General features: G+C 70.1%; 48 protein-coding genes, 1 tRNA gene and 1 pseudogene (1 of these 50 running past the window's edge). 14 read left to right on the top strand and 36 right to left on the bottom strand.

The features are described 5' to 3' along the window. A protein-coding gene (locus tag ABZ297_RS22370) for a pentapeptide repeat-containing protein (protein WP_355349231.1) crosses the window boundary here: on the top strand, window positions 1-4823 show its 3' portion. It extends 160 nt beyond the left edge of the window; only the last 4823 of its 4983 coding nucleotides appear in the window; its start codon lies off the left edge, out of view; it ends in the stop codon at window positions 4821-4823. A 73-nt stretch (window positions 4824-4896) separates the two neighbouring features. On the opposite strand, the gene coaE is transcribed toward ABZ297_RS22370, so the two are convergent. The 6 genes from coaE to polA form a co-directional block, all read right to left on the bottom strand. Then, the gene (gene coaE, locus ABZ297_RS22365) at window positions 4897-5499 is read right to left on the bottom strand and encodes a dephospho-CoA kinase (protein ID WP_355349228.1); all 603 of its coding nucleotides are present in this window, start codon (window positions 5497-5499) and stop codon (window positions 4897-4899) included. A gap of 86 nt (window positions 5500-5585) precedes the next feature. Further along, on the bottom strand, window positions 5586-6032 hold the full coding sequence (locus tag ABZ297_RS22360) for a GNAT family N-acetyltransferase (protein ID WP_355349225.1): 447 nt from the start codon (window positions 6030-6032) through the stop codon (window positions 5586-5588). Window positions 6033-6046: 14 nt separating this feature from the next. Then, window positions 6047-7198, bottom strand: coding sequence for an epoxide hydrolase family protein (locus ABZ297_RS22355; RefSeq protein WP_355349222.1), 1152 nt, complete (start codon window positions 7196-7198; stop codon window positions 6047-6049). A gap of 118 nt (window positions 7199-7316) precedes the next feature. Then, complete coding sequence (rpsA, locus tag ABZ297_RS22350; protein ID WP_355349219.1) at window positions 7317-8801, bottom strand: 30S ribosomal protein S1; 1485 nt, start codon at window positions 8799-8801, stop codon at window positions 7317-7319. A 202-nt stretch (window positions 8802-9003) separates the two neighbouring features. After that, window positions 9004-10104, bottom strand: a complete 1101-nt coding sequence (locus ABZ297_RS22345) for a polysaccharide deacetylase family protein (protein ID WP_355349216.1) — start codon at window positions 10102-10104, stop codon at window positions 9004-9006. 125 nt (window positions 10105-10229) lie between these two features. Further along, on the bottom strand, window positions 10230-12920 hold the full coding sequence (gene polA / locus ABZ297_RS22340; RefSeq protein WP_355349213.1) for a DNA polymerase I: 2691 nt from the start codon (window positions 12918-12920) through the stop codon (window positions 10230-10232). A 182-nt stretch (window positions 12921-13102) separates the two neighbouring features. On the opposite strand from polA, the gene ABZ297_RS22335 reads away from it, so the two are divergent. The 6 genes from ABZ297_RS22335 (at window position 13103) to ABZ297_RS22310 (ending at window position 18345) form a co-directional block, all read left to right on the top strand. Further along, a complete protein-coding gene (locus ABZ297_RS22335; protein ID WP_355349240.1) occupies window positions 13103-13447 on the top strand; it encodes a hotdog fold thioesterase in 345 nt (114 codons plus the stop codon). Between the two features lie 374 nt (window positions 13448-13821). Next, window positions 13822-15108 (top strand): branched-chain amino acid ABC transporter permease, encoded by a 1287-nt coding sequence (locus tag ABZ297_RS22330; protein WP_355349211.1) that lies wholly within the window; start codon window positions 13822-13824, stop codon window positions 15106-15108. Between the two features lie 14 nt (window positions 15109-15122). Then, on the top strand, window positions 15123-16109 hold the full coding sequence (locus ABZ297_RS22325) for a branched-chain amino acid ABC transporter permease (protein ID WP_355349208.1): 987 nt from the start codon (window positions 15123-15125) through the stop codon (window positions 16107-16109). Continuing rightward, complete coding sequence (locus tag ABZ297_RS22320; protein ID WP_355349205.1) at window positions 16099-17037, top strand: ABC transporter ATP-binding protein; 939 nt, start codon at window positions 16099-16101, stop codon at window positions 17035-17037. The genes ABZ297_RS22325 and ABZ297_RS22320 overlap by 11 nt, the downstream gene beginning before the upstream one ends. Further along, window positions 17034-17879, top strand: coding sequence for an ABC transporter ATP-binding protein (locus ABZ297_RS22315; protein ID WP_355349202.1), 846 nt, complete (start codon window positions 17034-17036; stop codon window positions 17877-17879). Before ABZ297_RS22320 ends, ABZ297_RS22315 begins: the two co-directional genes overlap by 4 nt. Before the next feature lie 67 nt (window positions 17880-17946). Then, entirely contained in the window at window positions 17947-18345 is a 399-nt protein-coding gene (locus ABZ297_RS22310; RefSeq protein ID WP_355349199.1) for a hypothetical protein, read from the top strand. A gap of 13 nt (window positions 18346-18358) precedes the next feature. Here ABZ297_RS22310 and ABZ297_RS22305 read toward each other — a convergent pair whose 3' ends face one another. The 4 genes from ABZ297_RS22305 to ABZ297_RS22290 form a co-directional block, all read right to left on the bottom strand. Further along, window positions 18359-19213 carry a geranyl diphosphate 2-C-methyltransferase gene (locus tag ABZ297_RS22305; protein ID WP_355349196.1) on the bottom strand — a complete coding sequence of 285 codons (855 nt, stop codon included), beginning with the start codon at window positions 19211-19213 and terminating at the stop codon, window positions 18359-18361. Window positions 19214-19263: 50 nt separating this feature from the next. Beyond that, window positions 19264-20505, bottom strand: coding sequence for a family 2 encapsulin nanocompartment cargo protein terpene cyclase (locus ABZ297_RS22300; protein WP_355349193.1), 1242 nt, complete (start codon window positions 20503-20505; stop codon window positions 19264-19266). A 26-nt stretch (window positions 20506-20531) separates the two neighbouring features. Further along, window positions 20532-21938 (bottom strand): family 2B encapsulin nanocompartment shell protein, encoded by a 1407-nt coding sequence (locus ABZ297_RS22295; RefSeq protein WP_355349190.1) that lies wholly within the window; start codon window positions 21936-21938, stop codon window positions 20532-20534. 664 nt (window positions 21939-22602) lie between these two features. Beyond that, window positions 22603-23898, bottom strand: coding sequence for an ABC transporter substrate-binding protein (locus ABZ297_RS22290; RefSeq protein ID WP_355349187.1), 1296 nt, complete (start codon window positions 23896-23898; stop codon window positions 22603-22605). 299 nt (window positions 23899-24197) lie between these two features. Between ABZ297_RS22290 and ABZ297_RS22285 the strand changes: the two genes are divergently transcribed. Then, complete coding sequence (locus ABZ297_RS22285) at window positions 24198-24947, top strand: hypothetical protein (protein ID WP_355349184.1); 750 nt, start codon at window positions 24198-24200, stop codon at window positions 24945-24947. Between the two features lie 23 nt (window positions 24948-24970). Here ABZ297_RS22285 and ABZ297_RS22280 read toward each other — a convergent pair whose 3' ends face one another. The 3 genes from ABZ297_RS22280 to ABZ297_RS22270 form a co-directional block, all read right to left on the bottom strand. Continuing rightward, window positions 24971-26278, bottom strand: coding sequence for an ABC transporter substrate-binding protein (locus ABZ297_RS22280; RefSeq protein WP_355349181.1), 1308 nt, complete (start codon window positions 26276-26278; stop codon window positions 24971-24973). Window positions 26279-26498: 220 nt separating this feature from the next. Beyond that, window positions 26499-27782, bottom strand: a complete 1284-nt coding sequence (locus ABZ297_RS22275) for an ABC transporter substrate-binding protein (protein WP_355349178.1) — start codon at window positions 27780-27782, stop codon at window positions 26499-26501. 155 nt (window positions 27783-27937) lie between these two features. Continuing rightward, entirely contained in the window at window positions 27938-28522 is a 585-nt protein-coding gene (locus ABZ297_RS22270; protein WP_355349175.1) for a response regulator, read from the bottom strand. Between the two features lie 108 nt (window positions 28523-28630). On the opposite strand from ABZ297_RS22270, the gene ABZ297_RS22265 reads away from it, so the two are divergent. Next, a tRNA-Leu gene (locus ABZ297_RS22265) sits at window positions 28631-28704 on the top strand. A gap of 291 nt (window positions 28705-28995) precedes the next feature. Here the strand turns inward: ABZ297_RS22265 and ABZ297_RS22260 are convergent. The 3 genes and pseudogenes from ABZ297_RS22260 to ABZ297_RS22250 form a co-directional block, all read right to left on the bottom strand. Continuing rightward, a complete protein-coding gene (locus ABZ297_RS22260; RefSeq protein WP_355349172.1) occupies window positions 28996-29598 on the bottom strand; it encodes a TIGR03086 family metal-binding protein in 603 nt (200 codons plus the stop codon). Next, a complete protein-coding gene (locus ABZ297_RS22255) occupies window positions 29592-30173 on the bottom strand; it encodes an SDR family NAD(P)-dependent oxidoreductase (RefSeq protein WP_355349169.1) in 582 nt (193 codons plus the stop codon). The genes ABZ297_RS22260 and ABZ297_RS22255 overlap by 7 nt, the downstream gene beginning before the upstream one ends. A gap of 73 nt (window positions 30174-30246) precedes the next feature. Next, window positions 30247-30333: pseudogene (locus tag ABZ297_RS22250) on the bottom strand (dehydrogenase); the annotation flags it as partial. A gap of 70 nt (window positions 30334-30403) precedes the next feature. Here ABZ297_RS22250 and ABZ297_RS22245 point away from each other — a divergent pair. From ABZ297_RS22245 to dapD, 3 genes are all read left to right on the top strand, one after another. After that, on the top strand, window positions 30404-31225 hold the full coding sequence (locus tag ABZ297_RS22245) for a LysR family transcriptional regulator (protein WP_355349166.1): 822 nt from the start codon (window positions 30404-30406) through the stop codon (window positions 31223-31225). Window positions 31226-31381: 156 nt separating this feature from the next. After that, window positions 31382-31801, top strand: a complete 420-nt coding sequence (locus tag ABZ297_RS22240) for a pyridoxamine 5'-phosphate oxidase family protein (protein WP_355349163.1) — start codon at window positions 31382-31384, stop codon at window positions 31799-31801. A 19-nt stretch (window positions 31802-31820) separates the two neighbouring features. After that, window positions 31821-32783 carry a 2,3,4,5-tetrahydropyridine-2,6-dicarboxylate N-succinyltransferase gene (dapD, locus tag ABZ297_RS22235; protein WP_355349160.1) on the top strand — a complete coding sequence of 321 codons (963 nt, stop codon included), beginning with the start codon at window positions 31821-31823 and terminating at the stop codon, window positions 32781-32783. A 41-nt stretch (window positions 32784-32824) separates the two neighbouring features. Here the strand turns inward: dapD and pyk are convergent, their stop codons facing one another. From pyk to gltB, 5 genes are all read right to left on the bottom strand, one after another. Then, on the bottom strand, window positions 32825-34255 hold the full coding sequence (gene pyk / locus ABZ297_RS22230) for a pyruvate kinase (RefSeq protein ID WP_355349157.1): 1431 nt from the start codon (window positions 34253-34255) through the stop codon (window positions 32825-32827). 35 nt (window positions 34256-34290) lie between these two features. Next, window positions 34291-34641, bottom strand: a complete 351-nt coding sequence (locus tag ABZ297_RS22225) for a DUF2784 domain-containing protein (RefSeq protein WP_355349154.1) — start codon at window positions 34639-34641, stop codon at window positions 34291-34293. Continuing rightward, window positions 34638-36257, bottom strand: a complete 1620-nt coding sequence (locus ABZ297_RS22220) for a S8 family serine peptidase (protein WP_355349151.1) — start codon at window positions 36255-36257, stop codon at window positions 34638-34640. Before ABZ297_RS22220 ends, ABZ297_RS22225 begins: the two co-directional genes overlap by 4 nt. A gap of 137 nt (window positions 36258-36394) precedes the next feature. After that, window positions 36395-37873, bottom strand: coding sequence for a glutamate synthase subunit beta (locus ABZ297_RS22215; protein ID WP_355349148.1), 1479 nt, complete (start codon window positions 37871-37873; stop codon window positions 36395-36397). A 13-nt stretch (window positions 37874-37886) separates the two neighbouring features. Then, the gene (gene gltB / locus ABZ297_RS22210) at window positions 37887-42395 is read right to left on the bottom strand and encodes a glutamate synthase large subunit (protein ID WP_355349145.1); all 4509 of its coding nucleotides are present in this window, start codon (window positions 42393-42395) and stop codon (window positions 37887-37889) included. A gap of 245 nt (window positions 42396-42640) precedes the next feature. Here gltB and ABZ297_RS22205 point away from each other — a divergent pair, with 245 nt between their 5' ends. Continuing rightward, a complete protein-coding gene (locus ABZ297_RS22205) occupies window positions 42641-44194 on the top strand; it encodes a bis-aminopropyl spermidine synthase family protein (protein WP_355349142.1) in 1554 nt (517 codons plus the stop codon). A 55-nt stretch (window positions 44195-44249) separates the two neighbouring features. Here the strand turns inward: ABZ297_RS22205 and ABZ297_RS22200 are convergent, their stop codons facing one another. From ABZ297_RS22200 to ABZ297_RS22170, 7 genes are all read right to left on the bottom strand, one after another. Beyond that, window positions 44250-44843, bottom strand: coding sequence for a hypothetical protein (locus ABZ297_RS22200; RefSeq protein ID WP_355349139.1), 594 nt, complete (start codon window positions 44841-44843; stop codon window positions 44250-44252). Next, window positions 44843-45655, bottom strand: a complete 813-nt coding sequence (locus ABZ297_RS22195) for a hypothetical protein (RefSeq protein WP_355349136.1) — start codon at window positions 45653-45655, stop codon at window positions 44843-44845. The genes ABZ297_RS22200 and ABZ297_RS22195 overlap by 1 nt, the downstream gene beginning before the upstream one ends. Then, window positions 45652-46356: a VIT1/CCC1 transporter family protein gene (locus tag ABZ297_RS22190; protein WP_355349133.1), complete on the bottom strand. Its 705-nt coding sequence runs from the start codon at window positions 46354-46356 to the stop codon at window positions 45652-45654. Before ABZ297_RS22190 ends, ABZ297_RS22195 begins: the two co-directional genes overlap by 4 nt. Further along, window positions 46353-47441 (bottom strand): prolipoprotein diacylglyceryl transferase, encoded by a 1089-nt coding sequence (lgt, locus tag ABZ297_RS22185; protein WP_355349130.1) that lies wholly within the window; start codon window positions 47439-47441, stop codon window positions 46353-46355. The genes ABZ297_RS22190 and lgt overlap by 4 nt, the downstream gene beginning before the upstream one ends. A 26-nt stretch (window positions 47442-47467) precedes the next feature. After that, window positions 47468-48220, bottom strand: coding sequence for a thioredoxin domain-containing protein (locus ABZ297_RS22180; RefSeq protein WP_355349127.1), 753 nt, complete (start codon window positions 48218-48220; stop codon window positions 47468-47470). Beyond that, window positions 48220-48699, bottom strand: coding sequence for a MauE/DoxX family redox-associated membrane protein (locus ABZ297_RS22175; RefSeq protein ID WP_355349124.1), 480 nt, complete (start codon window positions 48697-48699; stop codon window positions 48220-48222). Before ABZ297_RS22175 ends, ABZ297_RS22180 begins: the two co-directional genes overlap by 1 nt. 127 nt (window positions 48700-48826) lie before the next feature. Then, window positions 48827-49684, bottom strand: coding sequence for an AraC family transcriptional regulator (locus tag ABZ297_RS22170; protein ID WP_355349121.1), 858 nt, complete (start codon window positions 49682-49684; stop codon window positions 48827-48829). Between the two features lie 101 nt (window positions 49685-49785). Here ABZ297_RS22170 and ABZ297_RS22165 point away from each other — a divergent pair, with 101 nt between their 5' ends. Then, entirely contained in the window at window positions 49786-51513 is a 1728-nt protein-coding gene (locus ABZ297_RS22165; protein WP_355349118.1) for a beta-galactosidase family protein, read from the top strand. Between the two features lie 13 nt (window positions 51514-51526). Here the strand turns inward: ABZ297_RS22165 and ABZ297_RS22160 are convergent, their stop codons facing one another. The 8 genes from ABZ297_RS22160 to ABZ297_RS22125 all read right to left on the bottom strand — a co-directional run bounded on the left by ABZ297_RS22160 (window position 51527) and on the right by ABZ297_RS22125 (window position 57671). Further along, window positions 51527-52261 carry an NPCBM/NEW2 domain-containing protein gene (locus ABZ297_RS22160; RefSeq protein WP_355349115.1) on the bottom strand — a complete coding sequence of 245 codons (735 nt, stop codon included), beginning with the start codon at window positions 52259-52261 and terminating at the stop codon, window positions 51527-51529. 213 nt (window positions 52262-52474) lie between these two features. After that, entirely contained in the window at window positions 52475-53275 is an 801-nt protein-coding gene (gene trpA / locus ABZ297_RS22155) for a tryptophan synthase subunit alpha (protein ID WP_355349112.1), read from the bottom strand. 46 nt (window positions 53276-53321) lie between these two features. Then, the gene (trpB, locus tag ABZ297_RS22150) at window positions 53322-54527 is read right to left on the bottom strand and encodes a tryptophan synthase subunit beta (RefSeq protein WP_355349237.1); all 1206 of its coding nucleotides are present in this window, start codon (window positions 54525-54527) and stop codon (window positions 53322-53324) included. Window positions 54528-54566: 39 nt separating this feature from the next. Then, complete coding sequence (gene trpC / locus ABZ297_RS22145) at window positions 54567-55406, bottom strand: indole-3-glycerol phosphate synthase TrpC (protein WP_355349109.1); 840 nt, start codon at window positions 55404-55406, stop codon at window positions 54567-54569. Window positions 55407-55525: 119 nt separating this feature from the next. Then, window positions 55526-55957 carry a DUF2752 domain-containing protein gene (locus ABZ297_RS22140; RefSeq protein ID WP_355349106.1) on the bottom strand — a complete coding sequence of 144 codons (432 nt, stop codon included), beginning with the start codon at window positions 55955-55957 and terminating at the stop codon, window positions 55526-55528. Window position 55958: 1 nt separating this feature from the next. Next, entirely contained in the window at window positions 55959-56537 is a 579-nt protein-coding gene (locus ABZ297_RS22135; RefSeq protein ID WP_355349103.1) for a CD225/dispanin family protein, read from the bottom strand. 150 nt (window positions 56538-56687) lie between these two features. Next, window positions 56688-57365 (bottom strand): DUF4190 domain-containing protein, encoded by a 678-nt coding sequence (locus ABZ297_RS22130; protein ID WP_355349100.1) that lies wholly within the window; start codon window positions 57363-57365, stop codon window positions 56688-56690. Between the two features lie 174 nt (window positions 57366-57539). Then, window positions 57540-57671, bottom strand: a complete 132-nt coding sequence (locus tag ABZ297_RS22125) for a Trp biosynthesis-associated membrane protein (protein WP_355349234.1) — start codon at window positions 57669-57671, stop codon at window positions 57540-57542.

The raw sequence follows: 57671 nt of genomic DNA, 5'->3' as shown, positions 1-57671 counted from the left end.
CCGAGTCGGGCAGTCTCGGGCAGTTCGGGCAGGCGACGCGGTTCCTGACCGACCTGAGGCTGCTGATCGGCCTGGAGCCGCACCGGCTGGTGATCGTGCCCGGCCCCCGCGACGTGACCAAGGCGGCGGCCAGCGCGTACTTCCTCACCTGCGAGGCCGACGACGTGATCCCGCAACCGCCGTACTGGCCGAAGTGGCGGCACTTCGCGGGCCTGTTCGGCGAGGTGTACCAGGGGCTGGACGACCGGGTGTTCGACGGCGGCCAGCCGTGGAGCCTGTTCGAGGTGCCCGACCTGAAGGTGGTCGTGGCGGGGCTGAACTCGACGATGGCCATGAGCCACCTGGAGCGCGACGCGTACCCGCTGCTCGGCGAGGCGCAGGCGGCCTGGTTCGCCGAGCGGCTGCGCCCGTACGAGGAGCGCTCGTGGCTGCGGCTGGGCGCGATCGGCCACCCGCCCGCCGCGCTGCACGACGCCCCGGCGTTCCAGCGGCTCCTCGGCCACCGGCTCAACCTGCTCTTCCACGGCGCGGGCGAGGCGGGCGAGGGGGCGGTGGCCGCGCCGCGCTCCGGGCACCACCAGGTCGTCGAGATCACCCCTGCCGGGCTGCGCACCTGGCTGCCGCGGGGCGGCGAGCCCGAGCGTGTCTCGTCCGGCTGGCGGGCCGCGCAGGCCACCTTCGCCGGCGAGGCGCTGCCCGAGCCCGCCCCCGCGCCCCAACCGGCCGAGCGCGAGCCGAGCCCCGTCGAGCTGCTGCTCGACCGCATCACCGAGGTGTGCGAGGCCAGGCACGAGCGGGCCAGGATCCGCCGCTTCCCCACGCACCTGGTGGTCACCCACCCCGAGGACGGCTTCGTCCGGCTGACGATGATCGGCGCGCACGTCGGCGAGCTGACGGCCGCCGACACCGACGACTTCGTCCGCAAGGCGCACGCCGCCGACCTGACCGCCGAGCTCGTCTACCAGGGCGGCCCGCCGCCTGCCCGCGCGCTCCGCGACGACCTCATGCGCAGAGGCGTCAGGCTGCGCAGCTTCACCGAGTTCCAGGGCCTGCTGGACCTGTCGGGCTACGTGGCCGAGCAGTCGTCCAGGCTCGTCACCGACCGCCGCTACCCGCCGGAGCTGTACGTCCCGCAGCGTTACCGCGAGCTCGACCGGCCCGGCCACCTGGTCAGGCAGGGGCTGACCGACGAGCTGATGCGGCTGCTGGCGGCCGACCACGGCAGGTTCCTGTTACTGCTCGGCGACTTCGGCCACGGCAAGACGTTCGCCCTGCGCGAGCTGGCCAGGCGCATCCCGGCCGAGCTGCCGCACCTGACTCCGATCTTCATCGAGCTGCGGGCGCTGGACAAGGCGCACAGCGTCGACAGCCTGGTGGCCGCCCACCTGGCCGCGCACGGCGAGGAGTTCATCGACCTCAAGGCGTTCCGCTACCTGCTCAGGCAGGGCCGGATCGTGCTGCTGTTCGACGGTTTCGACGAGCTGGTCACCCGGCTCACCTACGACCGGGCGACCGACCACCTGGCGACACTGCTGGCCGCGGCCGAGGACAAGGCGAAGATCGTCGTGGCCAGCCGCACCCAGCACTTCAAGTCGCACAGCCAGGTGCTGACCTCGCTCGGCGAGATGGTGGGGGTGCTGCCCCAGCGGCGGGTGCTCAGCGTCGAGGACTTCACGCACGACCAGATCCGCTCGTACCTGGCCAACCGCTTCGACGACGGCCACGAGGCCACGGCCCGCATGTCGCTCATGGAAGGCATCTCCGACCTGCTCGCGCTGGCGCAGAACCCGCGCATGCTCAGCTTCATCGCCGACCTCGACGCCGACCGGCTGCGCACGGTGGCGGGAGCCCGGCACACGATCAGCCCTGCCCTGCTCTACGAGGAGATTCTCAGCTCGTGGCTGGCGTTCGAGGAGCGGCGGGCCAAGGTGCCCGGCTCGGCGACCGCGCTGACCACCGACGAGCTGTGGCGGGCGGTGACGGCGCTGGCGCTGCGGCTGTGGGACTCGGGCGAGTCCCTGCTGGGCGTGGACGAGCTGACCGAGATCGCCGAAACGCTCACCGACCTCGCCGCCGGCCAGTTGTCACCCGCGCACACGGCGTACGCGGTGGGCTCGGGCAGCCTGCTGGTGCGTACCGAGGAGGGCATGTTCGGGTTCATCCACGCCTCGGTGATGGAGTGGCTGATCGCCCGGCACGTCGCGGCGACGCTCGACGCGCCGGTGACGCTGTCGCGCAGGCCGCTGTCGGCGCTGACGGTGGAGTTCCTGTGCGACCTGGCCGACGTCCAGGCCCTGCGGGCGTGGGTGGACGACCCGCCCGCGGAGGACGTCGCCCGGGCGAACGCCGTCAAGATCGCGGCCCGGCTGCGCACGCCCGCCCGCGCCGACCTGAGGGGCGCCAACCTGAAGGGCGAGGACCTGTCGGCCAGGGACCTCCAGGAGGTCGACCTGACCGGCGCCGACCTGACCGGCGCGACGCTGGCGGGCACGAACCTGTCCCGCGCGGTCCTGCGCGAGGCCAAGCTCGTCGGCACGCGGCTCGACGGGGCCAGGCTGACCGGCGCCGACCTGTCCGGAGCCGACCTGTCGGGCGCGCGGCTGGCGCGCACCGACCTGAGCGACATCTCGGCCGAGGGCGCCGTGTGGCACCGGGCCGCGCTGATCAACGTGACGGGCACGCTGCCGCCCCTGCCGGGCGCGGCGGTGGTGCCGGGGCAGCAGGTCGAGGTGCAGCTGGCTCCCGCCGCGATCGGCGTACCGTACGGGTACCACTTCCAGACCAGCCGCCTGCCCGAGCCGATCGCGTACAGCCCCGACGGCTCCACGATCGCGATCGGCAGCGACGACGGCGGCGTGCTGCTGTGCGTCGGCGGCCAGCCGGTGCGGAACCTGCAGGGCCACCGCGGCCGCGTCTACGCCGTCTCCTTCGCCGGGAACGTGCTCGCCACCGGCGCGAGCGACGGCACGGTGATCCTCTGGGACGCGCTCACCGGCGAGCGGCTGCGCACCCTGCCCGGGCACGCCGAGGGCGTCTGGCCGGTGCGGCTCAGCCCCGGGGGCGAACTGGTCGCGGCGGGCGGCGGCGACGGCGTGGTCCGCGTCTGGGATGCGGCCACCGGGCAGCTCCTGCACCGGCTGTCCGGCCACGAGTCGCCCGTCTACACCGTCTCCTTCGGCCACGCGGCGCTCGTCACCGGCGACACGGCCGGCGTGGTGCGGGTCTGGCACCTCGCCTCCGGCCGGGTGGCGCACACCCTCGACGGGCACAGAGGGGCGGTCTACCGCGTCGTGCACAGCCCCGACGGCGGGCTGCTCGCCACGGGCGACGAGGCCGGAACCGTCCGCGTCTGGGACACCACGTCGTGGACGTTGCGCCACACCCTGACCGGACACGGGAGCAGCGTCTACTGCGTGGCCTTCTCTCCCGACGGCTCGCTGCTGGCGACCGGCGACACCTCCGGAGCGGTGCGCCTGTGGGAGCCGACCACGGGCACGCCCCGCGGCCTGCACACCACCCACGCGGCGGCCGTCTACCAGGTGACGTTCAGCCCCGACGGGCGCACGCTGGCGACCGGCGACTCCAACGGCGTCGTCCGCGTGCAGGAGGCCGGCGGCACCCGGCGCACCGAGCTGACGGGGCACCGCAGCTCGGTGTGGCCGTTCGCGTTCCATCCCGACGGGGAGCAGATCGCCACCAGCAGCAACGACGGCACGGTCCGGCTGTGGGACACCTCCTCCGGCAAATGCCAGCGGGTGCTGCGCGGGCACGGCAGGCGGATCTCCTCCGTCAGGTTCAGCGCCGACGGCTCGATGCTGGCGACCAGCGGCAACGACGGCGTGGTGCGGGTGTGGGAGCCGCGCACCGGCCGCCGCCTGCGCGAGTTCACCGGCACCGCCGACCGGCTCATCTCGGCGCTGTTCTCACCGGCGGGGCCGGTGCTGGCCACCTCCAGCAACGACGGCGGCGTGCACTTCTGGAACGCCTCGACGGGCGACTACGAGCGCGAACTCGACGCCGGCACCGACCACGTGTGGGCCGAGGCGTTCAGCCCCGACGGGGAGATGCTGGCCACGGCCAACGACGACGACAGCGTCCGCATCTGGTACCGGCCGACCAGCCGCCTGGTGAGCAACCTGGCCGACCACCGCGGCAGGGTCCGCTCGATCGCGTTCAGCCCCGACGGCCGGTACGTCGCGACGGGCTGCGACGACCGGCTCGTCCGCATCTGGCACGTCGAATCGGGCGGCCGGATCGCGACCCTGGAGGGGCACACCGACCGGGTCTACTCGGTCGTCTTCTCCCCGTCCGGCCGTTACCTGGCGAGCGCCGGCAACGACGGGCGGGCCCTGGTGTGGGAGCTGCGTCCCGGCCAGCCCTGGCAGCCACGCCTGATGCACACGCTCGACAAGCACGCCGGACGGCTGTGGAGCGTCGCCTTCGACCGCACCGGCGAGCGCCTGGCGACAGGAGGCGACGACCTGACCGTCCGGGTGTGGGGCACCGAGAGCGGCGAGCTGCTGCACACGCACACGGGCCACGCCCGCCGGGTCTGGTCGGTCGCCTACAGCCCCGTCTCCGACCTGCTGGCGAGCGCGGGCGACGACGGCACGGTGATCCTCTGGGACGGCGACACCCGCCTGGCAACGCTGCTGGGCCTGCCGGAGGGGTGGGCGGCGCTGGCGCCCGACGGCCGCTACAAGGTACAGGGCGAGGTGGGTGGCCAGTTCTGGCACGTCATCGGGATGTCGAGGTTCGAGCTCGGCGAGCTGGACCTGCACCTGCCGGGAGTGCGGCAGGTAGCCCTCGACGCCCCCTTCTGAGACAGGGCGCCCCTCAGCGGGCCTCGACGGCCCGCGGTCGTGCCCTTCGGCGGGCCTGTGCTCTGTGTGGCCGCTAGCCGAGCGAGGCTCGCCGGACGAGGTCCTGCCACACGGCGTCGACGCGGGCCTCCAGGTCCTCCAGGCTCCCCTCGTTGGGGATCACGACGTCGGCGACGCTGAGCCGCTCCTCGCGGCCGGCCTGGGCGGCGATGCGGGCCTTGGCGTCCTGCTCCGGCATGCCCCGGTGCTCGGCGAGGCGGGCGATGCGGACCTCGTCGGAGGCGTCGACGACGACCACCACGTCGTACATGGGAGCCAGGTTGTTCTCCGCGAGCAGCGGCACGTCGTACACCACGATCGCGTCGTCGGCCGCCTGCGCCTGAAGGGCGGCCACCCGCTCCCCCACGAGCGGGTGGACGATGGCGTTGAGCGCGGCGAGCCGGTCGGGGTCGGCGAACACGATGCCGCCCAGTTTCTCCCGGTTCAGGGAGCCGTCGGGGTGGAGGACGCCGTCGCCGAAGGTCGCGACCACCCGGGCCAGGCCGGGGGTGCCGGGCTCCACCACCTCGCGGGCGATCTTGTCGGCGTCGATCACGACGGCGCCTCGGGCCGCGAGCCGCCTGGACACCTCGCTCTTGCCCGACCCGATGCCGCCCGTGAGTCCGATCGTCAGCACATCGAAAGCCTATCGGCGGACAATCCCGGACGCACGCGCCCACTACCGCCCATCACGACGTTGGGAGGGACGCGCCCGTGTGCCGATCAGCGTCGCAGGTGGACCAGGGTGAGGTGGTCGTCCATGCGCGCCCTGTGCGTCTCGCGGTAGCCGAGGCGGCGATACAGGCGCAGGTTCCCATCGGACAGATGGCCGGTGAACAGGTCGAACGCGGCGGCCTCCGGCACCTGCTCGTGCAGGGCGGTCAGCAGCGCCGTGCCGACGCCTCTGCCCTGCCGGTCGGGGACGACCACCAGCCGCCCGACCAGGCAGGTGGCGCCGGACAGCTGGCCCCGGACGGCCCCCACCACCCGCCCCCCGTCGACCGCCTTGAGCACGGTCGCCGACACGATGGCCGCGCGGACCTGCTCCAGGGACTCGACGAGCGGCGGGATGAACGGGTCTCCATAGAGCTGCGCCTCGCTCACGTAGGCAGCTCTCTGCACGGTGAGGATCTCACCCGCGTCGGACGCCACCGCCCGCTCGATGTCCACCGCAGCACCCTACTTCACGCATTCACGGCGAGTCGCCCGAAGAACGACCTGATGCTGCCGACCAGCGACCCCGGCGCCGCCATCGCGACCATGTGGCTGGGCGAGTGCTCCCCCGCCCAGTGCGTGATCGCGTTCCCGCGCTCGGCGATCCGGCGCATCAGCGGGGGCCCGCCGTGTGAGACCCCGGTCGGCACGTCGGTCTGGTCGATCGGCATGCCGGCCGCGCCCTCGTAGTACGTCCAGGACGACGAGCCGCCCGTCCCGGTCAGCCAGTACAGGCTGGCATTGGTCAGCACCAGGTCGCGCTCGATCGGCTCCGCCACCTCTCCCTCGGGCCAGCCGTCGAACTCCTTGAACCGCTCGACGAGGTAGGCGAGCTGGGCCACGGGCGAGTCGGTGAAGCCGAAGGCGAGTGTCTGCGGCCGGTTGGCGAGGTACGTGCCGTAGCCGCTGCCTCCGGCGAACAGCTCGGCCAGCCTCTCCAGCCCGGCTTGTTCCTCCTGCGTGGCTCCGTCCAGCTCGGCGGGGTCGCCCGTGGGGATGCCCAGTCCGGCCGTGATGTGCGAGCCGACCACGTGCGCGCTGTCGAGGACGGCGAGCTGCGGGCTGACCAGCGCGCCCGCGTCGTTGCCGTGCGCGCCGTAGCACCGGTACCCCAGTCGGCTCATCAGCTCGGCCCAGGTGCGGGCGACGCGGGCGATGCTCCACGGACGCTCGTCGGCGGGTTCGGGGAACGGTGAGAAGCCGAAGCCGGGCAGCGAGGGCGCGACGACGTGGAAGGCGGTGGCGGGGTCGAGGCCGTGGGCACGCGGGTCGGTGAGCGGGCCGATCACTTCCAGGTACTCGGCGACGGAGCTGGGCCAGCTGTGCGTCATGATCAGCGGGAGGGCGCCGGGCTCGGGCGACCTGACGTGCAGGAAGTGCACGCACTGGCCGTCGATCTCGGTGGTGAACTGCGGAGACGCGTTGAGCCTCGCCTCCTGTGCCCGCCAGTCGAAGCCGTCGGCCCAGTACGCGGCCAGCTCGCGCAGGTAGCCGACGGGGACTCCCCGACGCCATCCGCCCCCGGGCAGTTGCCGAGGCCAGCGGGTGCGGCTCAGCCGCTCCCTCAGATCGTCGAGGTCGGCCTGCGGGACGTCGATACGGAAAGGCGTGATGTCGTTCATGCCGGGAACCCTAGACGTCATCGCGGAAAGGATCGTTCCGCAATACGCGCGCAGCCGCACAAGGAAAGGCCCCGCACGGGCGACCGTGCGGGGCCTTTCTCAGGTACTACTCAGAGCCTCAGCTCTGGCCGCCCGCGAGCTTCTCGCGGAGCGCCGCGAGCGCCTCGTCAGAGGCGAGCGCGCCGCTGGCCGGAGCCGACGACGAGGAGCTGGTCGAGGGAGCCTGCGACTCGCCGCTGTAGGACGAGGGAGCAGCCTCGCCCGCCTCGGCCTCGGCCTTGCGGGCCTCCTCGATCTGCTTCTTGTGCGCCTCGAAGCGCGTCTGGGCCTCGGCGTACTGCCGCTCCCACTCCTCGCGCTGCTTGTCGAAGCCCTCGAGCCACTCACCGGTCTCGGGGTCGAAGCCCTCGGGGTAGATGTAGTTGCCCTGGTCGTCATAGGTGGCGGCCATGCCGTACAGGGTCGGGTCGAACTCGACCTCGGTGCCGACACCCTCGTTCGCCTGCTTCAGCGAGAGGCTGATGCGGCGACGGTCGAGGTCGATGTCGATGATCTTCACGAAGATCTCGTCGCCGACCTGGACGACCTGCTCCGGGATCTCCACGTGACGCTCGGCCAGCTCGGAGATGTGGACCAGGCCCTCGATGCCCTCCTCGACCCGGACGAACGCGCCGAACGGCACCAGCTTGGTGACGCGGCCCGGCACGACCTGGCCGATCTGGTGGGTGCGGGCGAACTGCTGCCACGGGTCTTCCTGGGTCGCCTTGAGCGACAGGGAGACGCGCTCGCGCTCCATGTCGACGTCGAGGACCTCGACCGTGACCTCCTGGCCGACCTCGACCACCTCGGAGGGGTGGTCGATGTGCTTCCAGGACAGCTCGGACACGTGGACCAGACCGTCGACGCCGCCGAGGTCGACGAACGCACCGAAGTTGACGATCGACGAGACGACGCCCTTGCGGACCTGGCCCTTCTGAAGGGTGTTGAGGAACGTCTGGCGAACCTCGGACTGGGTCTGCTCGAGCCAGGCGCGGCGCGACAGGACCACGTTGTTGCGGTTCTTGTCGAGTTCGATGATCTTCGCCTCGAGCTCGCGGCCGACGTACGGCTGCAGGTCGCGAACGCGTCGCATCTCGACCAGGGACGCCGGAAGGAAGCCACGGAGGCCGATGTCGAGGATGAGACCACCCTTGACGACCTCGATGACGGTGCCGGTGACGATGCCGTCCTCGTCCTTGATCTTCTCGATCGTGCCCCAGGCGCGCTCGTACTGAGCACGCTTCTTGGACAGGATCAGGCGGCCCTCTTTGTCCTCCTTCTGGAGAACCAGGGCTTCGACGTGCTCGCCGACCTCCACGACGTCAGCAGGGTCGACATCGTGCTTGATCGAAAGCTCGCGCGAGGGGATGACACCCTCGGTCTTGTAGCCGATATCGAGAAGGACCTCGTCTCGATCGACCTTGACGACGGTGCCCTCGACGATGTCGCCGTCGTTGAAGTACTTGATGGTCTCATCGATCGCGGCGAGGAAGGCTTCCTCGGACCCGATGTCGTTGACCGCTACCTGCGGGGTGCTCGAGGTGGCCTCAGTGCTGGACGTCATGTGTGGAATTGCTCCGAACGCGGACAGGATGTCGATGTGGCGGACGCGCGGCAGGCCCTCTTCCGCATCAAGCCGAGGAAATACGACATCGACGTGACCGAGCGCGAGCCCGCTCCGTCTGAGGCGCGCGCGAGCCCACAGCGCAGCGATCAGCATATGAGAACTAGGCCACGGGGTCAATCCAGGCGACACGAAGCGCCGGTCAGTACGCGTTGACCTGCGGTCTCCGCTTGGAGGTGATTTTACCCTGAAGTTTCTTCGGGATGGAGATCCGGGCCGGGTCGCCGTCGGAGACATAGCGCTCCTCGGGGTGCTTGTTCAGCCATTCCAGCCAGTACTGGGAGCACCACTTGCGGCATTCGCCCTTTTTGCCATTGCTCTGGATCCGCTGGATGGCGAGCGGGTCGAAAGCTTTCGCATAGGGCGGAAGGGAGGGCTCCGCTCCCGCCAGGAAGACCCCGTCGAAGTCGTACGAGGTGCCGTCCCAGGTGCCGCTGCGGGCCAGCTTCCGCGGGTGCGGCTCCGCTCCGAACGGCAGCGCCATGGTCTTGGCGGGCCCCGCGCCGAGCTTGACCAGCAGCCGGTCGAGCCGGACGATCTGCTCACGGACCCGCTTCTTCGGCAGCACCGACAGGCTGGGGTGCGACCAGGTGTGGTTGGCCACCTCGAAGCCGTGGCCGACCAGCCACTGCACGGCGGCGACCTGCTGGTCGCGCTCGCGCAGCCCGAACGGGTCACGATTGACCCAGAAAGTGGCGACGGGCCGGAACGACGGGTACTTCTTGGCCACGTCGAGGATGATGCCGGCCGCCGTGTCGGGCTTGGGCTGCCCGTTCGCGTCGAGCGCGAAGTGGCTCGGGTGCCCGTCGTCGAACGTGAGCACGACGGGGAAGCGGCCCGCGGGCACCGGCATGGCGCCGGTGACGAACTCCTTGGCGGTGACGGGCACGTACCCCTGCCTGGCGAGCTTCTCCAGCTCCTGCCTGACCTGCGAGGGAGTCCGGTCGATGGAGGCCAGCCGCTTGTTGAGTATCCGGTGGTACATCAGCACCGGCACCACGCCGAGTTCGTTGGCCTTGACCTGCTTGGCGAACTCGGGGGTGGCCTCCACGCCCGGCGGCTCGCTCGCCACCGCGGTGGGCTCGCCCGGCGGGCTCTGCTCCGCCCTGCCCGCGGCCTGCCGTCCTGACGCGCCGTCGCCGTCGCCGTCGGACGGCAGCAGGTTCAAGCCGATGATCGCCACCACGACGACGCCCACGTTGGCGACGCCGATGATCCGCGTGAGAGACGCTGGTATCCGCACAGAACTCCCGTGCCCATCGGGGAAACCGACTTTCAGCGTAGTCCAAAATGATCGCATGGAACGATTCACGCCATGTCGGACTGCCCCGCCGCATGCGTGTGAACGGCCGGGGCGAAGCCGCCCGGTCAGTGCCCGGCGTCCTCCCAGGTGCGGCCGGTTCCCACGGAGACCTCCAGCGGCACCCGCAGCTGGTAGGCGGCGTTCATCTGGTCGCGCACGAGCTGCGTGAGCTGCTCCAGCTCGCCCGGCGCCACCTCGAACACCAGCTCGTCGTGGACCTGCAGGAGCATCCGGGACGCCAGCCCCTCCTCGCCCAGCGCCTGGCGGACGTTGAGCATGGCGACCTTGATGATGTCGGCCGCCGACCCCTGGATCGGCGCGTTGAGCGCCATCCGCTCGGCCATCTCGCGGCGCTGCCGGTTGTCGCTGGTCAGGTCGGGCAGGTAGCGGCGGCGGCCCATGATCGTCTCGGTGTAGCCGTCGTTGCGCGCCTGCCGGACGATGTCCTGCAGGAAGTCGCGGACACCGCCGAACTCCTGGAAGTACTCCTCCTTCAGCGCCCGCGCCTCGGCCACCGGGATGTTGAGCTGCCCGGACAGCCCGAAGTCGGACAGGCCGTAGGCCAGGCCGTAGTTCATCGCCTTGATGCGGGCCCGCAGCTCGCCGTCGATCTGCTCGGGCGGCAGGTCGAACACCCTGGCCGCGGTCGCCTGGTGGAAGTCGTGCCCCGATTCGAACGCCGCGATCAGCGACTCGTCGCCCGACAGGTGGGCCATGATGCGCAGCTCGATCTGGCTGTAGTCGGCGGTGAGCAGCGTCTCGTAGCCCTCGCCGACGACGAAGCCCTGCCGGATGCGGCGGCCCTCGGCGGTACGGATCGGGATGTTCTGCAGGTTGGGCTTCTCGGAGGACAGCCGGCCGGTGGCGGCGATGATCTGGTTGAAGGTGGTGTGGATGCGCTGGTCGTCGGCGATCTCCTTGATCAGCCCCTCGACGGTGGTGCGCAGTTTGGTCTGGTCGCGGTGCCGCAGCATGATCGTCGGCAGCTCGTGGTCGGTCTGGGTCGCGAGCCAGGCGAGCTGGTCGGCGTCGGTGCTGTAGCCGGTCTTGATCTTCTTGGTCTTCGGCAGGTTGAGCCGGACGAAGAGGATCTCCTGCAGCTGCTTGGGCGAGCCCAGGTTGAACTGCTCGCCGACGACCCGGTGCGCCTCTCCGACCGCGTGCTTGACCGCGGCGCCGAACTCGGCCTCCAGGCCGGTGAAGTACGCGCCGTCGACCGCGATGCCCGCCCGCTCCAGCTCGGCCAGGACGGTCAGCAGCGGCAGCTCCACGTCGGTCAGCAGCTGGGTGCCGCCCCGGCCCGACAGGAAGGCCTCGAGTGCCTCGGCCAGCTCGCGCACCACGTGCGCGCGCAGCGCGAGCTCCTTGGCAGGAGCGTCGTCGTCGTCGCCGAACAGCGCCGCCTGGCCGTTTGACTCCTCCTCCGCCCGCAGGTCGCGGTGGAGGTAACGCCTGGCCAGATCCTCCAGCGCGAACGTGCGCTGGCCCGGCATCGCCAGGTAGGCCGCCAGCGCCGTGTCGCACGCCAGGCCCCTGAGCGTCATGCCCTGAGCCCACAGGGCCAGGATGGGCCCCTTGGCGTCGTGGACGGCCTTGGGCTTGGTCTCGTCGGCCAGCCAGGCCCGCAGCGCCGCCTCGTCGGCCTCGGTGAGCTTGACCGGGTCGATGTGGGCGGCCGTGCCGTCGGGCGAGGCGATGGCGATGGCGTCGACGCGGCCGGTGCCGCTGCCGTACACGCCCTTGAAAGCGACGCCCGCGCGGCCCCCGGGCAGCGCCGACAGCCAGCCCGCGACCCGGTCGGGGCCGAGGATCACGGTCTCGACCTCGAAGCCCTGGTCGGGCTCCTGCTCGCCGGCGCCCAACGTCTTGAAGACGCGCTCGCGCAGCTCGCCGCGGATCTGCAGGGTGTCGAAGAGCTTGTTGACCTCCTCGCGATCCCAGGCGCCCTGCGTGAGCCCTGCGGGCTCGACGTCGAGCGGGACGTCGCGGAGCAGTTCGGTGAGCCTGCGGTTCATCAGCACCTGCGCCACGTGCTCGCGCAGCTTGTCGCCGACCTTGCCCTTGACCTCGTCGACCCGGTCGACCAGGGCGGTCAGCGAGCCGAACTCGCGCACCCACTTGGCGGCGGTCTTCTCGCCCACGCTGGGGATGCTGAGCAGGTTGTCGCTGGGGTCGCCGCGCAGCGCGGCGAAGTCGGGGTACTGCGCCGGGGACAGACCGTACTTCTCCTCGACGGCCTCGGGCGTGAACCGGGTCATGTCGCTGATGCCGCGGCGCGTCATCAGGACCGTGACGTGCTCGTTGACGAGCTGGAGCGCGTCGCGGTCGCCGGTGACGATCAGCACGCTCATCCCTTGGGCGGAGGCGCGGGTGGCCAGCGTGGCGATCAGGTCGTCGGCCTCGAAGCCGGCCTTGGACAGATGCGGGACGCGCAGCGTGTCGAGCAGCTCGAAGATGAGCTGCATCTGGCCGCGGAAATCTTCGGGCGTCTCGCTCCTGTTGGCCTTGTACTCGGCGTACTCCTCGTGCCTGAACGTCGGCTCCGACCGGTCGAAGGCGACCGCCACGTGGGTGGGCCGCTCGTCGCGAAGGACGTTGGTCAACATCGAGGTGAACCCGTAGACCGCCTCGGTGTGCTGCCCGTCGGTGGTCATCAGGTTGGCGTCCTTGAGCGCGTAGAACGCACGATAGGCAAGGGAATGCCCATCGAGCAGCAGCAGACATGGGCGCTCAGGGGTCACGTCACTCTTCGGCACACCCGCAGCCTAGTCTGCGACTGCGACAGAAAACCCGAGCTCGGAAGACTGGAGGCGTCCCCTTGACGCAGACCAACCCCGCGACCGGCCCCGCGACCGGCCCCGCGACCGGCCCCGTGACCGACCCGTCGGCCGAGTTCGCCGCCTACGGCGCGGTGCACGAGGGCACGCTCGCCCACCGGATGGGCATCGAGTTCGTCGAGGCGAGCGCGGAGCGCGTCGTGGGCCGCATGCCGGTGGCGGGCAACACCCAGCCGTACGGCCTGCTGCACGGCGGTGCCTCCGCGGTGCTCGCCGAGACGCTGGGCTCCGTCGGCGCGGCCATCCACGCCGGGCCGGACCGCATCGCCGTGGGCATCGAGATCAACGCGACCCACCACCGCTCGGCCACCTCCGGTCATGTGACGGGCGTCGCGACGCGGCTGCACGGCGGCCGATCGCTGGCCACGTACGACATCGAGATCAGCGATGAGCAGGGACGACGCGTGTGCACCTCGCGCCTCACCTGCATGTTGCGCGACCGTTGAGGGGAATTCACCCTTTGCACACCAGCCCCGCGGGTCGCTACGGTTGACCCAGCAGAGCCCGCGGGGGAGGCTGAGTAGAAAACGGTGAGGCCGGGGAAGCCTCGCATGGTCCCAAAGGTCTACCCCCGTCGGGCTCGTTCACATTTATGGGCGATCGTTACCCAACGTGCCCCACCATTGCCAGGCGTATACGTGGATTTAGCCCCTGACCTGGCTTCTTGTTGCTCACGCCCGTGACACACACGTGTCACTAATTGGTGACGAACGATACTGAACCGGGCGATCGCGGAATAAGCTCCCGCCCAAGCATCCCAGTCGTGCCTGCGATGCCCGCGTGTCGAGAACCCCGCCTTGACCTACCTGAGGGAGCACCATTGCGCAGAGCCGTGATCGCGTTCACGGCCTTTCTGGGTGGACTCATCTTCCTGCTCGCCGGCGCCGCCCACGCGGCGGCGCCCGACCAGGGCCTGAGAGGGACACTCAAACTCCAAGGCCAGCCAGTGAACGGCGTGAAAATCGTCGTGACCACCGAGGATGGAAACCCCGTCAAGGAGGTCACAAGTGACGCCCAGGGCGCATGGGAGGTCCCGGTCGACAAACCGGGAAAGTACAAGGTCACCCTTGATGTCAAGACGCTTCCGCAAAACGCCGACGTCCGCGGGGGCAGCAACGTCAGAACGCCGACGGTGTTCGCGGGCAACATGTCCACCGTGCTGTTCGCCCTGCAGCCCAAGGGGGCCGCGGGGCAGCCTCAGGATCAAGGCGCCGAAGAGAGTCCGTTCTGGGACCAGGCGGCCCAGCTCACCTTCGAGGGCCTGAATCTCGGCCTGATCATCGCACTCGCCGCGCTCGGCCTCTCCCTCATCTACGGCACCACCGGGCTCACCAACTTCGCCCATGGCGAGCTCGTCACGCTCGGCGCCATCCTCGCCTACGCCTTCAACGTCGGCATCGGGCTGCACCTCATCCCCGCCGCCGTGATCGCGGTCGTCCTGGCCGGCGGGCTCGGCTACGCGCAGGACCGCTTCTTCTGGGGGCAGCTCCGCAGGCGCGGCACGGGCACCATCGCCATGATGATCATCTCGATCGGCGTCGCGCTCTTCCTGAGGTACGTCTTCCTCATCCTGTTCGGCGGCCAGAACGAGGCCTACGCGCAGTACACCGCACAGCCGGGCATCCAGATCGGCCCCATCTCCGCCGCCCCCAAGAACTTCGTCGCGATGGGCATCGAGCTCGCCGTCCTGATCATCGTCGGTGTCGCGCTGCTGCGCACCCGCACCGGCAAGGCCGCCCGCGCCGTCGCCGACAACCCCGCGCTCGCGGCCTCGTCCGGCATCAACGTCGACCGGGTCATCAGGATCATCTGGACCACCGGGGGCGCCGTCGCCGCACTGGCCGGGATCATGCTGGGGCTGTCGCAGAACCTCAAGTACACGATGGGCCAGGACATCCTGCTGCTCATCTTCGCCGGAGTCACGCTCGGCGGCCTCGGCACCGCGTTCGGCGCGCTCGTCGGCTCGCTCGTCGTCGGCCTGTTCATCCAGGTCTCCACGCTCTGGGTGCCGCCGGAGCTCAAGAGCGTCGGCGCGCTCGCCGTACTCATCATCGTGCTCCTCATCCGGCCGCAGGGCATCCTCGGCCGCCGCGAGCGGATCGGCTGACCGGGGAGGCTCACATGGACTGGCTCACGATCTTCACCACCACCGTCAAGGCCGCGATCGGCGTCGAGACGGTGCTCTACGGACTCGCCGCCATCGGCATCAACATCCACTTCGGATACACCGGCCTGCTCAACTTCGGCCAGGCGGCCTTCATGGGCGTCGCGGGATACGGCCTCGCCGTCACGGTCACCGTGATCGGCCTGCCGTTCTGGATCGGCATCGGCGTCGGCATCCTCGCCGCCGTGCTGCTCGCCCTGCTGCTCGGCGCCCCGACCCTCCGGTTGCGCGCCGACTACCTGGCCATCGTCACGATCGCCGCCGCCGAGATCGTCCGGCTCGTCTTCCGCTCCGTGGCGTTCAAGAACGTCTTCGGCGGCTCCGACGGCCAGCGCGGCTTCTCCGACGGCTTCTACGCGCTCAACCCCTTCCCCGACGGGGAGTACGGCATCGGCCCGATCACCTTCAACCACCGGCTGCTGTGGGTGCTGCTGGTCGGCTGGATCCTGGTCGGCATCTCCTGCGGCGTCGTCTACATGCTGATGAAGAGCCCGTGGGGGCGGGTGCTCAAGGCCATCCGCGAGGACGAGGACGCCGTGCGCAGCCTCGGCAAGAACGTCTTCTCGTACAAGATGCAGTCGCTGATCCTCGGCGGCGTCATCGGCTGTCTCGGCGGCTTCGTCTACGGGCTGGCCTTCGCCTCGGTGCAGCCCGACATCTTCGGCACGGAGACCACCTTCTTCGCCTACACGATCGTCATCCTCGGCGGCGCCGCCCGGGTGCTGGGTCCGGTCATCGGCTCGATGATCTTCTGGGTGCTGCTGGTGCTGGTCAACGGCGTCCTCAGCGAGGCGGTCCAGGCGGGATACATCCCGTTCATGACGTCCATCCAGGTTGGTCCCGTTCGTTACATCCTGGTGGGTCTCGGCCTGATCCTGTTGCTCGTCTTCCGGCCACAGGGCATCTTCGGTGACAAGAGGGAGATAGCAATCGATGCGCGCTGAAACCACCACCAGCGAGCGGAAGGCGGCGGCGCTGGCCGCCTTCAAGGAGCTCGAACGCGAACCTGGCGTCCCCAAGCCCGACCCGATCCTGGTCGTCGACAACGTGGTACGCCGCTTCGGCGGCCTCACCGCCGTCGAGGTGCAGCACGTCGAGATCCAGCGCGGTTCCATCACCGCGCTGATCGGGCCCAACGGCGCCGGCAAGACCACCTTCTTCAACCAGCTCACCGGCTTCGACACCGCCGACTCCGGCCAGTGGACCTTCAACGGGCGCAGCATGAGCGGTGTCCCGCCGCACAAGGTCGCCAGGCTCGGCATGGTCCGCACGTTCCAGCTCACCAAGGCGCTGTCACGCCTGTCGGTGATGGAGAACATGCGCCTGGGCGCCCAGCAGCAGAAGGGCGAGAGCTTCTGGCGCGCGCTCGTCCCGGCCCTGTGGCGCGAGCAGGAGGACGCCATCAGCGAGCGCGCCGAGGAGTTGCTGGTCCGCTTCAAGCTCGACGCCAAGCGCGACGACTTCGCCGGGTCTCTCTCCGGAGGCCAGCGCAAGCTGCTGGAGATGGCCCGCGCGCTGATGGTCCAGCCCGAGCTGGTCATGCTGGACGAGCCCATGGCGGGCGTCAACCCGGCGCTCACCCAGTCGCTGCTCGGCCACGTCAAGGACCTGCGCGAGCAGGGCATGACCGTGCTGTTCGTCGAGCACGACATGGACATGGTCCGCGACATCAGCGACTGGGTCATCGTCATGGCCCAGGGCGCCGTCATCGCCGAAGGGCCACCCGACACGATCATGTCCGACCCGCGCGTCATCGACGCCTACCTGGGCGCCCACCACGACGCCCCGCTGTCTGACAGCGAGCTCGAAGCCCAGCTCCACGAGGCCGAGGCGGCGCTCGAGGCCGAGATCGAGGAGGAGACGCAGAAGTGAACGCCGTCCCCGAATCCGCCCCCGAATCCGCCCCCGAGACCGTCACTGAGGCTGTCACTGAGACCGTCACTGAGTCGAAGGCGGCGGTCACCGACCGCAGCGCGCACCTCGAAGGCGCCCAGCAGGCCGTGCTGCGGTGCGACGAGCTGATCGCCGGGTACCTGCCCGGCGTCAACATCCTCAACGGCTCCGACCTCTACGTCCGCGAGGGCGAGCTGATCGGCATCATCGGCCCCAACGGCGCGGGCAAGTCCACGCTGCTCAAGGCCATGTTCGGGCTCGTCAACATCCGCAGCGGCACGGTGACGCTCAAGGGCGAGAACATCACCAACATGAAGGCGCACGCGCTGGTCTCGCGCGGCGTCGGCTACGTCCCGCAGACCAACAACGTCTTCCCCAGCCTCACCATCGAGGAGAACCTGGAGATGGGCGCCTTCCAGGTGCCCGGCAAGTTCAAGGAGCGCTTCGAGTTCGTCGCCGAGCTGTTCCCCGCGCTCAAGGAGCGGCGCAAGCAGCGTGCCGGTTCCCTGTCGGGCGGTGAGCGGCAGATGGTGGCGATGGCCAGGGCGCTGATGACCGAGCCGTCGGTGCTGCTGCTGGACGAGCCGTCAGCGGGCCTGTCGCCCAAGCTGCAGGACCTGGTGTTCATCCAGGCCCAGCAGATCAACAAGGCGGGCGTCACCGTGATCATGGTGGAGCAGAACGCCAGGCGCTGTCTGCAGATCTGCCACCGTGGCTACGTCCTCGACCAGGGCCGTAACGCCTACACGGGCACCGGCCGCCAGCTCGCCAACGACCCCAAGGTCATCGAGCTGTACCTGGGCACGCTCGCCAAGGCGTGATATTTAGCGATTTCGAGACGGAGAAGGGGCTCCCCGCGGGCCCCTTCTCCGCTCTTTAATGGGCAATGTGCGACGTTTAGCGGCGTTAGCCATCATCTTGCCCATCCTCGTCGGCTGCCAGGACACGGCGGCCTCGGCCGCGAGGTACAGCACGGGCGGCGATCCCACCGACGATCCCTGCGCCCGCGTCGTCTCCGCCATCGGTTACGCCAACCTGATGCTCAAGCCGAGGGGCCAGGAGGACAGCCAGTACTTCGAGGACGCCGTGCTCGGCAGGCTAGCCGAGCTGCGCGGCATCACTCTCCAGTTCGGCGACCGGCTGCCCGACTCCCTCGCACCGGCCGTGCAGACCGTCAAGACCACCACCGCGGGCCTGTCCAAGGCCGACATCCCGCACGACCGGCAGGTGACCCTGCTCAAGGAGTACCGGGTCGCGGCCGACCAGATCGTCGCGGGCTGCGACTAGCTCCTGACCCGCCTCAGACGCGGTCGGCGGCGATGAGCAGGTACTGGAAGCTGCCGTTGTTGTAGGCGTCGAGGAAGGGCTGCTCGATGCCGGTCGCGAGAGAGGTCCTGGCCCGCAGCTCCCAGTAGGGGATGGTGGCGGCCGTGAGGTCCACCACGCTGATGGGGACGAGGCGGTTGGCGGCCATCTCCCTGAAATAGGTGCTGCGCGGGTGGATGTCGCAGATGTAGTGGGCGTTGATCTGGCTGATGGCCCTGGACGGCAGGCCGTAGGCGTCGTTGTAGCAGCCGGTGATGCACACGTACCGGCCGCCGCGGCGCAGCAGCCGGGCGTGTTCGGCGAACAGGAGGCCGAGTTCGACGTACATCGTGCTCTCGTTGTTCCAGATCGCCTGGAAGGCGCCTGTCTCGAAGCCGGTGTCGAGCATGTTACGGAAGTGGAAGCGGACCTTGTCGTCCACGCCGCGGAGCCTGGCCTGGTCGTTGGCGAAGGCGACCTGCGACTCGGAGATGGACACGCCGTCCACGTGACAGCCGAACCGCAGGTTGGCGACGATGCTGGAGCCGCCGCGGCCCGATCCGGCGTCCATGATCCGCTGCTCGGGCTTCAGGGGGCCGAGCTGGCTCAACAGGACGTCGGTCTGCGCGGACTCCAGCCGGTGCAGCTCCCTGGTGACGCGCTCCTCACGGGTGCCCTCGGGGCCCTCCAGGACCGACCAGTCGACCTCGCCGATGCCGTAGTGGTGGTGGTAGATGCCGTCGACCTCGCCCAGCCGCAGGTTGACCGGGTTCTTCTCGGCGTTCCAGTAGTCGGCGACAGAGCGCTGGTAGAGGCTGCTGAGGACGGGAGAGTCTTGGATGGCGGTCACCTATGACATTCCTTTCCTTGGGGGCATGGGCTCGGGTCCATCGGCCGGCGTCACGACTGGTAGCGGCTGGAGCTGCCGTGCCATTCAAGGCATCCGGCCATCCATCCCTGCGCTCCGCGCAGGAACCGCTTCAGCTCCGTGGACGGGATCGTGGCGAGGTTTCGCTGGCTGGTTTCGAAACCCCTGACGAAGTCGTTGTGGAGGGAGACGGCCCGTTCGGTCGCCTCGCGGGTGGAGCAGTTCTCTTCGGCGGCGATGAGCAGGACCAGGTTCGAGTCGGGAAGCTCGTCGGCTGCCTCCCTGGCCACGGAGTGGAGGTCGTTGACGATCACACTGGCGGTGCCCGCCTGCATGAGGGCGGTGTGGAAGCGCCTGTCGTAGAAGAGGTTGGCGGGCAGCTCGTAGCCGCCGACGATGTCGATGAGCGTCATGGAGGTGTAGAAGCTGTCGTGCTGGCGGGCCGCGAGGTAACGCCACACGGGCGGCAGCGTCTCCAGGTACCGCCAGGCGGCGTAGGCGGTCCAGCTCACGTACATCTGGAAGGTGGTGTTGCAGGCCCGCATGACCTGTGAGGGGGTGGCGTGGCGGGTCAGGTGGCTGGTGGCCGATCTCAGCGAGACGAGGACGGGGTCGGCCCGGATCACGTCCTCGAGCTGGCGGGTGTAGTCGCCCGCGGGCGGGGGCGGGTCCATGGCCGACATCACCAGGGCGAGCCGTGGGGGAAGCTCGGTCGGGGTCGCGCCGAGCGCGCTCTCGTCGGCGTAGTAGTCGTCGGCCGCCCACCAGGCGGCGTTCATCTGGGCCGCCACCAGCAGCATGTCCGGGTCGTCGCTGTCGGGATGGGTGAGCATGGCCAGCCGCCCGTACCCGGTGTCGCGGAACTCCTCCATCCGGCCGTCGTGGATCCCGACCCGCTCCGCCCACACCGCCAGCCGCCGGTCGACCTCGTCGGCGAGGCCCTCGTCGACCCGTACGGTGTCAGGGCAGTAGAGCGGCGGGTACGACCCGTCACCCCAGTCCCGCTCCCGGTAGACCAGCGGGGCGAGGCCGTACCTGCGTTCGGCCGCTGGGGCCGCCGTCAGCGAGAATCCCCCGGTCAGGGCGCCGAGTTCACCGGGGACGTGCCCGTCGTCCTCGTCGAGCCCGGGCACGGGCGGCTGGTCCGCGGCCGGGAAGCGGAGCCCGGAGGTTCCCAGGCCCGTCGGCCCTCCCGGCAGCCACCTCGCGCCGCCGGGCGGCGGCGGGTCGGGAATACGTGGTCGTGCGGTCTCATCCGCGGTGAATTCCGGCATGACGCCCCTCTTCCTGGGTTGATCGGTCAGGAGCGAGGTGCCGCGATGTCGACGTTCTCGAGGATCCCGATCGCATCGGGGACCAGGATCGCGGCCGAATAATAGGCGCTGACCAGGTAGGACATCACGGCCTGGCTGTTGATGCCCATGAACCGCACGTTCAGGCCGGGTTCGTGCTCATCGGGAATGCCCGTCTGGTAGAGGCCGACGACCCCCTGGTCGTCCTCCCCCGTGCGAAGGGCGAGGATCGAGCTGGTCTGCCCCTCCGTGATCGGGATCTTGCCGCACGGGAAGATCGGGATTCCACGCCAGGCCGGGATCTCGTGGCCGTTGACGTCGGCGCTGCCCACGGTCAGCCCACGCTTGTTGCATTCGCTGAAGAACGCGGCGATCGTCCGCGGGTGGGCGAGCAGCAGGCGGGTCTTGCGGCGCATGCTGATCAGGTTGTCGAGGTCGTCGGGGGTCGGAGGGCCCGACCAGGAGTTGATCCGCTGGCCGTAGTCGGCGTTGTGCAACAGCCCGAACTCGCGGTTGTTGAGCAGCTCCCACTCCTCGCGCTCGCGGATCTCGTGGATCGTCAGGCGCAGCTGCTGCTCGAACTGGTTCATCGGGTCGTTGTAGAGGTCGGCCACCCGGGTGTGGATCCGCAGGACGGTCTGCGTGACACTCAGGCCGTATTCGCGGGGCCGGAGGTCGTAGTCGACGAACGTGCCGTCGATGGACGGCTCGCCCACGTGGCCGGAGGCGATGTCGATCGCCGCCTCGCCGCGCCTGTTGACCGGCTTGCGTGTGCCCTCCAGGTACCGCTCGATGTGCTCCTGCAGGGCCGGGGAGCCGCTGAGCAGCCGCTGGAACTCCCGCCACGGCGAGACCATGAGGGTTCCGGCGGTGGCCGCCCTGACGGTGCACGACCAGCGCGGGTCGTCGCGGCCCAGGGCCTCGTCGCCGAACCCGTCTCCGTCGGAGATGACGCCCAGGACCTCCGTGGTTCCGTACTTGCCGGTCGACAGCCGGTCGAGCCGGCCGTGCGCGATCACATAGGTCTCGCTCACCGGGGTGCCGGCCGCGACGATGACCTCCCCCGCGTGGAACTCCCGTGGCGTGAACGTCGCGGCGATCGCTCTCAGCATGGCGACGTCGTCGAAGCCGCGCAGCGCGGGAAGTTCCGCGAGCGTCTCCGGGATGATCCACACGTCATCGGCCCCGCTCTGCGCCACGCTCACCCGGCCGCGTCCGACCCGGTGGGTCAGCCTGCGGTTGACCCGGTAGGTTCCGCCGCGCACGTCGACCCAGGGCAGCATGCGCAGCAGCCAGCGGGAGGAGATGGCCTGCATCTGCGGAGGGGTCTTGGTGGTGGTGGCCAGGTTGCGCGCGGCCCTGGTGTCGAGGCTCGACAGCTGCTCCGTGCCGGGCTCCGTTTGCTCAGTGGACATGTTTCCTCGCACTCGCTGATCGTGGATGGGGAATCCGTCAGTTCAGATGAGTGAAGCTCCGCTCGGCGGCCGATTCCGGGCGGGGGTCTGCGTGATATGCCCATATACCTTTGTCAGCGCGGGTGATTCCTCTTCGGCGCCCGCGCCACGATGACTAACTTGCGCGATCTGGTCACTAGAATCAGCGCATTCCCGTTCTTGTCCGCACGTGCAGCTCTGATCGCGGCGTCTTCGATGCTAAAGGGCGTCACGCGAGCACGCAATGGGCTGGTGACCCCGCGTGACGATGCTTTATGTCTAGTAAGACCCATTGCGCAGCGATATAGGCCGAGCCGGTTTATTGGGCGTAGATTCAGTGCGTTTTGACGAAAGGGCGGCTTCGGCCCAGGCGCCGGCGAGGACCAGCACGGCACGGCCGACGAAGAGCAGTGCGCCGGAAGGAGGCGGCGTCATCCGGCTCCGAGGCCGACGAGCCGGGCGCATCTTTTCAGGACGACCCCGATGACGCGACCGGCCCGCTCTCGGCAATTGACTGTTTCCCGAAGGGGCGGCTCGTCCATTCAGGCGCCGCCTTCAAAGAATGTGAATTCTCGTCATTTCCGGGAATCCATGGGCCGGGCATACGAAAGGGCCCGGTCGCGACCGGGCCCTTTCAGGAGTTTTGTCAGCCGTTGATGTCGCCGGTGCGGTACTCCAGCGCCTTCGTGGCGTACTTGTTGTTGTCGCCGTACTGGTAGATGCCGATGGTGGCGACCGCCGGGTCACCGGCCTCGTTGAACTCGACCGGACCGCTCACGCCGTCGTAGTCGATGTCCTTGCCCGCCTTCAGCAGGTCGGCGCAGGTCTTGAAGTCCTTGCACTTCTCGCCGCCCTTGCTGACATCGGCGAGCTTGGCCGCGATGTCGGTGCCCGCATCGCTCTTGGCGGCCTCGGCGGCCAGCGCGACCAGGTTCGTCGCGTCGTAGGACTCCGGCGCGTAGCTGAAGTCCTCCAGCTTGGGGTTGATGGCCTTGAGCTTGCTCTGGAACTCCTCCGGAGCCGCGGCGCCGGGAATGGTGCCCTTGACGCCCTTCAGCGTGCCCTTGGGCATCTTGATGTAGTTGGTGTTGGACGTGTTGCCGTCGACCATGTACCACTTGTGCTTGTCAGCCGGCAGGCCCTGCTTGACCAGCTCCTGGATGACCTTGGCGGTCTCCTCGAAGCCGATCAGCACGATGCCCTTCGGGTTCTTCGCCTTGATCTTGGCGACGTCCGCGGAGAAGTCGGCCGCCTTCGGGTCGTAGTCGACGCGCTCCACCACCTGCGCGCCGCCCGCCTCGGCGGTCTTCTGGACCTGGTCGGCCAGGCCGGTGCCGTAGGAGTCCTGCATCGCCAGGATGCCGACCGTGTCGTTGCCGTCGGCCACCACCAGGTCACCCAGCACCCGGCCCTGCAGCTTGTCGGGTGGCGAGGTGCGGAAGTACAGGCCGTGGTCGTTGATCGTGGTGAACTTGTCGGACGTGTTCGCCGGCGAGAACTGCACCACCCCGGCACCGGTGATCTTGTCGATCACCGACTCCGACACCGACGATGAGGCCGCGCCGATGATCACGTCGGCCTTCTGTGTCAGCAGCTTGTCCACCGACTGCGAGGCGATGTTGGTCGTGGTGTCACCCGAGTCGGTGTCGTACTTGGTGATAGGCTTGCCCAGCACGCCCCCGGCCTCGTTGATCTCCTTGACCGCCAGGTCGACACCGGCGATCTCGGGCGGGCCGAGGAAGGCGAGCGAGCCCGTCTGCGGCAGCAGCGTACCGATGGTCAGCGTGCCATCGCCCTTCGCCGCAGGGGCCGCCGAGGACGGAGCAGCAGCCGACTGGCTCGGTTGGGCGGCGGTGTTGTTGCCACCACCGCAGGCTGTCAGAGCCAGGCTGGCGGCAGCCGCGACAGCCAGTGCCCGTCCCACGGGAGCAATGCGGACCATGAAGTGTCTCCTTCATCTCCAGGCCGGGATCCGGTCAGCACCGCCGACGTTCCCGAGCGAATGACGGAAACGTACAAAACCGTCGAGCGCTACAACCAGATGCACTGGGGAACTGTCGGCACTTGGATGCGGAGTCGTAATCAGTCCTCAACTTAGAGAGCTGTGCGACCATGCCTAATGTGCTTCGAGTGAAGCGCTTTACCGCTCTCCTTCTCGCCGCCGCCCTCGTGGCCTCGTGCAGCTCCCCGCGGCCCGCCGGCGGGCCTGCGGCGGAGCCCACCTCCGCGCCTCCTGCCGGCGTGTCGGTCTCGTTGGCGCAATGGCGCTCCGACGAGCCGGTACACGTCCTGGAGATCGCCGTCACCAACAGCTCGGACACACCGGTATATTTCTCCGACGTCCAGCTCGTCACGGCTTCTTTCAAAACCTTGCCGCCGCAAAGAGCCGACGCCCTGCTGCGCCGCACGCCCCGGACCGATCTCCGTATTCCGTACGGCGAAGCCAACTGCTCCGCCAAGGGGCTGCCGGAGCTGAGCCCTGCCACCGTTGTGGCCCATATCCGCACAGGTACGGAGCAACTACGCAGGGTCCTCTTCCCCGTGCCGCACCCCGACCCGCTCCTCACCAGGCTGCTGCGCGACGAGTGCTCGGCCTTCCTCGTCAAACAGGCCGCGGACATCGAGTTCGGCCCCACCTGGACCGAACAGGACAAGGCCATGCGAGGCAGCCTCGTCCTGACCCGCAAGGGCGAGGGCACGGTCGCCGTGCAGGACGTGGGCGGCACCACCCACTACATCGTCACCCCGGCGGCGAGGAAGCGTCCCCTGGCCGTGCTGGAGGCGGGAGCGCAACAGGTCGAGCTGCCCGTCGCGCTCACTCCCGGCCGCTGCGACCCGCACGCGTTCGCCGAGGCCAAGAAGGCGTTCCAGTTCCCGGTGCGGGCCACACTCGACGGCGGCGAGGAACGCGTCGTCATCGTCGTGCCGCCCAAGCCGCTACAGGAGCGCCTGACCGCCTACGCGCTCAGGACGTGCGGCCTGGGCGGCTGAACCGCAGCCGCCCAGGTCGAACCTCAGCCGTCGATCTTGCCGGTGCGGTACTCCAGCGCCTTCGTGGCGTCGTAGGTGTTCTCCGCGCCGTACTGGTAGACGCCGATCGTCGCCTCCGCCGGGTCACCGGCGTCGTTGAACTCGATCGGGCCGCTCACACCGTCGTAGTCGATGTCCTTGCCCGCCTTCAGCAGGTCGGCGCAGGTCTTGAAGTCCTTGCACTTCTCGCCGCCCTTGCTGACCTCGGGCAGCTTGGCCGCGATCGCCTTGCCGCTGTCGTCCTTGGCCGCCTCGGCGGCCAGCGCGATCAGGATCGCCGCGTCGTACGACTCCGCCGCGTAGGTGTAGTTGGTCAGCTTGGGGTCGTTCGCCAGGAGCTTCTTCCTGAACTCCTCGGGCGCCGCCGCGCCGGGGATGGTCCCCTTGACGCCCTTCAGCGTGTTTTTGGGCATCTTCAGGTAGTTGCTGTTCGACATGTTGCCGTCGACCATGTACCACTTGACCTTGTCGGCCGTGAGGCTCTGCTTCACCAGCTCCTGCACGACCTTGGCGCCCTCCTCGAAGCCGATCAGCACGATCGCCTTCGGGTTCTTCGCCTTGATCTTGGCGACGTCCGCCGAGAAGTCGGCCGCCTTCGGGTCGTAGTCGACCCGCTCGACGACCTCCGCGCCCGCGCCCTGCGCGGTCTTGGTGACCTGGTCGGCCAGGCCGGACCCGTAGGAGTCCTGCATCGCCAGGATGCCGATCGTGTCGCTGCCGTCGGCGGCGATCAGGTCTCCCAGCACGCGGCCCTGCAGCTTGTCCGGCGGCGCCGTGCGGAAGTACAGGCCGTTGTCGTTGATCGTGGTGAACTTGTCGGACGTGTTCGCCGGCGAGAACTGCACCACCCCGGCACCGGTGATCTTGTCGATCACCGACTCCGACACCGACGACGAGGCCGCGCCGATGATCGCGTCCGCCTTCTGCGCCAGCAGCTTGTCCACCGACTGGGAGGCCAGGTTCGTGGTGGTGTCACCCGAGTCGGTGTGGATCTTCGTGACCTGCTTGCCGAGCACGCCACCCGCGTCGTTGATCTCCTTGATGGCCTGGTCGACACCGGCGAACTCGGGCGGGCCGAGGAAGGCCAGCGAACCCGTCTGCGGGAGCAGCGTGCCGATGGTCAGCGTGCCGTCGCCCTTGGCGGCGGCCGCGGGAGCCGACGAGGCCGGGGCGGCGGACTCGCTCGCCTTCGCGGCCGTGCCCGCGTCACCGCCTCCGCCACAGGCCGTCAGGGCCAGGCTCGCCGCAGCCGCGACGGCCAGGGCTCGCCCTGCTGGAGCAATGCGGATCATAGATACTCCCCCTATTCCAACGAGGAGACGATCTCCCTCGCTGCATTAGCCGAGCTCAGCATGCCCGTCCAAGAAGGGGAGGTGGTGATCTTACGCGGCTTTTATACTGATTTGTAATGTCCCTATCACGTTCCGTCACGGAATGCGTCAGAAGAGTTACGGACCGGCAGTCCCGGCAACGGTCCCGATCCGCGACCGCGCGGACCGGGACCCAGAAGAGTCACCCGGAGATGTCGCCCCTGCGGTACTCCAGCGCCTTGGCGGCGTCGTACTTGTTGTCGGCGCCGTACTGGTAGACGCCGATCGTCGCCACGGACGGGTCACCCACGTCGTTGAAGTCCACCGGGCCGCTCACCCCCTCGTAGTCGACGTCCTTGCCCGCCTTCAGCAGGTCGGCGCAGGCCTTGAAGCCCTGGCACTTCTCGCCGCCCTTGCTCACGTCCTCCAGCTTCGCCGCGATCGCCTTGCCGCTGTCGTCCTTGGCCGCCTGCGCCGCCAGCGCGATCAGGATCGCCGCGTCGTACGACTCCGCCGCGTAGGTGTAGTTGGTGAGCTTCGGATCGACCGACAGCAGCCGCTTCTGGAACGCCGCCGGGGCCGCCGCTCCGGGAATCGTGCCCTTGACGCCCTTCAGCGTCCCCATGGGCGACTTCAGGTAGTTGGTGTTCGACATGTTGCCGTCGACCATGTACCACTTGTGCTTGTCGGCCGTCAGCCCCTGCTTGACCAGTTCCTGCACGACCTTCGCCGTCTCCTCGAAACCGATCAGCATGATCGCCTTCGGGTTCTTCGCCTTGATCTTGGCGACGTCCGCCGAGAAGTCCGCCGCCTTCGGGTCGTAGTCGACCCGCTCCACCACCTGCGCGCCGCCCGCCTCGGCGGTCTGCGTCACCTGGTCGGCCAGGCCGGACCCGTAGGAGTCCTGCATCGCCAGGATGCCGATCGTGTCGTTCCCGTCTGCCACCGCCAGATCGCCCAGGACCCGCCCCTGCAGCTTGTCCGGCGGCGCCGTGCGGAAGTACAGGCCGTCGTCCTTGATCGTGGTGAACTCGTCGGACGTGTTCGCCGGCGAGAACTGCACCACCCCCGCGCCCGTGACCTTGTCGATGATCGATTTCGAGACCGACGAGGACGCCGCGCCGATGATCGCGTCCGCCTTCTGCGCCAGCAACTTGTCGACCGACTGCGAGGCGATGTTCGTCGTCGTGTCACCGGAGTCGGTGTCGATCTTGACGACCGGCTTGCCCAGGACCCCGCCGGCCTCGTTGATCTCCTTGACCGCCAGGTCGACCCCGGCGAACTCCGGCGGGCCGAGGTAGGCCAGTGTCCCCGTCTGAGGCAGGGTCGTCCCGATCGTGAGCGTGCCGTCACCCTTGGCGGCCTGCCCGGAAGGCTGCGACTGCGCGGTACTCGGCACGGCGGTCGTGCCGCCGCCGCTCGAACAGGCCGCCGCGGCGAGGCTCGCCGCGGCGGCGACGGCCAGCGCACGGGAAATACGGGTCATCGAAGCGTCTCCGTTCGCGTTCGCAGGAGCGGACCCTCCGTCCGCCCATCAGCATGCGCCGGGACGCCTCAGCCGGAAGGAGCCGAAGCCGCTTGGATGCTCACTCGTGACCGCGCCACAACCCGCAACGCCAAATCACCTGATATAGAAACTTTTTACGATCGCTCGGCCGAGTCGTCTATAACGATCTGGGCAACCTCGCGCATGCTCAACCGGCGGTCCATCGACGCCTTCTGGATCCAGCGGAACGCCTGCGGCTCGCTCCAGCCGTGCGCGGCCATCAACTGCCCCTTGGCCCGCTCGACCAGCTTCCTCGTCTCCAGCCGCTCCGACAGGTTCGACACCTCGCCGGCCAGCGCCACCATCTCCTCGTGCCGGCTGACCGCCATCTCGATCGCGGGCACCAGGTCGGCCTTCGTGAACGGCTTGACCAGGTAGGCCATCGCGCCGGCGTCCCTGGCACGCTCGACCAGGTCGCGCTGGGAGAACGCGGTCAGGATCAGGCACGGCGCGATGCGCTCGGCCACGATCCGCTCGGCCGCCGAGATGCCGTCGAGCACAGGCATCTTGACGTCCAGGATGACCAGGTCGGGCCGCAGATCGGTGGCCAGCTGGATCGCCCGCTCGCCGTCACCGGCCTCACCCACGACGACGTAGCCGTCCTCCTCAAGCATCTCCTTGAGGTCGAGGCGGATCAGTGCCTCGTCTTCCGCGATCACCACTCGCCGCTGCGTACTCACGAGCAGAAGAGTACCGATGTCCGGTAGATTAGATCCACGCCGGTGCCGGTAGCAGGAGTTGGGCTACCCTTGGGCGTGCACAAAGAATTCGGATACGTCCGGATTCCTGCCTCGGTATCCCAATAGGCAGAGGAAGCGGATTCAAAACCCGCTCAGTGTGGGTTCGAGTCCCACCCGGGGCACTTCACTACCGCTCGGTCTGAGATCGAGCGGTACTCATTTCTGTCGTACCGGCCTGCGAAGCTGCCCGCCATGTACGATCCCGCGGTGCGGCACCGGGCACTGCGCCTGGCGTTCGGGGGCAGCCGACGGCTCCGCGATGACCGGGGTCTGCGCTCTGAAGCCCAACGAGATCTCGGTCGCGCGCCGGGAGGCGGTCGAGCGGCTGGACGAGTTCGTCGGGCCGAACTACTGACCCGCCGCCACCGCACGGGGGCGCCGAAGCGGCACCCCCGCAGCGCCTCGGTGGATGCTCAGCCGGATGTGGGCGTCCAGCTGGGTGAGCGGCCGAGGAGGGCGACGACGCGGTCCAGGGCCGGGGCGTCGTCTTCGATGGCGAGGCCGGGGCGGAAGGCTCTGCCCTCGCCCCGGGCCTCCGGAGTGTCGGGAACCTGGGCGGCGAGCGGCAGCGCGGCCTCCGCCAGAGCCGGCGGCACGTTGGGGGCGACGCCGAGCGCCTTGGCGAGGTCCCAGCCGTGGACCACGCAGTCGATGAAGTGGAAGCCGATCGCCAGCTCCGCGGGGAACGGCCCGCCGTCGCGGATCTCGGGGAGCCAGAAGCGCCGTTCCAGGACGCCGTCCTCGGCGAAGGCGGTGAGCACGGCCTCGGCCGACTCCGTGTGTTCGCCGCGCGGGTCGTCGCCGAGCGGTCGGGGTTGCCAGGCGGCGAGGTCGGAGGGCCGGCCGGTGGCGGCGTGGGCGAAGCCGTGGTTCTGCACGATCTGGTGTTCCAGCAGGTCGCGGACCGTCCAGCCCGCGCAGGGGGTGGGGCGGTGGAGATCGTCGGGCTTGATGGTGTTGACGAGGTCGATGGTGGCCTGAACGGATCGCCGGTTGAGCTGGATGATGTCTACCAAGGCACGGTCCCGTCGTCGTCGAGGAAGACACCCGTGGGCCCGTCGGGGCCGAGGGTGGCCAGTTTGATGATGATCGCCGCTCCGTCGGCCGCGGTGCGACTGAGGTGACCGCCGAGGTGTTTCGTGAAATCTGTGTCGCATGGGCCGGGAGTGGCGGCATTAACCAGGATGCCTTGTTCGCGGAGTTCTTTGGCGTACTGGATGGTGAGCGCGTTGAGGGCGCTCTTGGACGTCGGGTACGCGGCCGCGGGCGGGAGTTTCGACAGGTAGTGTCCGGGGTCACTGTGGCGGGTGATGGAGCCGACGGCGCTGGAGACGTTGACGATGCGGGCCGAGGGCGAGCGTCTGAGCAGCGGGAGCATGGCGTTGGTGACGGCGAGGACGCCGATGACGTTGGTTTCCAGCACCTGGCGCACCTGCTCGGCGGGGGTGGTGCTAGGGGGCTGGCCGGGGACGTGTCCGGAGATTCCGGCGTTGTTGACGAGCACGTCGAGGCGGCCGTGCTCGGCGTCGATCCGGCGGGCGGCGGCGTCGATGGTGGCGGGGTCGGTGACGTCCAGGGCGATCGGGTTCACGTCGTGGCCGGCCGCGCAGCCTGGTGGCGGCGTCCTCGCCGTTGCGCGGGTCGCGGGAGCCGAGCAGGACGGTCGCGCCGCGTGCGGCGAGCTGGGCGGCGACTTCGTAGCCGATGCCCTTGTTCGCGCCGGTCACCAGGGCGATGGTGGTGGGTGTCATGGTCGAAGCACACCAGTGCGGGGCGCCGGCGGGCCAACACCGGCTGGGTCACGGCCAATACCCTGAGGGTATGGAGACGCGGGAACTGTCCTACTTCGTCGCGGTGGCCGAGGAGCTGCACTTCGGACGGGCGGCCCGGCGGCTGGGGATCGCGCAGCCGCCGCTGTCGAGGGCGATCCAGAAGCTGGAGCGGCGCCTGGGGGTGCGGCTGTTCGACCGCTCGGCGCGCGGGGTGGCGCTCACGGCGGCGGGCGAGGTCCTGGTCAGGGAGGCCGGGAAGGCGCTGGACGCGGTGGCGGCGGCGGAGCGCAGGACCCGGCGCGCGGGGGCGAGCGGTCCGCGGCTGGTGGTGGCGATGAAGCCGGGCGGCGACGGCGGGCTGCTGCCGGACATCCTGGCCGCCTACCGGGAGCGTGCGGACGCGGTCGAGGTGGAGGTGGTGCTGTGCGGGGTGGGCGAGCGGGCCGGGCTGCTGCGTGACGGCACGGCCGACGTGGCGTTCCTGCACACGCCGTACGAGGATCTGACGGGTTTCGACAGCGAGCCGCTGCTGGTGGAGGGGGCCGTGGCGGTCCTGCCCGCCCGGCACAGGCTGGCGGGCAGGCCGTTCGTCCACCTGGCGGACCTGGACGGCGAGGCCATGCCCCGCTGGAAGGGCCGGGACGGCGCGCTGGTGGGCGACTCCGGGCGGCTCATGCAGCTGATCGCGCTGGGCGAGCTGGTGGCCGTGGTGCCGGAGTCGGTGCGTGAACAGCTTCGCCGGGATCTGGTGTCGGTGCCGGTGCTGGACGCGGAGCCGACCACGGTGGTGCTGGCCTGGCCGGAGCATACCCGGTCGCGGGCCCTGGCGGCCTTCGTCCGCACGGCCGCCACCGTCGCCGCGGCGGAGTAGGTCGCCCACTCCCCCTGGCCGACCGGCGCGCCTCTCGCTCCGGCAAAGAATCCGCCCGCACATCACCTATGAGGGCATTTGTCGGTAACCGGTCTGGAGTAGCCGCCTCCGCGGTCGGTGATGTAACCGGTGAGACACATGATGGAGGTGGGCCCGATGCCGTTGAGCGTCGAAGATCGTGAAGCGTTCCTGGCCGACTCGCACATCGCGGCGATGGCGGTCGACGCGGGGCCGGGGCGGGCGCCGCTGAACGTCCCCGTCTGGTACGACTACAGCCCCGGCGGCGACGTGCGGTTCCTGACCGGCGCCGACTCCCGCAAGGCCGTGCTGGTCGCCAAGGCGGGGCGATTCTCGCTGCTCGCGCAGCGCAGCAGCCCGACCTACCGCTACGTGTCGGTGGAGGGGCCGGTGGTGCGGGCGGATCCGACGACGGCGGAGGAGCTGACGCGGATCGCGGCCCGCTATCTCGCGCCGGAGGATGTGCGGGGATATGTGGAGAGTTCCGACCTGAGCGCGTTGGTGACGTTCCGGATGCGGCCGGAACGGTGGCTGTCAGCCGACCTGGGCGCGCTGTGAAGACGGTAGTTTGTCGCCCGTGACTGCTATCGATCCCACTGTGACCGGCGCTCACGGCGTCGGGCTCGCGACCGTCGCCGCCGACGGCACCGTCCTCGACACCTGGTTCCCCGCTCCTGAGCTGGGCGAGCCGCCCGTCACCGGCACCGAGCGGCTCGCCGCCGACGCGGCGGGCGAGCTGGCGGCGCTGGTCGGGCCCGATCCTGCACGGGGGGTGGAGGTGGTGGCGGTGCGCACGGGCATCGCCAAGCTCTCCGAGCCGCCCGCCGACGCGCACGACGTCTATCTGCGGCTGCACCTGCTGTCGTCGCGGCTGGTGCGTCCGCACGGGTTGAGCCTCGACGGCCTGTTCGGGCTGCTGGCGAACGTCGTGTGGACCAACTTCGGCCCGTGCCCCGTCGAGGGCTTCGAGCAGACGCGGCTCAGGCTGCGCGCGCGGGGCGCGGTGACGGTGTACGGGGTGGACAAGTTCCCGCGGATGGTCGACTACGTGCTGCCGTCGGGTGTCCGCATCGCCGACGCGGACCGGGTGCGGCTCGGCGCTCACCTGGCGAGCGGCACCACGGTGATGCACGAGGGCTTCGTGAACTTCAACGCGGGCACGCTGGGCGCGTCCATGGTGGAGGGCCGCATCTCGGCCGGCGTGCTGGTCGGCGACGGCTCGGACGTCGGCGGCGGCGCGTCGATCATGGGGACGCTGTCGGGCGGCGGCAAGGAGGTCATCTCGATCGGCGAGCGCTGCCTGCTGGGGGCGAACGCCGGGGTGGGCATCTCGCTGGGCGACGACTGCGTGGTGGAAGCCGGCCTGTACGTCACGGCGGGAACCAAGGTGAGCCTGCCTGACGGCCGGGTGGTCAAGGCGAGGGAGCTGTCGGGCTCGAGCGGCCTGCTGCTCCGCCGCAACTCTCAGAGCGGCGCCGTGGAGGCCGCGCCGCGCACCGGCACCGGCATCACGCTCAACGCGGCTCTCCACTCGAACTGACACGGCGCGTGCCGCGCGACCCCGCGCGGCACGCGCTCTCGTCAGTGCGCGTGGGAGACGGCGGAGCCGATCGTGTGGACGCGCAGGGCGTTGGTGGAGCCGGGGGTGCCGGGGGGCGACCCGGCGACGATGACCACCTTGTCGCCCTTCTCCAGGCGGCCGAGCGACAGCAGCGACGCCTCGACCTGCCTGACCATGTCATCCGTGTGATGCACGAACGGGACGTGGAACGTCTCCACCCCCCAGGTCAGCGACAGCTGCCCGCGCACGTGCGGCGCGGACGTGAACGCCAGCAGCGGGATCGGCGAGCGATAGCGCGCCAGCCGGCGGGCCGTCTCTCCTGACATGGTGAACGCGATCAGGGCCTTGGCGCCGACGATGGCGCCCACCTCGGCGGCGGCCCTGGCGATCGCGCCGCCCGTGGTCTCGGGCATGCGCTCGAGAGTGTGGGTGGCGTGCAGGGAGGACCTCTCGGCGGCGCAGGCGATGCGGTCCATGGTGGAGACCGCCTCGATCGGGTAGCTGCCGACGGACGTCTCGCCGGAGAGCATGACGGCGTCGGCGCCGTCCATGACGGCGTAGGCGACGTCGGAGGTCTCGGCGCGGGTGGGACGGGGCGCGTTCATCATCGAGTCGAGCATCTGGGTGGCGACGATGACGGGCCTGGCCTTCTCGCGGCAGAGCTCGATGAGGCGCTTCTGGACGATCGGGACCTCTTCGAGGGGCAGCTCGACGCCGAGGTCGCCGCGGGCCACCATGATGCCGTCGAACGCCTCGACGATCTCGGGCAGGCGGTCGACGGCCTGCGGCTTCTCGATCTTGGCGAGCAGCGGGAGTCGGACGGCCTCCTGCTCCATGATGTTGCGCACCACGTCGGCGTCGGACGGACGGCGGACGAACGACAGTGCGATCATGTCGAAGCCGGTGCGCAGCGCCCAGCGCAGGTCGGCCTCGTCCTTGTCGGTGAGGGCGGGCGCGCTGACGTTGACGCCGGGCAGGTTGAGGCCCTTGTTGTCGGAGATCATGCCGCCGATGACGACGCGGGTGGTCACGCGCTCGCCGTCGACGCGGGTGGCCTCGAGCACGAGGCGGCCGTCGTCGACGAGGATCGTGTCGCCGGGGCGGACGTCGTTCGGCAGGCCCTTGTAGGTGGTGGAGACCTGCTCACGGTCGCCGGGCACGTCCTCGGTGGTGATGGTGAAGACGTCGCCGAAGCCGAGGCGTACCGGCCCCTCCTCGAACGTGCCGACGCGGATCTTGGGGCCCTGCAGGTCGGCCAGGACACCTACACCGCGGCCGAGGTCGGCCGCCACCCCCCTGACTCGCTCGTAGACCTCTCTGTGCATGTCATGGTTGCCATGGCTGAGGTTGAAGCGTGCGACGTCCATGCCTGCGGCGATGAGCTCGCGCAGGCGTTCGGTAGAGGACGTGGCGGGGCCGAGGGTGCAGACGATTTTCGCGCGACGGGTCACGAGTCCTACCTTAATTGGTACAGACCACCTGGCAGTCATGGACGACGGAGAAGGTACCCGACGTAGGAGAACAGGATGAGAACGGCGACCCCCAGTCGCACCAAGTTCGTGTACTGCTCCGGGTAGACGACTCCTTCGATGTAGTAGTCGATGAAGCCGCTCGGCGGCAGTTGCGGGAGCCCGGCGTTCCTGCGTCCCCAGTCCTCGACGTCGGTCAGCGGGCATTCGACGTGACTGGCGAGTGAGAACAGCGCCCAGGCGACGACCGCCAGGTGCACGTAGATCGTGCGCCGCCACCGCCAGGCCAGGAACCCGCCCACGACGAGGTAGGCGAGGAACGCGAAGTGCGCCACCATCGCGAGTTCCGCGACGAGGCGGTACATCATGGCCTGACAGTGGCCGCCTTCCAGGCGTCGACGAGCCCGTGGCCGTAGAAGCCGTTCTTGGACGTGGCGCCTTCGCAGGTGTGGGTCACCTTGTCACCGTAGTCGCTGTAGACGTACGCCTTGGGCGACGGGCAGGGCTTGGGAGCGGCGGTCTGGTAGAGGAGTTTCTCCACGGCGGCAGGGTCCATGGTGAGGCCGCCCTTGCCGGGCTTGCCGAAGCGGCTGATGAGGATGGCGGCGACGCCGGTGGCGTGCGGGGCGGCCATCGAGGTGCCTTCGAGGTACTGGTAGTAGGAGCAGGTGCCGCCGGTGCAGTCGCGGATGACCTGCGACGTCTTGGGCTTGCCGGACTTGTCGAGCTTGCCGGTGGCGCGGAGCACCCTTTCCGGCGCGGCGGCCAGGATCAGCCTGGTGGCGGAGACGCCCTTGCCGTCGAGCCCGTCGCCGCCGGGCGCGGCCAGGTCGGTCTGCTCGACCCCGTAGTCGCTGTAGACGGCCTTGCGGCCGGTCGGCCCGACCGACGACACCGAGATCACGCCCTTGGACTCGGCGGGCACGTTGATGCAGGAGTTGTCGACCTTGCGCTCTTTCTCCCCGCCGCGCGGGTAACCGGGGCTGCTCTTGTCGACCTTGGGCTTGCCGAGGTCGGTGGAGCCGTTGCCGAGGGCGGAGATGATCGTGACGCCCTTGCTGCGCGCGTAGTCGATGGCCCGCTGCATGCCGGTGATGATGGCGCGCTGCTCCAGCTGCTCCTTCTTGCTGTCGGCCTTGTTGTCCACGCAGTTGAACAGCCACGGGTCGACGTAGTAGCTCATGTTGACGACGTCCACGCCGATGTCGGCGGCGTAGGTGAGGGCGTCGATGCTGGGCTTGAGGAAGAAGAACCCGGAGTCCTGGCCGGCCCTGATGTTGACGAGCTGCACGCCGGGGGCGACGCCGGCGATGCCGATCCCGTTGATCGGCGAGCCGATCGTGCTGGCGACGTGCGTGCCGTGGCCGTCGTCGTCCACGTCCACGGGGTCCTTGCAGGAGCTGACCTCGCAGGGGCCGTCGAGCGTGTCGCCGTTGGCGTCCTTGGGCTTGTCGGTGACGAAGTTGCGGCTCAGCTCGCGGTTGAAGTTGGGGGCGATGTCGGGGTGCTTGCCGTCGACGCCGGTGTCGATGATGCCGACGAGCACCTTCTTGGTGCCGGGCGCCTTCTGGTGGGCGCGGTCGGCTCCGATCATCCGCATGTCCCACTGGCGGCCGGCGAGCGGCTCGCCGCTCGTGCGGGACGACAGCGAGGAGGCGTCAGGGAAGGCGGCGGGGGTGGCCGGGAGGGAGGCGGCGTAGCCGATCTCGCGGTCGGCGGAGACGCCGACGATGGCGCGGTCGCCGCCGAGCGCCTCGACGAACGCGTTGCCTCCGCCCTTGGCCAGCAGGTAGCCGAGTTTGTCCTGGGTGCTGACGGTGGTGCCACCGGCGTGCTCGACGGCGGCGACGGCCTGGCTCCGCTGGCCGTCGGCGTAGAAGACGAGGTACTCGTTGTTACCGGCTCTGGAGGCGGCCGGGGACGCGCACGCAGTGAGCGCGGCAGCCGTGACGAGCGTCAGCAAACCGGAAGCTAGCCGCCGCATTGTTCCCCTTCCACTCACCGACGCAGAATCTGCATCTTCCCGACAGCGCTCGCGCAATGCAAGTTCATGGCAAAGCTTCGGTCAATAAGCCTTTCCCCGCCTGGGAGGCCCGGCCATGAGGCCGGGCCTCCACGATGTCAGACCAGCGAGCGGGCAGTCGGGAGGATGGGGTAGGGCAGGGACGTGTCGCCCGTCAGGTAACGGTCGACGCCGGACGCGGCGGCGCGGCCCTCGGCGATGGCCCAGACGATGAGCGACTGGCCGCGACCTATGTCTCCGGCCACGAACACGCCGTCCACCTTGGACATGTACGACTTGTCGCGCGTGACGTTGCCTCGGGCGTCGTAGAAGCCCTCGCCGCCGTCCTCCGCCAGGTCCTGCAGCAGCGCGCCCTTCTCCGGGCCGACGAAGCCCATCGAGAGCGTCACCAGCTCGGCCGGGATCTCCCGCTCGGTGCCGGGGATGGGCTTGAAGCCGTTCTGCGGCCCACCGACCTCCACCAGCCGCAAAGCGCGGACATTTCCGGACTCGTCCCCGACGAACTCCGTCGTGGAGACCGCGTACACCCGCTCTCCGCCGCCGTCCTCCAGCTCCTCGTGCGCGCTCTCCATCTTGAACAGGATGGGGAACGTCGGCCACGGCTGGCTGCCGGGACGGGACGCGGGCGGCCGCGGCATGATCTCCAGCTGCGTGACCGACAGCGCGCCCTGCCTGATCGCGGTGCCGATGCAGTCGGCGCCGGTGTCGCCGCCGCCGATCACCACGACGTGCTTGCCCTCGGCGGAGATGGGCGAGACCGCCAGGTCGCCCTCCTGCACCTTGTTCGCCAGCGGCAGGTACTCCATCGCCTGGTGGACGCCGCCCAGCTCGCGTCCGGGCACTGGCAGGTCACGCCACTGGGTGGCGCCGCCCGCCAGCACCACGGCGTCGAACTGCTCGCGCAGCTCGCGGGCGGTGACGTCCACGCCGACGTTCACGCCGGTGCGGAACTCGGTGCCCTCGGCCCGCATCTGCGCCAGCCGGCGGTCGATGTGCCGCTTCTCCATCTTGAACTCGGGGATGCCGTAGCGCAGCAGCCCGCCGATGCGGTCGGCGCGCTCGAACACCACCACGTCGTGCCCGGCCCTGGTGAGCTGCTGGGCCGCCGCCAGCCCGGACGGCCCGGAGCCGACGACCGCTACCCGCTTGCCCGTCTTGACGGCGGGTGGCTGCGGGGCGACCCAGCCCTCGGCGAACGCGCGGTCGATGATCTCGACCTCGACCCGCTTGATCGCCACCGGGTCGGAGTTGATGCCGAGCACGCACGCCGCCTCACACGGAGCCGGGCAGAGCCTGCCGGTGAACTCCGGGAAGTTGTTCGTGGCGTGCAGCCGCTCGATCGCCTCCTGCCAGTCGGTGCGGAAGACGAGGTCGTTCCACTCGGGGATGAGGTTCCCGAGCGGGCAGCCGTTGTGGCAGAACGGGATACCGCAGTCCATGCAGCGGGCGGCCTGCTTGGTCAGCTTCTCCTGCGGGAAGTCCTGGTAGACCTCCTGCCAGTCGCCGATGCGGACGTCCACGGGGCGGCGTGCGGGCAGCTCCCGGTCGTGTGTGAGAAAACCCTTGGGGTCAGCCATCGGTTACGCCTCCTTATCCCTGGACCGCGGCGGCCATGACCGCCTCGTCGATGTCCCGGCCTTCGATGCGGGCGGCCTCGGCGGCCGCGAGGACCCGCTTGTAGTCGCCCGGCATGATCTTGCTGAAGCGGGTGAGCGCGTCGTCCCAGTCGGCCAGCAGCTGCTTGGCGACCGGGGAGGCGGTCTCGGCGAAGTGCTTCTCGACCGTCTCCTTGAGGAACTCGGCGTCCTGCTCGGTGATCGCCTCGATGGCGACCATCTCGCGGTTGACCCGGGCCGGCCTCGCGTCGAGCAGGTAGGCGACGCCGCCCGACATGCCCGCCGCGAAGTTGCGCCCGGTCGGCCCGAGGACGACGGCCTTGCCGCCGGTCATGTACTCGCAGCCGTGGTCGCCGACACCCTCGACGACCGCGGTCGCACCGGAGTTGCGGACGCAGAACCGCTCGCCGACGACGCCGCGGATGAACACCTCTCCGGACGTGGCGCCGTAGAGGGCGACATTTCCGGAAATGATGTGTCCGTCCAACGGGGCCTCCTCGTGCGGGCGGACCGTGATGCGCCCGCCCGACAGGCCCTTGCCCAGGTAGTCGTTGGCGTCGCCGGTCAGCCGCAGCGTGATGCCGCGCGGGACGAACGCGCCGAACGAGTTGCCCGCCGAGCCGGTGAAGCCGATGTCGATCGTGTTCTCCGGCAGGCCGGCTCCGCCGTACCGCTTGGTGACCTGGTAGCCGAGCATGGTGCCGACCGTGCGGTTCACGTTGCGGATGGGCAGCTCGAGCACCACCGGGGTGCCCTCGTCGAGCGCGCCTTCGGCGAGCTGGATGAGGGTGTTGTCGAGCGCGTGCTCGAGCCCGTGGTCCTGCTCGACGGTGCGCCGCAGCGGCGTGCCCGCCGGGAGCTCCGGCTGGTGCAGGATCGGCGACAGGTCGAGCCCGCCGGCCTTCCAGTGGTCCTCGGCGGCCGTCATGTCGAGCAGCTCGACGTGCCCGATCGCCTCGTCGAGCGAGCGGAAGCCCAGCTCGGCCAGGTACTCGCGGATCTCCTCGGCGATGAACTCGAAGAAGTTGACCACGAACTCGGGCTTGCCGGTGAAGCGCTTGCGCAGCTCGGGGTTCTGCGTGGCCACGCCCACCGGGCAGGTGTCGAGGTGGCAGACCCGCATCATCACGCAGCCGGACACGACCAGCGGCGCGGTCGCGAAGCCGTACTCCTCGGCGCCGAGCAGCGCGGCGATGACGACGTCGCGCCCGGTCTTGAGCTGGCCGTCCACCTGCACCACGATGCGGTCGCGCAGCCCGTTGAGCAGCAGCGTCTGCTGCGTCTCCGCCAGGCCGAGCTCCCACGGCGCGCCCGCGTGCTTCAGCGAGGTCAGCGGGGACGCGCCGGTGCCGCCGTCGTGCCCGGAGATGAGCACCACGTCCGCGTGCGCCTTGGAAACGCCCGCCGCCACGGTGCCGACCCCGACCTCGGCCACGAGCTTCACGTGCACGCGAGCCTCGGGGTTGGAGTTCTTCAGGTCATGGATGAGCTGGGCCAGGTCCTCGATCGAGTAGATGTCGTGGTGCGGCGGCGGCGAGATGAGGCCGACGCCGGGCGTCGAGTGCCTGGTCTTGGCGATCCACGGGTAGACCTTGTGGCCGGGCAGCTGGCCGCCCTCGCCGGGCTTGGCGCCCTGGGCCATCTTGATCTGCAGGTCCGCGGCGTTGACGAGGTATTCGGAGGTCACCCCGAAACGTCCTGAGGCGACCTGCTTGATGGCCGACCTGCGGGTGGCGTCGTAGAGGCGCTCGGGGTCCTCGCCGCCCTCGCCGGTGTTGGACTTGCCGCCGAGCCGGTTCATCGCGATGGCGATCGTCTCGTGCGCCTCCATCGAGATGGAGCCGTACGACATCGCGCCGGTCGAGAACCGCTTGACGATCTCGGAGACCGGCTCGACCTCCTCGATCGGGACGGGCGTCCGCTCGGAGCGGAGCTTGAACAGCCCGCGCAGCGTCATGAGCCTCTCGGCCTGGGAGTCCACCAGCGAGGTGTACTCCTTGAAGATCTCGTAACGGCGGCTGCGGGTGGCGTGCTGCAGCTTGAAGACGGTCTCGGGGTTGAACAGGTGCGGCTCGCCCTCGCGCCGCCACTGGTACTCGCCGCCGACCTGGAGCCGCCGGTGCGCGTTCGACGCCCTCGGGTAGGCGTGGCGGTGCCGCTCGGCGGCCTCGCGGGCCAGGACGTCGAAGCCGACGCCGCCGAGCCGTGACGTGGTGCCGGTGAAACAGGAGTCGATGACCTCCTGACTCAGCCCGAGCGCCTCGAAGATCTGCGCGCCGGTGTAGGAGGCGACGGTGGACACGCCCATCTTGGACATGACCTTGATGACGCCCTTGCCGTACGCCTTGATCAGGTTCCGTACGGCCTTGCGCTTGTCGATCTGCAGGGCGCCGGTGTCGACCAGGTCCTCGACGGTCTCGATGGCCAGGTACGGGTTGACCGCGCCCGCGCCGTAGCCGACGAGCAGCGCCATGTGGTGGCACTCGCGCGCCTCGCCGGTCTCGATGACCAGGCCGATCTTGGTGCGGGTCTTCTCCTGGATCAGGTGGTGGTGCACCGCGCCGGTCAGCAGCAGAGCCGGGATCGGCGCGAGCGCCTCGGAGGAGCCGCGGTCGGACAGCACGATGATCCGCGCGCCGTTCGCGATCGCCTCGGACACCTCGGCGCGGATCTCCTCCAGGCGGTGCAGCAGCGCCTCGCCGCCGCCCGACACCTGGTAGAGGCCGCTGACGACGTGCGGGTCGAAGCCGGGCAGGTCGCCCTCGTCGTTGATGTGGATGATCTTCGCGAGCTCGTCGTTGTCGATCACCGGGTACGGCAGGACGAGCTGGCGGCACGAGGCCGGACCGGGGTCGAGCAGGTTGCCCTCCGGCCCGAGCACGCTGGCCAGCGAGGTGACCAGCTCCTCGCGGATGGCGTCCAGCGGCGGGTTGGTGACCTGCGCGAACAGCTGCGTGAAGTAGTCGAACAGCAGCCTGGGCTTCTCGCTCAGCACCGCGACGGGGGTGTCGGTGCCCATCGAGCCGATCGGCTCGGCGCCGGTCCTGGCCATCGGCGACAGGATGACGCGCAGCTCCTCATCGGTGTAGCCGAAGGTCTGCTGGCGCCTGACGAGCGCCTCGTGCGTCGGGATCTCCCGCTGACGGGCGGGCAGCTCCTCGAAGCGCACCAGCCCGGCGTGCAGCCAGTCCTCGTAGGGCAGCGCGGCGGCCAGCTCGGCCTTGATCTCGTCGTCCTCGATGATCTTGCCGCGGGCGGTGTCGATGAGGAACATCCGGCCCGGCTGGAGGCGGCCCTTGCGGACCACGTCCTCGGGCCTGAAGTCGAGCACGCCGGCCTCGGAGGCCAGCACGACCAGGCCGTCGGCGGTCACCCAGAACCGGCCGGGGCGCAGGCCGTTGCGGTCGAGGACGGCGCCGGCCAGGGTGCCGTCGGTGAAGGTGATCGACGCGGGGCCGTCCCACGCCTCCATCATCGAGGAGTGGAACTCGTAGAAGGCCCGGCGGGCCGGGTCCATCTCGGTGTGGTTCTCCCACGCCTCCGGGATCATCATCAGCACGGCGTGCGGCAGCGACCTGCCGCCGATGTGGAGCAGCTCCAGCGCCTCGTCGAAGCTGGCGGTGTCGCTCCCATCCGGGTCACAGATGGGGAAAAGTCGTGAAATTTCGCCCGGGATGTGGGCAGACTTCAGCATCGCCTCGCGAGCCCGCATCCAGTTGCGGTTGCCCTTGACCGTGTTGATCTCGCCGTTGTGCGCGATGTACCGGTACGGGTGGGCCAGCGGCCAGCTCGGGAAGGTGTTGGTGGAGAACCGCGAGTGCACCAGCGCGATGGCGCTCTCGTACCGCTCGTCGCTCAGGTCGGGGAAGAACGGCTCGACCTGGCCGGGGGTGAGCATCCCCTTGTAGACGACCGTGCGCGAGCTGAGCGAGGGGAAGTAGACGTCCACCTCGTGCTCGGCCCGCTTGCGCAGGCAGAACGCCAGCCGGTCAAGCTCCAGGCCGCTCTCGCCGCCCGGGGAGGCCACGAAGAGCTGCGTGAAATGCGGCATGACGGCCCGGGCGCTCGGCCCCGGCAGCGCCGGGTCGACCGGCACCTCGCGCCAGCCCAGCACGTCCAGGCCCTCTTCGGCCGCGATCTCCTCGATCATGCGGACGGCGATCTGGCGAGCCTCGCCGTCGATCGGCAGGAAGGCCATCCCCACGGCGTAGGAGCCGGCCGCGGGCAGCGCGAAGTCGAGGTTCGCGCGGAAGAACTCATCGGGGATCTGCGTCAGGATCCCGGCGCCGTCGCCGGTGTCCGGCTCGCTACCCTTGGCCCCCCGGTGATCGAGATTGCACAGCGCCGTCAGCGCCTTCACGACGATCCCGTGCCCGCGGCGACCGGCGACGTCGGCAACCATCGCGACGCCGCACGCGTCGTGCTCGTTGGCGGGGTGGTAGAGGCCCTGGGGCTCGGGGAACCCGAGGTGGGCAGCAGGCATTGAATCCCTCCCGTCGTCATCGTCTGTCAAAGAACTGCTCTACAGGCGGGGACGACGTTGGCCCTGCTGCGTGTGGGTAGAGGTTACCGCACCCTGCCGGAATGGTGCCCGCCACGTCCAGATTGCGAACATTGACAGCATCCCGACATTCGGACTCCATTGTCCCAAACGCCGGGACCTGGGTCCGAAATTCCCCCCGGCTCTCGCCGCCTCAGAGGCCCGGACGTGGCCGATAGGGTTGCCCCATGGAACGTGACGGGGTGGAGCGGCTGCTGGGCGAGGCCGGGGTCGACAGCCGGCGGCTCAGGCACGCCCTGATGCTCCTGTGCGACGGCCAGTGGTGGAGCCTGGCCGACCTGGTGCGGGAGACGGCGACGTCCAGGCGCGCCATCGAGGGGCTCCTGCGCGAGGTGGAGCTGGAGAGGTCGGGAGAGCGCTTCCGGGTCCCGCTGATGCACTCGGGCGACTACCAGGCGATGCTCGCCCTGACCCCGCCGCCCGCCGACCCGGTCGCGCACCTGCTGCCGCACTACGAGCACGTCCTGGAACGGCTCCAGGAGCTGATCGCCAAGGCCCCTCGGGCGCGACACGTGCTCGACCACGTGTCGGCCACGCCCGAGACCGTGCTGCGCAGGGCGCTCCTGCTCGGCACGCGGTTCTGGCTGCCGGGCGCGCGGGTGCTCTGCGTCGGCGACCACGACCTCACCTCGCTGGCGCTACGGCTGGTGCACCCGGAGGCCGAGGTCACGGTGGCCGACATCGACGAGCGCATCCTGGCCTACCTCGACGACCAGGGGCTGGGCGTGCACACCCGGTGGGCCGATCTGCGGCTGGGCCTGCCCGCGTCGGCCCGGGGCCACGACCTGGCCATCACCGACCCGCCGTACACGCCCGAGGGCATCGGCCTGTTCGTGGCGCGCGCGGTCGAGGGCCTCAAGGACGACGGCCGGGTGCTCCTCGCGTACGGCGCCAGCGAGCGGACGCCGGCGCTGGCGCTGAAGGTCCAGAACGAGCTGTCCGCGCTCAACCTCGCCTATGAGGCCATTTATCCGGACTTCAACAGGTATTTCGGCGCGGAAGCCATCGGCTCGGCGGCCGACCTCTACATCCTGCGCCCCACCAGCAAGACCCGCCCCGCCGTCGCCGCCCGCCTCGACCGGCTCGCCACCGCCATCTACACCCAGGGGCCCCAGGCGATCGAGTCCGTCCCCAAGCAGGCCGGCGGCCCGCCCCACGCCGCGGCGGCCGACGCCGACCTGCTGGTCGGCGACTGGCCCAAGGACCTCCCCCAGCCGCGCGTCAAGCTCACCACCTGGCTGGCCAAGCCGTACGCCGCCTCGGTGCGGCGGGTGGCCGTCGCCCTGCCCGCCGGGCTGGAGGCGGCGCTCCCCCGCGTGCTGCTCGCCACCCGCGCCGAGCACGTCCGCGTCCTGCCGGCGGAGCCGGCCTCCTTGCCCGTGCCGGTCCGCGACGTGCTCGCCGACGTCTACGACCTGACCGCCGACGCTCACACCCTCGAGGCGGCCAGGCTCCCGCAGCCCGACGGCGACGCCGCCCAGGTGCTGCGCCGCATCCTCGACCACGGGCACGCCAAGCTGGCCAACACCTGGCGCGAGGCGCTCATCGCGGTGGCCAGGGCGCAAGGCGCGACGCTCACGAAGAACGACGCCCGCGCCCTCATCCGGCAGAGCGCCCCGTGGTCGGAAGGCGTCACCCCGCTGGAGGAGCCGCTGCACCGGCTGGCCGCCCTGCCCGCCGCGGTCGCCGAAACGGTCGCCCGCCTGTCCACGACCACCTGACGTCCCCGGCCACAACGCCCTCCGAGCTCCACGACCGCCCGGTGCGATGCGGTGGTCAGGTCGCGGCGATGACGCGGCCCTGCACGACGCGCCCCAGGCCGTCGAGGGCGATCAGCGTCGGCACCAGGTCAGGGGCGGCGCCGGACCGGGTCGCGCCGGCCCAGCTCACCGTGACGTAGTGGCCCATGGCCCTGGCCTCGGCCCGGCTGCGCGAGGCGTCGAACGTGACGGCCTGCCCGACGAACCCGTCCTTGCCCAGCGCCGCCACCAGCGCGTCGGCGGCGCGCCCGTCGGAGAGGTTGAAGATGACGAACTGGCCCGCCACCCCGTCGCCCGTGTACGTGGCCCGCAGCGCCTGGGTGCAGCCGGGGGCGTCGACGCCCGCGAGGGCCTCGCCGCAGTCGGTGAACTGCTCGCTCTGGCCGCGCTTGAGCGCGCCGAGCCGCTCGGTGGCGGGCGTGAACACCTCCGCCGGCGTGAGCGGTGCGGCGTCGCGCTGCCGGGAGTCGATCAGCGTGTACAGCGCGGAGGTGGGCTCGGCCCTGAAGGTGGCGGGACGCGGGGTGTCGCCACGGGTCAGCAGCCAGACGCCGGCGCCCAGCAGCACCGCGGCGACCGCCGCCAGCGGGATCGCCACACGAACCGGCATCAGGACGCCGGCCCCGTGATCGCGACGACCCTGCGGTAGACGGCCTTCTCCGCGCCCCGCAGCGCGAGGGTGAGGGAGACGAAGTCGTCCTTCGGGTTGGGCTCGCGGCCGTCGGCCCTGCCGATCCAGACCAGGCCGACGTAGTGGCCGAGCGCGTAGCCGCCGGCCTCGGTGTAGCCGCCCTGCGGGAAGGAGACCTTGGCGCCGTCGAGCAGTTTCGCCCAGCCGCCCCGGTAGAGCGTCTTCAGCGAGTCGATCAGCTGGGTCGCCGCCTCGCCGTCGCGGAGGTTGAGCAGGGTGTACTGGCCCAGGTAGCGGCCGTCGGAGCTGACGTACAGGCCGCGCGCCGCCTGGCTGCAGCCGGCGTCGCCGAGCTGGTCGAGCAGTTCCTGGCCCCACATGGCCGCCGCGCAGTCGTTGTCGACGCGGCTGCCGGCGAGCTTGAGGGTCAGCTTCTTCTCCCCGGTGAGGGTGCGCTGGCCGAACACCTCTTCCTTGGTGAGCGGCTTGGCGTCCTTGGCCCGCGTGTTGACCGGCGCGAACAGCTTGGGCGAGGGCCAGGCGTGGAACTCGACCGGCAGGTCGGAGTCGAGGGCCAGCACGGCGGCGCTGGCCTGCCGCTCGGGGGCGTACTCGCCGAGTGACGCCACGACCACGACCAGCCCCGCGGCCATGGCCAGCACGCCGGCCACCGAGGCGATGATCACCAGGAGTTTCTGCCGCTGTGGCTGAATGCCCAGGTGGGTGAGGACGGGGAACTGCCAGTCGGAGCGCGGCGTGCGGCGTCGCTTGCGGGGGGCGGGTCTGTTCACAGTCCAGAGGCTCCGATCAGGGAGCCGAGCCCGAAGGTGAGCCCGGCGGCGAGCACGCCGACGACCAACTGGCGCAGCCCGGAGTACCACCACGTGCGCGCGGTCACCGTCGAGACCAGCGCGCCCGCGCCGAACAGCGCCAGGCACGACAGCACCGCAGACAGCCACAGGCTCGTGACGCCGAGAAGGTACGGCAGCAGCGGCAGCACGGCGCCCGCGCTGAACGACAGGAACGACGAGATCGCCGCCACCCGGGGCGAGGGCAGGTCGCCGGGATCGACGCCCAGCTCGTTCTGCGCGTGGATCTCCAGGGCCTGGTCGGGGTTCCTGGAGATCTGCTCGGCCACCCGGTCGGCCAGCTCAGGCTCGACGCCCCTGCCGACGAACACCCCGGCGAGCTCGGCCTGCTCGGCCTCCGGGTGGCGCTCCAGCTCGCGCTTCTCGACGGCGATCTCGGCTAGCGCCATTTCGCGCTGGCTGGCGACCGACACGTACTCGCCGCCGGCCATGGAGAAGGCGCCTGCGGCCAGCCCGGCGATGCCGACCAGCGAGATGATCTTGGCGTTCGGGGTGCCGCCGGCGACGCCCGCGATGAGCGCGAAGTTCGACACCAGGCCGTCCATCGCGCCGAACACCGACGGCCGCAGCCAGCCGCCGTTGACGTCGCGGTGCTGGTGGTGGATCTCCGCGCGGCCGGTCATCGCGCGTTCTTCTCCTCCGGGACGCCTTCCGCGGCCTTGACCGCCGCCCCGTCGGCCTCGACGTCGGCCCTGTCATCAGCTCCGTCGTCGGCCCTGTCGTCAGCGCTGTCATCAGCGCTGTCGTCGGCCTTGTCATCACGGACGGCGGCGTCGTCGCCGGGCTCTGCAGGCCGGTCGGCGGGCGGGGCGACCTCGTGTGCGGGGTCGTCGGAGCCGCCCTGCCCGGCGTCCTGCTCGGCCTGCTCGGCCTCGCCCGCGGGGACGACGAACTCGGGGGTGTCCTTGTTCCTGGTCGCGAAGAAGTAGATCAGCGCCCCGGCGAACACCACGATGGACGTCCACTGATTCAGCCGCAGGCTGAGGAAGGTGACCGCGTGGTCGACGCCGCCGACGGGGTCGATGCGCAGGCCCTCGATCCAGAACCGGCCCAGCGTGTAGCCGGCGACGTAGAGGGCGAACAGCCGCCCGTGCCGCAGCGTGGACCGGCTGCCCACGAGGAGCAGCGCGCAGCCGAGCGCGATGTCCCAGATGGACTCGTACAGGAACGTCGGGTGGTAGAGCACGCCGGGCTCGCCGCCGTGGAGTTGGTCGATCTCCAGCCCCCACGGCAGCGTGGTCGGGCCGCCGTACAGCTCCTGGTTGAACCAGTTGCCCCAGCGGCCGATGGCCTGCGCGAACGCGATGCCGGGCGCGACGGTGTCGGCGACGGCGCTGAGGGACAGGCCGCGCCTGCGGCAGGCCCACCAGACGCCCACGCCGCCGAGCGCGATCGCGCCCCAGATGCCCAGCCCGCCCTCCCAGATGAACAGGGCCTGGTAGGGCTTCTTGATCGCACGGTCGCCGAAGTACGTCTGCCAGTCGGTGATGACGTGGTAGAGGCGACCGCCGATCAGGCCGAAGATCACGGCGGGCACCGCGATGTCGATGATCGTGCCCTTCTGACCACCGCGCGCGCGCCAGCGGCGCTCGCTCAGCCAGACGGCGAAGACGACGCCGAGCACGATGCACAGGGCGTAGGCCCGGATCGGGATGAATCCGAGGTACCAGACCCCTTCTGCAGGGCTGGGAATCGAGGCTAGGGGCATGTCAGGTGAGGGTAGCGGACGTGCGGCTACTTGGGCGCCTTGGTGACCGCATCACGCAGCTCCTGCGGGGCGAAGATAACCGTGTTCTCCAGTTCCGTCCCGTTCAGCTTGACCGTCGGGGTGCCCTTGAGCTTCTGCTCGGTGTTGACCTTGACGCTGTAGTCGGCCTGCGCCTGGGCGTGCTTCTGGCTGGTGACGCAGGTGTCGAAGTCGGGGGCCGTCACTCCGGCCTCCTTGCCCCAGGTGACGAGCTGGTCGGTCTTGAACCCCTCGACGGTCTCGGGGGGCTGGTTCTTGAACAGGGCGTCGTGATAGGCCACCCACTGCTTGCCGTCGGCCACGCAGCGTGCCGCCGCGCCCGCGCGGATGGAGTTGGACTTGGCCGGATCCTGCCCGAAGATCGTGATCGGGTGGTAGACGACCTTGGCCCGGCCCTCGGCCGCCAGGTTCCTGAAGGTGGGGCCGCTGACCTCCTCCATCTGCTTGCAGGCGGGGCACTGGAAGTCCTCGAAGATGTCGACCACGGGCTTGGTGACGCCCGGCTTGGCCATCACGACCGAGCCGTCGGCCTGCACGGTGGTCGGCGCCAGCCCGTTGGCGGCCTCCTCCGACTGTGAGCGGCTCGCCGCGTACAGCCAGCCGGCCCCGACCGCGGCGATCGCGACCACACCGACGGAGAAGTACGTGACCACCCTCTTGCGCTGCTCGCGGGAGCGTTCCAGCGCCTGCTGCTCCTTGATCTTCTCCCGCGCCGACTTCGCGCGGCCGGCCTTGCCCATCAGTCGTTCTCCTCTTTCTCACGGTTGCGCTCGCCACCGGCCAGCCCCAGGGCCTGGTCGAGCGCGAAGCGCCCGGGCGGGAAGCGTGCGGTCCAGGCGCCGAGCAGCACGAGGCCGAAGTCGCGCAGGATGTCGAGCAGGTACGTCGGCTCCTGGCCGGCCCCCAGTTGGCCGCCGCCGCCGAAACAGCCGCAGTCGATCCGCAGGCCGTTCGCCCAAGCCCAGGCTATGCCAAAGACGAAGGCGAACATGAGCAGCGCGGCGACTACCGCGGCCACCCTGGTCAGCAGGCCGATGACCAGCAGCACTCCGACGACGATCTCCAGGATCGGCAGGCCGTAGCCCACCATGGTGGCGATCGAGTCGGGCAGCAACTGGTACGCCTTGACCGCCAGCACGGACTCGGACGGGTTGCCGATCTTCAGCCCCCCCGCCGATATCAGCACCACGCCCAGCACGAGCCGGGCGACGGTCGTCACCCAGGGTACCGTCGATCTGGCGCGCAGTGACGCTTCTGACGCGACCACAGGCCACACTCCTCTTTCTCTGCGCCGGGATGGGCACAGTACCTGGAGCCCATCTGATCACGGAGAGGATAAGCCTTTGCTAAGGCAGGTTCGCACCGCGCGGCGCGGCGGGGAAGCCGCGATACTGCTGTGCGCGGAACTCGCTGGGCGGCAGTCCCGCGCGCCGGGTGAACAGGCGGGCGAAGTAGGCGGGGTCGGCGTAGCCGACGCGGCGGGCCACCGCGGCCACCGGCAGGTCCGTCGTGGCCAGCAGGTCCTTGGCGCGGGTGAGCCTGATCGACAGCAGGTAGTCCTTGGGGCTGCACCCGGCCAGCCGCCGCACGGCCCGGCGCAGGTCGGCCAGCGGCATCCCGAGCCGGCTCGCGTGCTCGGCGACCGACACGGGCAGGCAGGCGTCCCTGGCCAGCCCTGCCAGCACCGGGTCGCCGTGCGGGTCCTCATCGGCGCGGCTGCGCCTGAGCGCGACCAGCACCTCGTGCACGACGGCGGAGGTCTCCACCTCCAGGTAGGGGCTGCCTCTGCGGCACGCGCGGGCGATGCGGCCGATGGCGCGGACGGCGGGTTCCGCGGTGGTGAGCGGGGTGACGGGGGTGTCGGCGTCCACGAAGCCGAGGTCCTGGTAGGCGGTGGCTGCGGGTCCGGTGAAGTCGACGAACCACTCGCTCCAGCCGGGGGCGTGCGGCGCGTAGTGGTGCTGGACTCCGGGAAACAGCCAGATGGCGGCGGGCGCGGCCACCTCGACGGGCGGGCGTCCGGCGTGTGAGAACCAGCCGCTGCCCTCGGTGACCACGACGGCGACGTGGTGGTTCAGCGTGCGCGGGCCGACGGTGGGGAGCCTGCCCTCCTGGTGGCCGACGCCGAGGCAGGCCAGGCCGAGCCTGTGGTGGACGGGTCCGGGCGTGAGGTAGTGCATCCACTGCCTGAGTGGCGGCGCCATCAGGCCCTCCCAAGTCCAACAGATCCCCGGGTTTGTCCATGGCCTGCGCATGGCCTGCTCGGCGAGGCTGCAGGGTGGAGACTCAACGTAAGGAAAGACATATGCGAAATTTCACGATCGATGGTGAATCATTTAGATTGGACGGCGCGGAGTTCCGAGTGCTGTCCGGAGCGCTCCACTATTTCAGGGTCCATCCGGATCTGTGGCGGCACAGGCTGTCGATGCTCAGGGCGATGGGCCTGAACACCGTCGAGACGTACGTGCCGTGGAACCTGCACGAGCCGCGCCCCGGCGAGTTCCGCCGCCTGGACGAACTGGCCCGTTTCCTCGACGCCGCCGCGGCCGAGGGGCTGCTGGCGATCGTCAGGCCCGGGCCGTACATCTGTGCCGAGTGGGACAACGGCGGGCTGCCGTCCTGGCTCACCGGCAGGGTGCGCACGAGCGACCCCGCCTACCTGGGCCAGGTGGACCGCTTCTTCGACCGGCTGATCCCGCTGGTGGCGGAGCGGCAGGTGACACGCGGCGGCAACGTGATCATGGTGCAGGTGGAGAACGAGTACGGCTCCTACGGCTCCGACCGGGCCTACCTGCGCCACCTGGCCGACGGGCTGGTGGCCAGGGGCGTCGAGGTGCCGCTGTTCACCTCCGACGGCCCGGCCGACTGGCTCCTGACCGGCGGCACCGTCCCGGGTGTGCTGGCCACGGTGAACTTCGGCTCGGACCCGGAGCAGGCGTTCGCCACGCTGCGCGCGCACCGTCCCGGCGAGCCGCTGTTCTGCATGGAGTTCTGGTGCGGCTGGTTCGACCACTGGGGGCACAAGCACGTCACCCGCGCAGCCGAGGACGCGGCGGACGCCCTGGAGCGGACGCTGGCCGCCGGCGCGTCGGTCAACGTGTACATGGCGCACGGCGGCACCAACTTCGGCGGCTGGGCCGGCGCGAACGAGACGGGCGAGCTCTCCACCGGCGAGTGGCGGCCCACGGTGACCTCCTACGACTACGACGCGCCGATCGACGAGCGGGGAGCGCCGACGGAGAAGTTCTGGCGGTTCAGGGAGATCCTCTCCCGGTACGCGGGCGAGCTGCCCGACGTCCCGCCGACGCCGCCCGCGCTGCCGCCCGCGACGCTGCTCCCCACCGGATCGGCGCGGCTGGCCGACGCCCTGGACGCGGTCGCCCGGCCGGAGGTGACGGCCGCGACCCCGCCCTCGTTCGAGGACCTCGGCCTGCACCACGGCCTCGTGCTCTACCGGGTGGAGGTGCCGGGCCCGCGCGGGCCGCATCCGCTGACCGTGCGCGGCCTGCGCGACCGCGCGCACGTCCTGGTGGACGGCGAGCAGGTGGCGGTCCTGGAGCGCGGGGAGTCGGCGTGCGTCCTGGAAGTGGCCGGGCCTGCCACGGTCGAACTGCTGGTCGAGTCGATGGGCAGGACCAACTACGGGCCGCCGGTCGGTGAGCGCAAGGGCATCCTCGACGGGGTGCTGCACCGCCAGCAGTACCTGCACGGGGTCAGCGCGCGGGCGATCCCCCTGGACGAGCTGCCCGAGGTGCCGTTCCACGAGGAGGTGACCGGCGAGGGGCGGGCGTTCTTCCGCTTCTCGCTGGAGGTCTCCGAGCCCGCCGACGCGTTCCTGGCGCTGCCCGGCTGGGGCAAGGGGTACGTCTGGGTGAACGGGTTCTGCCTGGGGCGCTATTGGGAGCGCGGGCCGCAGCGGACTCTGTACGTCCCCGCGCCGCTGCTGCGGGCGGGCGGGAACGAGATCGTGGTGCTGGAACTGGACGGGCCGGGCCCGGCGCTGGAGATCCGCACCGAGCCCGACCTGGGCTGACCGCAGGAGCAGGTCAGCCGCAGTGGAAGCGGGCGGCGCCCCAGTCGGCGTGGTCGTTGCCGTTGCCGTCGCCGCCGTCGTCGACGACCAGGTCCACGTAGCGGGCGCCGGTGAGGTCGGCGCTCAGCTCGTAGGCCGGGTCGGCCGCGCGCAGCACCGGCGTGCGGGCCCTGACCGCGCCGTCGGCTTCCACGGTGTACCGCACGGAGCCGCGCGTGGCCTGCACGTCGTCCACGCCGACGGACGCCGTGAAGGCCGCGCACCGGCCGCCGAGGACGCCGAGGCTGGCCTCCAGGGTGACGCCGGCGAGGTCGGGGAAGGTCAGCCGGTAGCGCGCGGTCACGCCGTCGTTGCCGGTCAGCGCCACGGTGGCCGGGTAGGGCGTGCCGTTCAGCACGACGGCGGGAACGCCGGTGCTGCCGCCCATCGTGGCCCCGCCGGCCCGGTCGGTGTAGCGCAGGACCCTGGGGAAGGCCGGGTCCAGCTCGACGGACAGCTCTCTGGACGTGATCGTGATCGGCTGCGCCACCGTCGCCGGCCTGGGGGCCAGGTTCTGCTGCGTGGGCGCCGGCAGCGCCTCCGTGGGGGACGGCTCAGGCGACGCCAGCTCGTAGGCCGGCGAGGGGACGGGGGGCGGCGTGGGCTCCGCCCTGGCGGGCGTGACGACCGCGAACGCAGGGGCCAGCCCGGGGGCCAGTGCGGTGGCTGAGGCGACGGCTAAGGCGAGGGTGATGGGACGTCGACGCATACGGGTCCTTTCGCGGAAATGCGTCACACTTCCTGGGACCCCGATACCATCGCCCGCCACCACGACCTGCGCCATAGACAAAAGGCGCAAAATACATGCACTTACCCGCTAATACGTGGCACTTCTGACAGAACGGGTAAAACCCCACCCCCATGCTCGCCCGGCGTCCCCCGGAGATCCAGGCCCATCACCTCGGCGCGGGCAGCCCGGACGTCAGGCGCGGGAGCGGACCCCCTCGGCCATCGAGCGCGCCAGTTCGGAGATCGAGGCGCGGCCTGCGGCCTCGTCGGGGGCGTCAAGGATGCGGCGGATGAACGCCGACCCCACGATGACCCCGTCGGCGTAGGCCGCCACCTCCGCCGCCTGGGCGCCCGTGCCGACGCCGAGACCGACGCAGACCGGCAGGTCGGTGTGCGCGCGGGTGCGCTCGACCAGGCCCTCGGCCGCCACGTTGACGGTCTCCCTGGCCCCTGTGACGCCCATCAGGGACGCCGCGTAGACGAACCCGGTGCAACAGTCGACCACGGCCTGAATGCGCTCCTCCGTGGAACTGGGGGCCACCAGGAAGACGGTGTCGATGCCGGCCTCGGCGGAGGCCGCGCGCCAGGGCTGCGACTCCTCCGGGGTCAGGTCGGGCGTGATCGTGCCGGCGCCGCCCGCGCTGGCGAGGTCGCGCGCGAAACGCTCGGCGCCGTACCGGTCGATCGGGTTCCAGTACGTCATGACGAGCGTGGCCGCGCCCGTGGCGGCCACGCCTTCGACGGTGCGCAGGACGTCGGCGATGCGGGTGCCGTTGAGCAGCGACCGGTGCACGGCGTCCTGGATGGTCGGCCCGTCCATCAGCGGGTCGGAGTACGGCAGGCCGATCTCGATGACGTCGCAGCCCGCCTCAACCAGGGCGGCGGCCGCGGCGATCGCGCCGTCCTTGGAGGGGAAGCCCGCGGGCAGGTAGCCGACGAGCGCGGCCCGGTTGTCGGCCTTCGCCTTGGCGAACACCGTCTGAAGAGTAGTCATGATGGTCCGTTCTCAGTGATCGAGGCCGCGTCGGTGGGCTGCGCCGTCAGAGGTTGAAGTACTTCATGGCGGTGCCCATGTCCTTGTCGCCGCGCCCGGAGAGGTTCACCAGGATCGTCGCCCCGGAGCCGAGCTCGCGGCCCAGCTCCAGCGCCCCGGCCAGGGCGTGCGACGACTCGATCGCCGGGATGATGCCCTCGGTGCGCGCCAGCAGCGAGAAGGCGCTCATCGCCTGGTCGTCGGTGACGCCGTGGTAGGTGGCGCGGCCGCTGTCCTTCAGCCAGGCGTGCTCGGGCCCGACGCCCGGGTAGTCGAGGCCGGCCGAGATGGAGTGCGACTCGACGGTCTGGCCCTCGTCGTCCTGCAGCACGTAGGTGCGCGAGCCGTGCAGGACGCCGACGGAGCCCGCGGTGAGCGTGAGCGCGTGCTCGCCGCTCGCCAGGCCGTGGCCGGCCGCCTCGTAGCCGTGCAGCTGGACGCCCTGGTCGTCGAGGAAGGCGTGGAAGATCCCGATGGCGTTGCTGCCGCCGCCGACCGCCGCGCAGATCGCGTCGGGCAGCTCTCCGGTCAGCTCCAGCATCTGGCGGCGGGCCTCGACGCCGATGATGCGCGCGAAGTCGCGGACGATCTCGGGGAACGGGTGCGGCCCCGCCACGGTGCCGAACAGGTAGTGCGTGCTGTCGACGTTGGTGACCCAGTCGCGGAACGCCTCGTTGATGGCGTCCTTCAGGGTCTGGGAGCCGTTGGTGACGGGCACCACCGTGGCGCCGAGCAGCTTCATCCGGGCCACGTTCAGCGCCTGGCGCTCGGTGTCGACGGCGCCCATGTAGATGACGCACTCGAGGCCGAGCAGCGCCGCGGCGGTGGCGGTGGCCACGCCGTGCTGGCCCGCGCCGGTCTCGGCGATGACCCGCTTCTTGCCGAGCCGCTTGGTCAGCAGCGCCTGCCCCAGCACGTTGTTGATCTTGTGGGCGCCGGTGTGGGTGAGGTCCTCGCGCTTGAGCACGATCCGCGCGCCGCCCGCGTGCTCGCTGAAGCGCGGCACGTCGGTCAGCGTGGTCGGCCTGCCCGCGTACGTGCGAAGCAGGTGGTCGAACTCGCGGACGAACTCGGCGTCGTTCTTGGCCTTCTCGTAGACGGCGGCGACCTCGTCGAGCGCCGGGATGAGCGCCTCGGGGACGTATCGGCCGCCGAAGATGCCGAACTTGCCGTGCACGTCGGGGTCGTCGCCGTGGGCGCCGTTGCCCGCCAGGTCGGCGGCGGTGATGATGGAGCCTTCGTGTGCCACTTGCTATCCCTCTGCTCCGTGGTCGGGGCGCGTCGCGGGATGGGCGCCGGCGGTCACCAGCGCCTCAACTGCCCTGCGCGGATCCTTGCCGGTGACCAGGCTCTCCCCGACCAGGACGGCGTCGGCGCCGGCCCTGGCGTAGGCGAGCAGGTCGTGCGGGCCGCGCACGCCCGACTCGGCGATCTTGATGACATTATCCGGGATCTTCGGCGCCAGCTTGGTGAAGACGTCGCGGTCGACCTCGAGTGTCTTCAGATTCCTGGCGTTGACCCCGATCACCCGGGCACCCGCCGCGACCGCCCGCTCGAGCTCCTCCTCGGTGTGGACCTCGACCAGCGGGGTGAGCCCGATCGACTCGGCCCGTTCGATCAGCGAGACGAGCGCCTCCTGCTCCAGGCAGACGACCATCAGCAGCACCAAGTCGGCGCCGTGCGCGCGAGCCTCCCACAGCTGGTAGGAGGTGAGGACGAAGTCCTTGCGCAGGATCGGGATGTCGACGCGGGCGCGCACGGCGGCCAGGTCGTCGAGGCTGCCGCCGAACTTGCGCTGCTCGGTCAGCACGCTGATCACGTGCGCGCCGCCGGCCTCGTAGTCGGCGGCCAGCGACGCCGGGTCGGCGATGGCGGCGAGCGCACCCTTGGAGGGGCTGGAGCGCTTGACCTCCGCGATCACGGAGACCCTGTCGCCGCCGAGCGCGGCGAACGCGTCGCGGGGCCCGGAAGCCCGCTCGGCCCGCCGCTTGAGCTCGTCAAGCGATACGGCCTGCTGGCGTGCGGCGAGGTCGGCGCGCACCCCGTCGAGGATGTCGTCGAGGACACTCGGCCTTTCGGTCCGCTCACTCACGCGCTTGGGGTCCCTCCGGTCGGCAACTGGGGGCGGCAGGAAGTTCGCGTCGCGTACGCTCCCGGCCTTGTACTGCGATGCTATCGGCCCCACCGAGGTCACCTCACCACAGCCCCCGGCTACGGCGCGAGGAATGCCCCGAACGGTAGGTTACGGACCACCCAGTAGACGAGCACCACGCCGAGGAACGCCCACACCCATCCGGGATGCGCGAGTGTCGCCCTCCTGGGTCTGCCCTGCCAGGCGCGGACCAGCCAGCGGCCCCACCAGAACAGCAGGAACGGCAGCATGACCACCGCGAGCGGGTTCAGGCCGAGCGCGGCCACCGGGTCGAGATGGGCGAGCGCGTGGATCGTGCGCAGCGTGCCGCATCCGGGGCAGTACCAGCCGGTCACCCAGAGGAACGGGCAGGTCGGGTAGTGACCGGGCTGGTTGGGGTCGACCGCGCCGACGAACGCGAAGACGGCTCCGGCCGCCGCGGCGACGCCGAGCGGCGCGAGCACCGACCTGAGGCGGTCGGTGCCGCGCCGCTCGAGGTTCGCAAGGCTCACATCAGTATCCGTAGGTCGATTGAGCGGCCGACGCGAGAATCACGAACAGCAGGACGTACCCCACGACGATGATGACCTCGGCGATGATGCCGAAGATCAGCGCCCGCTTCCACCAGGTCTTGGCTTCCTCGGACGCCTGCATCGCGCCCTGATAGTCGCCGGCCTGCCACTTCGAGTTCACCTGCGACGACTTGACAATCGACACGATACCGAACGGAAGGCAGCAGAACAGCGTCGTGAGGATGGCGGCGACCAGGTGGTTGTCGGGCGGCGTCGAGGGGGCGCCGTAACCGCCGGGCTGGCCGTAGCCACCGCCGCCGGGAGGCTGCTGGCCGTAGCCACCGCCGCTCGGCGGCTGCTGACCGTAGCCACCACCGCTCGGCGGCTGCTGGCCATAGCTGTAGCCACCGCCGCTCGGCGGCTGCTGACCGTAGCCACCACCGCTGGGAGGCTGCTGACCGTAACCACCGCCACTCGGCGGCTGCTGGCCGTAACCACCGCCGCTCGGCGGCTGCTGACCGTAGCCACCACCAGGCGGCTGGGCGCCGTAACCGCCGTCGCCCTGGTTTCCGTAACTCATGCTGATGACTCCTCAGATGGTCATTCTCTGGCGAGTTGCGCGCGGCAGCCTAGCGATAAACCGCCATCCACGTGGCATAACGTCCAGGTTGCGGACAAGTTGTAACCGGACCGCGTCTCGCCGCATCCGCCCTGCCACTGCTGCCGACGGTCAGATGTCGCTGGTCGAGGCGGCAGTGCCGAGCCCGATGAGGGTCAGCCACATGCCGCCGAAGAAGATCCACATCAGCAGCCAGAGCACGATCGTGATATACGACGTGACCAGGCCGCCCACCGCCATGCCGTGGCCCTGCTCACCGGTCTTCTTGATGCGGTTGACCGCCACGTGGCCGAGGATGGCGCCGGGGATGCTGGTGAAACCGCACAGCACCAGGCCGAGGATGCCGAGGACGAGCGAGGCGACCGCCATACCGTTCGTGCTCCTGGGCGCCGCAGGGGCGCCGTAGCCCGGCTGCCCGTACCCGGCCTGGCCGTAGCCAGGCTGGCCGTACGCGCCCTCCCCGTAGGCCTGGTTGTAGCCGCTCGCCGGCTGCTGGCCGTACCCGTAAGCACCGTCGCTCGCCGGCTGCTGGCCATAGCCGTAGCCGCCACCACTGGGGGGCTGCTGGCCGTACCCGCCGCCGCTCGGGGGCTGCTGGCCGTAACCGCCGCCGTTGAGAGGCTGCTGACCGTAGCCGTAGCCGCCACCACTGGGGGGCTGCTGGCCATAGCCGCCGCCGCTCGGCGGTTGCTGGCCGTAACCGCCGCCGGGCGGCGGTTGCTGACCGTAACCGCCGCCGGGCGGTTGCGCGCCGTAGCCCCCGCTACCGCCCTGGTCCCCGTAGCTCATGCGTCTGGCTCCTCAGATGGTTCGTGACGAGTTGCACCGGCAGCTTATTGACTAAACGTTTGCCTGGAGACGAGAGGTTCACCGGCGCGGGCAATTCGTAATACGAGCGTCACCGAGTGCGAACCCGAAGGAGAGAGAGGCCCCCATGGTTCGTTCAGGCCCGCGAGCGCAGGCCTAGGCGGTGGGGTCGTCGCCGCGGTCGAGGGCGTCCCAGAGGGCGCGGTCGTCGCCGGGCCGGGCGCGCGCCTTGGGCGTGCCGCGCTCGTACCGGTCGGACATGCCCGCCCAGCGTCCGCCGCGGGTCAC

The organism is Nonomuraea sp. NPDC005983 (assembly GCF_040614375.1).
GTDB lineage: Bacteria > Actinomycetota > Actinomycetes > Streptosporangiales > Streptosporangiaceae > Nonomuraea.
Note: the sequence above shows the minus strand (reverse complement) of the source record. Positions and strands in the feature narration are given on the sequence as shown.

Excerpts from the sequence above, each read along its gene's own strand:
- ABZ297_RS22205 (WP_355349142.1), top strand. The coding sequence starts at position 42,641 with ATGGAACGTGACGGGGTGGAGCGGCTGCTGGGCGAGGCCGGGGTCGAC.
- rpsA (WP_355349219.1), bottom strand. The coding sequence starts at position 8,801 with ATGACGTCCAGCACTGAGGCCACCTCGAGCACCCCGCAGGTAGCGGTC.
- ABZ297_RS22165 (WP_355349118.1), top strand. The coding sequence starts at position 49,786 with ATGCGAAATTTCACGATCGATGGTGAATCATTTAGATTGGACGGCGCG.
- ABZ297_RS22275 (WP_355349178.1), bottom strand. The coding sequence starts at position 27,782 with ATGACCCGTATTTCCCGTGCGCTGGCCGTCGCCGCCGCGGCGAGCCTC.
- ABZ297_RS22325 (WP_355349208.1), top strand. The coding sequence starts at position 15,123 with ATGGACTGGCTCACGATCTTCACCACCACCGTCAAGGCCGCGATCGGC.
- ABZ297_RS22300 (WP_355349193.1), bottom strand. The coding sequence starts at position 20,505 with ATGCCGGAATTCACCGCGGATGAGACCGCACGACCACGTATTCCCGAC.
- ABZ297_RS22220 (WP_355349151.1), bottom strand. The coding sequence starts at position 36,257 with ATGCGGCGGCTAGCTTCCGGTTTGCTGACGCTCGTCACGGCTGCCGCG.
- ABZ297_RS22290 (WP_355349187.1), bottom strand. The coding sequence starts at position 23,898 with ATGGTCCGCATTGCTCCCGTGGGACGGGCACTGGCTGTCGCGGCTGCC.
- ABZ297_RS22355 (WP_355349222.1), bottom strand. The coding sequence starts at position 7,198 with ATGAACGACATCACGCCTTTCCGTATCGACGTCCCGCAGGCCGACCTC.
- gltB (WP_355349145.1), bottom strand. The coding sequence starts at position 42,395 with ATGCCTGCTGCCCACCTCGGGTTCCCCGAGCCCCAGGGCCTCTACCAC.
- ABZ297_RS22245 (WP_355349166.1), top strand. The coding sequence starts at position 30,404 with ATGGAGACGCGGGAACTGTCCTACTTCGTCGCGGTGGCCGAGGAGCTG.
- ABZ297_RS22280 (WP_355349181.1), bottom strand. The coding sequence starts at position 26,278 with ATGATCCGCATTGCTCCAGCAGGGCGAGCCCTGGCCGTCGCGGCTGCG.
- ABZ297_RS22215 (WP_355349148.1), bottom strand. The coding sequence starts at position 37,873 with ATGGCTGACCCCAAGGGTTTTCTCACACACGACCGGGAGCTGCCCGCA.
- ABZ297_RS22160 (WP_355349115.1), bottom strand. The coding sequence starts at position 52,261 with ATGCGTCGACGTCCCATCACCCTCGCCTTAGCCGTCGCCTCAGCCACC.
- ABZ297_RS22320 (WP_355349205.1), top strand. The coding sequence starts at position 16,099 with ATGCGCGCTGAAACCACCACCAGCGAGCGGAAGGCGGCGGCGCTGGCC.
- ABZ297_RS22240 (WP_355349163.1), top strand. The coding sequence starts at position 31,382 with ATGCCGTTGAGCGTCGAAGATCGTGAAGCGTTCCTGGCCGACTCGCAC.
- lgt (WP_355349130.1), bottom strand. The coding sequence starts at position 47,441 with ATGCCCCTAGCCTCGATTCCCAGCCCTGCAGAAGGGGTCTGGTACCTC.
- ABZ297_RS22295 (WP_355349190.1), bottom strand. The coding sequence starts at position 21,938 with ATGTCCACTGAGCAAACGGAGCCCGGCACGGAGCAGCTGTCGAGCCTC.
- ABZ297_RS22135 (WP_355349103.1), bottom strand. The coding sequence starts at position 56,537 with ATGAGTTACGGAAACCAGGGCGACGGCGGTTACGGCGCCCAGCCGCCT.
- ABZ297_RS22335 (WP_355349240.1), top strand. The coding sequence starts at position 13,103 with ATGGGCATCGAGTTCGTCGAGGCGAGCGCGGAGCGCGTCGTGGGCCGC.
- trpA (WP_355349112.1), bottom strand. The coding sequence starts at position 53,275 with ATGACTACTCTTCAGACGGTGTTCGCCAAGGCGAAGGCCGACAACCGG.
- ABZ297_RS22170 (WP_355349121.1), bottom strand. The coding sequence starts at position 49,684 with ATGGCGCCGCCACTCAGGCAGTGGATGCACTACCTCACGCCCGGACCC.
- ABZ297_RS22225 (WP_355349154.1), bottom strand. The coding sequence starts at position 34,641 with ATGATGTACCGCCTCGTCGCGGAACTCGCGATGGTGGCGCACTTCGCG.
- ABZ297_RS22130 (WP_355349100.1), bottom strand. The coding sequence starts at position 57,365 with ATGAGCTACGGGGACCAGGGCGGTAGCGGGGGCTACGGCGCGCAACCG.
- ABZ297_RS22200 (WP_355349139.1), bottom strand. The coding sequence starts at position 44,843 with ATGCCGGTTCGTGTGGCGATCCCGCTGGCGGCGGTCGCCGCGGTGCTG.
- ABZ297_RS22180 (WP_355349127.1), bottom strand. The coding sequence starts at position 48,220 with ATGGGCAAGGCCGGCCGCGCGAAGTCGGCGCGGGAGAAGATCAAGGAG.
- ABZ297_RS22190 (WP_355349133.1), bottom strand. The coding sequence starts at position 46,356 with ATGACCGGCCGCGCGGAGATCCACCACCAGCACCGCGACGTCAACGGC.